This is a genomic window from Clostridium sp. Cult1 (assembly GCF_021655095.1).
Taxonomy (GTDB): Bacteria; Bacillota; Clostridia; order Tissierellales; family Tepidimicrobiaceae; genus Schnuerera.
In genome coordinates this window covers 2,196,571-2,248,939 of the sequence record NZ_PPXW01000001.1, presented here as the reverse complement: position 1 = coordinate 2,248,939, position 52,369 = coordinate 2,196,571, and the positions used below count along the sequence as shown (strand labels likewise).

Here is a 52,369-nt window from a genome sequence, read left to right as displayed (position 1 = left end):
TGGATAAAGATGAAGTGTTATCTATTACTGCCCATGAAATTGGCCATTATATAAAAGGACATATTTGGAAGAGTATAATATTAGGAGGCTTGTTTTCAGCAGTTTTAATGTACTTAGTATATAGGACTTCTAATTGGATACTTATAAATTCCAATGGAGTATTTGGATTTAATAGATTATATGATATAGCTTCTATTCCTTTAATTATCTTAGTATTAAACTTCTATATGTTTTTCGCAAATCCAATAATCAATTTTAGCTCTAGACAGATGGAAAGGGAGGCCGATATGATAGAAATACAATTGACAAAAAATAAAGAGGCAGCTATATCTACTATGTTAAAACTATATGAAGGCAATTTAAGTATTCCTAGGCCGAGTAAATTATTTAAAATATGGTACCATAGCCATCCTACAGCAGAAGAAAGAATTAAGTTTTTTACTGAATATTAATATTCTAATAGATAATCTTTAAGACCTTTTCTAGAGTTAAGTCTTTTTAATTTTTTTAATGCTTTATTTTCAATTTGCCTAATTCTTTCCCTTGTCAGGTCATATTTATTTCCGATGGCCTCTAGAGTTAAGGGATCATTTCCATTTAAACCGAATCTAAGCTCCAAAACCTCCTTTTCTTTGGGAGATAATGTATTTAGTATTTCTATTAATTGTTCTTTTAAGCTTTCTGAAACAATTATATCTTCAACGGAAATATCTTGGCAAGGGATATAATCTTGAAGTTCTACATAGTTTTCATCTGAATCTGTATTTATAATAGAGTTTAGGGAAGTAAAGTTAGAATAGTTTTTCTTGTAATAATTAATTAAAAGATATTCTTGTTCTGTCATATTTGCTTCGTGACATAGCTCTTTCAAATCAATTTCTTCGTTTTTAGCTATATAATTGTTTTCCACCGTAGATAGACTGTTAATTTTTTCATATATATAAGCAGGGAGTCTTACCATATATCCATTGTTCATTAAGGCCCTATCCATCTGTTGGACAATCCAATAATATACATAGGTAGAAAAGCTAGTATCTCTAGTAGTATCAAATCTTTCTATACCTTTCATCATGCCAATAACCCCTTCTTGTACTAAATCTTCTAATGTGTAACAAGTAGGATTTTTCATTCTCTTTCTTGCTGCAGAATATATTAGGCCTATATTATTTACTATAATTTTATTCCGAATATTTATATCCTTATTTTTCTTATAAAGGGCAACAAGCTCTTCGTTGGAAATATAATTCTTTTCCTTTAATTTTAAATGGTTAGCTTTCATTTCCATCACCTAGTATATTATATTCTACATAGATTTATAAAATCCTTCCTTTTTAGTAAACTATTGAAGATAAATTTATCTTGTTATATAATATATATAACAGATAGGAAGGATGAAGGATATGATTATTAAAATAGATTTTGAATCGGAAATGCCTATATATGAACAGTTAAGAAGACAAATAATAGAGGGAATAGCTAGGGGACAATTAGAGAAGGGAGAACAATTACCTTCGGTTAGGCAATTGGCGGAGGATATTGGAATCAATCTCCATACTGTAAATAAAACGTATAATATATTAAAGAATGAAGGTTTTTTAACCATAGATAGAAGAAGAGGGGCTATGGTAAATAATATAATGCCTAAAGCTACAGAGGAATATATAAAGCATTTGAAAGAGGAGTTGAAATACTTAATCTCCAATAGTTATTGTAGGGATATAGAAAAAGAAGAATTTTTGAATATTTGTAAAAGTATCTATGATGAGATATAGACAACTATAAAATCAGGTGGTGAATATAGATGACAGAAAGGTTCATATTAGCGTTAACTAATGGCTTTGTACTTTTATTAGCTCTATTAATCCAAATTATAATGCCTAAAACTACTAGAAAAAACATCCTATTTGGCGTTAAGGTGCCAGAAAATACTATGTATGATGAGGATGCAGTATTATTAGGAAGAAAGTTTATAAAGAATAACCTTTTAATAGGGATTCCTACTTTACTTATTTTATCATTTTCGTTATATCGATTTCCTAACCCTATTTTTTCAGTGATTATAGTATTTATATATTTAGGGATATTGTTTCTAATTTATTTGAAATTTAACTCTAAGACTAAAGAACTAAAAATGGTAAAGGGTTGGGATGAAAATGGGCAGAAGGTAGTAGTTGTAGACATGAAATATAGTAGAGATAAATCCAAATTAGGAATTATATCTCCTTTATGGTTCTTGATACCTTTAGTTTTAGTTTTATTTAATTTTATATTAGGAATAACCTTATACCCTACTTTACCGGATAGGATTCCTACCCATTGGAACTTTCAAGGTGAAATAACTACTTATAGTAATAAATCCTATGAAGTAGTATTAATGCTGCCTATGGTTCAATTGCTAATGTTGGGGATTTTGTACTTTTCCCATTGGAGTATTGGTAGGACCAAGCAGCAGATAAACCCAAACAATCCTAAGGATTCTTTAAAGAAAAACATCATATTTAGAAAAGCCTGGTCTATTTATCTGTTTATAATCACTTTATTAATTATCTTACTATTTACATCATTAAATTTATTATCTTACGGGATATTTTTTAAGACCATAAAAGTTGTCAATATCCTTAGCTGGATTATATTAGGATTTAGCATAATTGGTGCTATTATATTGAGTGTAAAAATAGGTCAAGGGGGAGAAAGATTAAAACTGAAAGATAATGAAGAGTTAGAGGGGATTTATGCTAGAGATGATGATTATCTATGGAAATTAGGTAATACGATATACTATAATCCAGAGGATTCATCTATCTTTGTAGAGAAGCGTTATGGTGTTGGTTGGACTGTCAATGTAGGAAGGCCTTTAGGGATGCTTTTTATGATATTACCCTTTATTATTGTTATTGTAATTTTAATTATAGTAGCAAGATTATGAGGAAAATATAGATGCTATATAATAATTAAAGTGATGGGTTCCCCATCACTTTAATTATGTCTTCTGGATAAATCCTCCAATAAATCGGAGGTTAATTTATTGATATCTTCAACTTTACTATTGAGTTCTTCAAATTTTTTACTCAATCCGCTATCTTTTGTTTTGCCTAAATCATTAGATGTAAGAAGCATATTTATGCTATTTAAATATTGGCTAGTGTTCCAATTGTTTTCATCAATTTTCTTAGTCTGACTTAATATTTCACCTATAGCTTTTGAATTTTTCATAGGACTCATCCTCTCTTAGTATTACACTTCTCCTTATCTAGTATGTGCGGAAAATAAAAAATTATTAAATTTTAAAAAGATACCATTTATAGGTGTCTACTTCATATTTTAATTCATATATTTTCTGAGTATTATTGATTGTACTTTGGCATCTATAGAGGATCATCTTGTTACCTGCTAGTTTTTCTTCTTCAGTAAATAAAATCTTATCTACTTTTATTACTTTATATGTATTGTTTTCATCTATAATTCTATATCTCAATGGAATTGGCTTTTCCTTAGTAGTAAACCAGGCAATCATCTCTATTGGTTTCATCAATATCTTCATATAATATCACTCCTAAAAAATACTAGACATCATAGGATAATCTTCTTCTGCCACTACCCCTCCGATAATAGGTTTTATACCAGAGTAGAGGAAGCAAGAGCGAATTACAGAACTGTATCCATATCTATATCTTATTTTATCTATGGTTTTATCTAGGATTTCTTCCCGTAGATCATAATCCTCCAATAGGGATAGTTGACAGAATTCATTGGAAGAAAGCTCAGATATATTTACGGAAAAACGCCTTATGGCTTCTCCCTCCCACATTTCATCAAATAGTTTCTTAGCAGTTTTATATATAGCATTAGTAGAATCTGTAGGTATATCTAGTTTTCTTTGGTGGGAATAGGAATGAAATTGGTGATTTTTCAAAGATACAGAAATTACCCTTCCACTTTGTTCTAAATCTCTTATTCTCATACCTACCATTTCCGATAGAGCCAATAGAAACATGTAACTTTCCTTCCTACTATCTACATCATAAGAGGTGGTGGTAGAATTGCCCACAGATTTTACTGGAAGGGGAATATTTCTTACAGGGGAATTTTCTATTCCATTGGCATATTCCCATATGAGAAGGCCAGGTTTTTTTAACCAAGAGTGTACATACTCCCTATCCAGTTTAGCCAATTCTCCTATAGTAAATATACCTCTCCCGTTAAGTTTCTTTTTAGTTCTAGAGCCTACCATAAATAGTTCATTTACCGGTAATGGCCACATTTTATCTTCTATCTCGTAATGAAATAGGGTATGTATTCTATCAGGCTTTTTAAAATCTGAAGCCATTTTAGCTAATAGTTTATTTGGACCTATACCAATATTCACCGTAAAACCTAGTTCTTTTTTTATTCTTTCCTTTATTTCATAGGCAATGTCTAGGAAATTTTGTTCAGTATCATAAGAATAATCTAAAAAAACCTCATCAATGGAATATCTTTGTATATAGGGAGAATATTCCTCTAATAAATCTACCATGGAACTACTAGCCTTCATATATCTCTCATAATTGGGAGGAATAATGGCTAGATTAGGACATTTTTGTTTAGCTGAATAAATGCTCTCTCCTGTTAAGATTCCATACTTTTTTGCAGGTATGGATTTAGCCAATACTATACCATGCCTTTTGGATTCATCGCCTCCTACTATTGATGGTATATTCCTTAAATCTGTACTTTCTCCATGTTGTAATCTATAGGCTGCTTCCCAAGAAAGGTAGGCAGAATTAACATCTATATGGAATATAATCCTGTGTTTCATAAAAATCCCTCCTAGGCCCATTATAACAGAACATATGTTTGATGTAAATAAGAATTTAATATTTTTCAAGATTATAGGGGTAGTATAATTATTAACGAGATTTTGGGTTATATATATAATAGTATGAAAATTAGATTAAATTATAGGAGTGGATTAAATGAATATAGATGAACTAACTATTAACACTTTAAGGGTTTTATCAGCAGAGGCTGTAGAAAGGGCTAAATCTGGCCACCCTGGTTTACCTTTAGGGGCAGCTCCAGCTGCATATACTCTTTGGGCAAAGATAATGCGCCATAACCCTAAAAATCCAAATTGGGTTAATAGGGATAGGTTTATTCTGTCGGCAGGCCATGGGTCTATGTTATTGTATTCTCTATTACATCTATTTGGATATGGTCTAGATAAGGAAGAACTAAAAAACTTTAGACAATTGGATAGTAAAACTCCTGGCCATCCTGAATATGGTCATACAGTAGGAGTAGAAGCCACGACTGGCCCTTTAGGGCAAGGATTTGCCAATGGTGTTGGGATGGCCATGGCAGAAGCTCATTTAGCGGCATACTTTAATAGACCAAGACATAATATCATAGATCATTATACTTATGTTCTCTCTGGAGATGGGTGCTTAATGGAAGGAATTAGTTATGAAGCAGCTTCTTTAGCAGGCCATTTAGGATTAGGGAAACTAATTGTACTTTATGATTCCAATTCTATTACAATAGAGGGAGGTACTGATTTAGCTTTTACAGAAGATGTACCTAAGCGTTTTCAAGCCTTAGGTTGGGAAACTTACAGAGTAGATGATGGGAATGATATAGAAAAGATCGAAGAAACCATAGTAAAAGCTAAGGAAAATACTTCTAAACCATCATTAATAGAGATAAAAACGGAAATAGGTTATGGTTCCCCAAAACAAGGAAAAAGTTCTGCCCATGGAGAACCTTTAGGGGAAGAAAATTTAAAAGAGCTGAAAAATTATTTAGGCTGGAAAGAGAAAGAAGAATTTACCGTACCAGAAGAAGTTAAAGAACATATGAAAAAGTTGATAGAAAAGGGAATAGAGGCGGAAGAAGACTGTAAGAGAAAATGGGAAAGATATAAAGAAGAATATCCAGATTTAGCTAAAGAATTAGCAAAGTGGATGGATTTAGAAATTCCTAAAGATTATTTAGAATCTGAAGAGTTTTGGAGTTTTGACAAAGGTATCTCTACAAGAGAAGCTTCTGGATTATTAATAAATAGATTAGCAGAGAAAATACCTAATCTAATGGGGGGTTCTGCAGATTTAGCACCTTCTAATAAGACTACTATGAGGGAAAGAAAGGTTTTTTCTTCTGATGATTACACTGGTTCTAATATCCACTTTGGAGTAAGGGAACATGCTATGGGAGCTATATTAAATGGAATGGCTTTACATGGCGGGTTAAGGGTATATGGAGGAACTTTTCTGGTATTTAGCGATTATATGAAACCCGCAATGAGATTAGCAGCCCTTATGAATCTACCAGTAACTTATGTATTAACCCATGACAGTATAGGGGTAGGAGAAGATGGACCTACTCACCAACCTATAGAACATCTGGCTATGTTGAGAACTATGCCAAATATGACGACGATTAGACCAGCTGATGCTAGAGAAACATCAGCAGCCTGGTATAGGGCATTGACAAAAGAAGGTCCAACAGCTTTAATACTTACAAGACAAGGGTTACCTCTTTTGAAGGGAACTGGGAAAGAGGCTTTAAAAGGAGGATATATATTAAAGGAAGATGGAAAAGTGGATATAATCCTAATGGGAACTGGTTCTGAAGTTCAGTTGATTTATGAAGCATCAAATAGATTAAAAGAGAAGGGAATTGGTACCAAAGTGGTAAGTATGCCCTCTTGGGAAATATTCGAAGAACAAACTGAAGAATATAAGGAAAAAGTATTGCCTAAAGAAATAACAAATAGATTAGCAGTAGAAGCAGCCTCTTCCTTTGGATGGCATAAATATGTAGGTAGCAATGGAAAGGTTTTAGGCCTTAAGGATTTTGGGGCTTCTGCACCAGGAAATGAATTATTTGAAAGATTTGGATTTACAGTAGATAGAATAGTAGAGGAAGCATTAAAGCTATTAGAAGATAAATAAAATTTCACAGGTATTGCTAAGTATTTAGAACTGTAGTATTATTGATTTAGATGAAAATTTAATAGAATAGTATAGGTTGCTATTTAGCATTAATAGGGAAACAGGTGAAATTCCTGTGCGGTCCCGCCGCCGTAAAGTGTTTTAGTAGTTTATAATGCCACTGGGAAACTGGGAAGGCAAACTACTTTTATAAACCAAGCCGGAAGACCTGCCTATACTTGCACAACGATAACTTCACGAGGAATGAAGAGGTTGTAGATACAGAAAACAAAACCTTTCAACTTGAAGTTGGAAGGTTTTTTGAGTTGAAGATGAGGAGGAAATATTATGAGTAAAAAATTTAAGGTGATTTTATCGATTTTAATAGTAACATTGCTGGTATTTGTTGGTTATAAGGTTTTTTTAAGCCCTAAAGGAGTAGAAGGGGATAAGGTGGTTACAATCCACGTAATTAATGAAGATGAGGATGTGGATAAGACCTTTGAATATAATACAGATTATGAATTCTTATTGGAATTATTAGAGGAAAAGCAAGAAGAACTAGGAATAACTTTTGAAAAATATGATTTTGGTACTATGGTAGTAGGAATGCTAGACTATGTTGCAGATCCTAATAAGCAGGAATATTTTCATGTAAGTATTAATGGCGAAGATGCATTAACAGGTCCAGGAGAAATACCTCTGATAGATGAAGATGTTTATACTTTTGAATTGAAAAACTATTAAGGCCATGAAGATACGAGATATTGCCCTTATAGGGATTCTAAGTGCAACTATGACGGCAGGGAAGTTGGCTTTAAGCTTTATACCTAATGTTGAAATTGTTACTTTATTATTTATTGTATATACTATTGTATTTGGTTATAAAAAGGTTCTGCTAGTATCCCTTGTATTTACAACTATTGAAATATTTATATATGGATTTTCTACTTGGTTTCTTGTATATTATATGATTTGGCCTATTCTTATAATAATAACGGAGTCAATGAAAAAAAAGGTAAAATCCGAATATGGTTATGCAACCATTGGAGCTATATTCGGTTATTCTTTTGGAGCCTTCTTTGCTGTAGTAGAATCCTTTTTCTATGGGGTAGCCTATGGATGGACTTACTGGGTTAGAGGTATACTATTTGATCTGCTTCACGGGACTTCTAATTTTATAATAATTCTAGTTCTCTTTAAACCAATAGTAGATATATTAAATAGGCTTGAAAAAGCCTATTATAAAAATTAAAGCTAAGGTATTGCCTTGGCTTTTTTCTTTTAGGTTTCTCCAAGCATATTTCCATAAAATTAAGAATCAGTTTTTCTGTAAAAATATCAATATATATGTTAAAATGATTTAAGTAAGACAACCGTTTATATTTATAAATATGTGGACAGAATAGAATATGAGGTGGAGTAATGAAAACTAAAGCTGTTATTCTTGGAGCCAATTATTATATAGGACTTAGTATTATCCGTTGTTTAGCTATTCATGGAGTGCCTACTGTTGCAATAGATTATTCATCCAAGGGTACCTATGGATTTCATTCTAAGTATTGCTCAGAAACTTTGATTGGACCAAATTGTAAGAAAGATCCAGAAGGACTATTGAATTTTTTGATAGAATATAGTAAAAAACAAGACCATAAGCCTGTTTTATTTCCATCTGCTGATGGTTATGTGGAGTTTATAGATAATCATTTATCTACTTTATCAAAATACTATTTAATTACACAAACAGAAGAGGGGCTATATACTAAGGTTATGGATAAGGGGGCTTTACATTCCTTAGCAAAAGAACATGGGTTACTAGTGCCAGAGACAGTTCATATTAATGAGGAGAACTTTAAAGAAAAGATAGAAGAGAATATAAAGTTTCCATGTTTAGTAAAACCCACTGACTCACCTGCCTTCGTATCTAAATTTAGAAAGAAATTATTTAAAGTGTATAATATGGAAGAATTGAAGGAAGCTATAAAAAGAGCTACTTCTGCTAATTTAGACGTAATAGTTCAAAGAATTATACCTGGTTTTGATGACCATATGTATACTTTTGATGCTTATCTAAATCAGGAAGCTAAAGTAACCCATTGGGTAACATGTCAAAAATATCGTCAATTCCCTATTAATTTTGGAGCTTCTGTATATACTGGACAAAAGTATATACCTGAGTTATATGATATAGGAGGTAAATTTTTAGAAAATATTGGTTATAAAGGTTTTGCAGAAATAGAATTTAAAAAGGATGCTAATACTGGGAAATATTATTTAATAGAAATTAATGCTAGGACTACAAATCTTAATAGTTTGCTATTTAAGGCGGGAGTAAATATGCCTTATATTGCTTATCGGGAATTAATAGGGAAACCTTTAGAACCTTACGCAGTTACTCATGATACTAACTTAGTTTTTTGGTATGCCTTTGAGGATTTATTAGCAGTAAGAGGCTATTTAAAAACTGGGCAATTGAAGTTTATGGATGTAATAAAATCTTATAATAAGCCAAAAGCTTATGCTATTTGGGATTGGAAAGATCCTAAACCTGCTTTTATGTTTTTTGGAAACAAGCTTGGTTCTTTGATTAGAAAAATACTCAGATTTACCAGATAACTATCCTATAGTGAAAGGAGTCACTAATGATGAAGCTATACGAATTACTTCAATCCGTAGAAGTAATTGAATCTTGGAATAAAAAAGATGTGAATATAAAAGGCATTGCCTATAATTCTAAAAAGGTTAATTTTGGAGACCTATTTGTATGTATAAAGGGAAATAAAACCGATGGACATAAATATATTCCACAGGCTATTGAAAAAGGTGCTGTTGCAATTGTTGTAGAAGATTATAACCCAGTTTCAAATATTCCACAATTTCGTGTAAAAGATAGTCGTAAGGCTTTGGCTATTTTAAGCAATACCTATTATGGCCACCCTTCGGACAAAATGAAGGTAATTGGTATTACTGCAACTAATGGCAAGACTTCCACTTCTTTCATGGTCAATGCTATTTTAGAAAAGTATAGATTGAAAACAGGGATAATAGGTACGGTTATGGTGAAATACGGTAACTATATAGAGCCTTCCATATTGACGACCCCAGAGTCTTTAGATCTTCAGCATTATTTTTCACAGATGAGGAAGCAAAATATATCCCATATAGTAATGGAAGTTTCATCTTCTGCCTTAGAGCTTAGTAGAGTTGAGGAAGTTGATTTTGATATAGTAACTTTAAATAATATAGGAAGGGAGCATATAGATTTACATGGTTCTTTTGAAAAATATTTTGAATATAAAGCTAGTTTAATAAGAAATGCAAAACCATCAGCATGGGCTATACTAAATTTAGATTGCCCTTATTCTAAATCCTTAATAGATGAGACAGAAGCAAAAGTTCTAACCTTTGGGGTGAAGGATAGAAGTGGAAATTTATCTTGTAGCAATTTAGATCTGTCTACTGGCCGGCCTAAATTTAAAGTCAAAATAGAAAAACCAATTAAGGTTGGAGAAGTAGAATATACCCCCCAAGAATTTAGTGTAGATTTATCTGTCCCAGGATATCACTCTGTTTATAATTCAATGGCAGCCATATCCGTTGGATTATTATCTGGTGTGCCTATTCCTGTAATTCAGGAAGCAATTAATTCTTTTAAAGGTGTGGAAAGGCGTTTTCAAATTATTTACGATAAAAGTTTTAAAATAATAGATGACCATTTTGCAAACCCTGGAAATATCAATGTAACATTGGAAACATTGAGTATGATGGATTATAATAAAATATATCTTATATATGCTATTAGAGGTAGTAGAGGAGTAACTACTAATAGGGAAAATGCTAAAACTATAGTTAAATGGACTTCAAAACTTGGTATAAAAGAAATAATTGCTACATTAAGCAAATCCCATGTTGGAGAAAAAGATAGGGTAACGGATGAAGAAATAAAAGCCTTTAAGGAAATAATGGATCAGGCAAAAATTAAAGTCCATCTATATGATGAATTACCAGATGCTATTTCCTATGGATTATCAAAGGTGTCAAAGGATGATATCTTGCTTTTGGCAGGTTGTCAAGGAATGGACTATGGTGCAAAAATTGCCTTAGAAGATATATATAAGTCAAGATCAGGCATAGATAAAAAAGAAATATTTGGAGCATTAAAAAATAGGATAGCGGGGATGTGATAAAAAGGAAGGGGAGACCCTTCCTTATATTAATTTAATCTATAAAAATGAGATAAAATCATTGCAAAAATCATATGCTTGTTATATATTATATATAACAGATACAAAAGGAGGGATACTATTGTTAAAATTGCAAAATCTATCTAAAATCTATAGTAGGGGAGATATTAAAGCTGTAGATAATATAAATTTAGATATAAAATCAGGAGAGATATTTGGGTTTTTAGGGCCTAATGGGGCAGGGAAGACTACTACAATAAAGATGATAGTAGGCTTACTTAAACCAGATAATGGGAAAGTATTTATAGATGGAATAGATGCATGGAAAAATCCTATAGATGCTAAAAGACGGATATCCTACGTGCCTGATTCTCCAGAAATATACGATAAACTGAAAGGCATAGAATACCTTAATTTTATAGCCGACATGTATGAAATACCTAAGGAGATTAGGCAGGAGCGTATGGGAAAATACTTAGAAATATTTAATTTAAAACATGCAATGGGAGACATTATAGGGAGTTATTCTCATGGGATGAAGCAGAAGTTAGTTCTTATTTCCGCTTTAATTCATGAACCAAAATTATTTATATTAGATGAACCTATGGTAGGATTAGACCCTAAATCTTCTTTTCAATTGAAAGAAATTATGAGGAAAAGATGTGATGAAGGTAAAACAGTATTTTTTTCTACCCATGTGCTGGAGGTAGCAGAAAAATTATGTGATAGAATAGCTATTATCAATAAAGGAAAGATAATCGCTTTAGGAACTATGGAAGAATTACGTAATCATGCAGAAGAACGGAAGTCCTTGGAAAATATTTTCTTGGAGTTGACTGAAAATGAGTAGGATATTATCTTTAATTAAAACTGATTTAAATACCACCTTTGGATTATCTGCATTACAATATAAAATTAAAAATAAAAGGGATAGATGGCAGATTATCATCTTTGGAGTTGCACTTATTTCCCTTATCCCTTCTTATTTATTAATAGTCAGTGGACTTTCTAATCTATATGAAGCCTATAGTAGTATTGGGCAAGAATCCATGTTTCTATTAAATGGATTTTTATATTCTCAATTAATTGTTTTTATATTTGGCATACTTTATGTTATGTCTAAATACTATTTTTCCAATGATTTAAATGTATTGGTACCTTTGCCATTAAATCCTAGAGATATTATTGGGAGTAAATTCATATCCTTAATGGTCAATGAATATTTAACATCCTTACCAATAATACTTCCCTTTATTATTATATATGGAACAAAAGGAAATGAAGGCATACTTTATTGGCTATACTCTTTAATACTAATATTATTCGTACCTATAATACCTTTAGCCTTGGCATCCATAATTGTAATGTTATTCATGAAATATACAAATATTAAAGGTAGAAAAGATTTACTACGTATAATTGGTTATTTTCTATTATTAATAGTTTTATTTACATTTCAATTTAAAATTCAATCTATAACTCAAAATGCAATGGTAGAAGGGGAAGATTTCTTCTTGAAAATGGCAACAGATTCTAATCTATTGGTAAGGAAATTAGGATTAAGTTTTCCACCAAGTATGTGGGGAGCCTTATCTCTAAGCAGTTACTATAGTCTAATTGGTCTATTAAACTTAATATTATTTGTAGGAGTATCTATAATTGTATTTTTAGTAATGGTTTATTTAAGTGAAAAACTATTTTTTGATGGACTTATAGGGAATTTAGAAGTAAGTATATCTAGGGGGAGTAGTAAGGTTAGGGCATCCGACTATAATAAAAAAGCTCCCGCCTTTTTAGCCTTAGGACTAAAGGAGATAAGATTGCTTATAAGGACTCCAGTTTATCTATTGAATTCCATTGGAGGAGTCGTTATAGTGCCCATAATATTAGTTATATCTACCTCTATGGATGGAGGTCAATCCTTGGAAGGATTAAATATGTTAATAAAAGGTAACACTCATCTAATATCTCTTGTAGGTGTGGGGATAGTTACTTTGTTAGGGATAATGAATTGTGTAGGATGTACTACTTTTTCTAGAGAAGGTAAAAACCTTTGGCTCCAAAGGACTATACCTATAAAAGCAAAAGATCAAATATTTGGTAGGGTATTATCGTCCCTTTTGGTGCAACTTATAGGTGTTGCAGCAGTGCTATGCACTATAGCTTATCTAGGGTATTTAACTATAGAAAAGGTGTTTTGGATTACAATATTAGGAGTTTTAGGTAGCATTGCTATGGCTGAATTAGGCATGATAATAGACATATATAGGCCATTACTTGATTGGGATAACCCACAAAAGGTTATGAAACAAAATTTGAATGTATTAATCGCCATGGGCATAGGGGCTCTTTATTTATTAGGAGTAGGATTTTTAGTATATAAATTATTAGATAAAATGGATATATTGTTTATATATGGAATAGTAGGATTAGTGTTTATAATATCAGCTTATGGATTTTATATAATTCTCAAAAAAATCATTAAAAGACAATTTGAGTTACTGGAGTAGTGTTTTATATGTGTTAAAAAAAGCGAACTGATTATGAATGATCAGTTCGCTTTTCTTATCATTATCTATAATTTTCTCTTGCTTTTTCAATAGCTGCATAAGCTTCTTCTACATTAGCCCATCCTTTTACATGAACTTCTTTTCCTTCTAATTGTTTATATTCAGAAAAGAAATGTTCAAATTCTTTTTTCATATGGGAACCCATGTCTTCTATGGTTTTGATTTCTTCATACCTTGGATCTCCTAAGGGAACAGCTATTATCTTTTCATCCTTTCCTTTTTCATCTTCCATTAAGAACATACCTATTACTCTAGATCTTATCATACATCCTGGAAAGGTAGGATTAGCCATAAGTACCATAATGTCTATAGGGTCTCCGTCTTCTGCCAATGTATTAGGGATAAATCCATAATCAGCAGGGTAAAACATAGGAGAAAACAAGGCCCTATCTAATACAAATACTTTTCTTTCTTCATCATATTCATATTTATTACTGCTGCCCTTTGGTATTTCTATAAAGGCATCTACTATAATATCCATCTTAACCATCTCCTTTATCTTAAGTTTTCTGCTCTGGTCTTTATTTTTATATCTTCATCATCTATCTGAATTATTCTTAGTTTTGTCTATACCCTTTTTGTTTTCCATTTTCCTTTTTTATAATGGATTAATATTATGATAATCTCTCCGATTTCGGCTGCTACGAAGCTAAGCCAAACGTAGATTGCTGAAAGATTTAATATTTTAGTGGTAATAAAGAGCATAGGAACTTGTATACCCCATCTGGAAATAATGCTAGACAATAGATAAGGTATATTATGACCTGAACCGGTAAATACAGATCCTAATCCCATAGACCACCCAGCCAATATCAGAGCAGGAATCAATATTCTTATCATAGGTATGCCTACGTTGATAACCTCTAAGTCATTAATAAAGACTCCCATTATCTTATCTGGTATTAATATGGACACAATGGATAGAAAACCCATCATAACTATATTGGTTAAGGCGGCAAATTTTGCTGTATCCCTTGCCTTATCTACATCTTCTGCTCCTAAAGCCTGGCCTACTATAGTACTAGCTCCCATGACTATACCCATTATGGGCATAAAAGCAAAACTAAACAATCGGCTACCTATCCCCATGGCAGCCACCGTATCTGTACCATAAATAGATACAAATTTCAATGTAGCAATACTAGATAAATTTCTCATAAGAACTTCAATACCGGTTGGTAATCCTATGGTCAATAATTTTTTATCGATTTCCCAATCTAATTGGAATAATCCTTTAAAGGTTATTTTTAACTTTTCATTTCCTTTAAGTAATATATAAAAACCCATAGAAAAGGCTATTACTGTAGAAATAACTGTAGCTAAGGCTGCACCAAATACTCCCATATTAAAGCCAGGTATATTAGTCCCTGGAATTTTATCAAACATGAAAATAGGGTCTAAAATAATATTAGCAATAGAAGATACTATCATTATTTTCATAGGAGTTTTAGCATCACCTAAGCACCTTAGGGCAGTATTTACTGAGTAGGAAGAAAACATTATGGGAAGGAAAAACATCCTTATATATCCATAATCTAAGGCTGCCTTGAGAACTTCTTGATCTTCTGAAAAAAATGACAATAAAGGTTTCAGTATAATTGAAATAATAATTGCAGAAAGAATAGCAACTAGAGCTTTAAAAGTCAAAGTTTGCTCTACTACCTTCCTAGTTCGCTGAATATCTCCTTTTCCATAGCTTTGAGTAATCAAAGAAATGGAACTAGTACCGATAATTTCATTTAACACCGTTACTAGCCAAAATACAGTGGAAAAAATAGTAACTCCTGCTACTGCAGAAGCTGAGATTCGACCAATCCATATCATATCTACCATATCGTATACGGCCTGTAAAGCAAAACCCAGCATAGTAGGTATGGATACTTTAAGTAGGTTCTTTCTTAAATCACCTATTAATAGTTCATTATTTTCTATATTGTTCATCATATTCCCCCTTAAAAAACAATTGGGCAGTTTAAAAGATATACATATATACTAATATATTTTCTATATTATAGCAATATTAAAAAATATTAATCAAATTATATTAATAAATATATATTATTTAAAAATCCTGCTATAATGAATATATAAAGAATTAAAAAGGGGGCTTATGTTATGAAACTATATATAAGTGCTGATATTGAAGGGGTTACTGGGGTTACCCATTGGGATGAAACGGAAAAGCCAGAGGAAGACCATAAAGAGTTTGCCCATCAAATGACATTAGAAGTAAAAGCTGCTTGTGAAGGTGCCATCAATGCAGGGGCAGATGAAATATGGATTAAGGATGCTCACGATAGCGGAAGAAATATAAACCATAATCTATTACCTAAAAATACTAAGCTTATTAGGGGATGGAGCGGACATATGTACTCTATGGTTCAAGAATTAGATGAAACCTTTGATGCATTAATATTTATAGGATATCATTCTGCTGGAGGGACCAATACTAATCCATTGTCCCATACTATGAATACAAAGATTGATTATATTAAACTAAATGGAGAATATTTGTCAGAGTTTCTTCTACATTCCTATATAGCTACTTACCTAGGGGTACCAGTAGTATTTCTAAGTGGAGACCTAGGATTATGTGATGAAGTAAAGAAATTTAATAGAAATATAGTTACCATTCCTGTAAAAGAAGGAAGAGGAAACTCCACCATAAACATTCACCCTCAATTGGCTTTAGAACTCATAAAGGAAGGAGTAGAAGAAAGTTTAAAGAAGGATTTTTCTCTATATAAAATGGAATTACCAAAGGAATTCAATTTGGAGATAAAATACAATCAACATTCAGAAGCCTTAAGGGCTATGAACTATACAGGAGTAGACCAAATAGATTCTAAAAAAATTAGCTTTAAAACTAAGGATTTAATGGAAGTAGTTAGAGCTACAAGATTTTTATTATAAAATATAGGAAGTTTGACTATATAATAAAATTTTAAACTAGTATATTAGAATATAAATAATAGAGGAAAGAAAAAGAGATGAAGAAAAAAATAAAAGACAGAGAAAACATTATAATTAGAAAAAAAATATTATCTATGATTCTTCCTATAACCCTCGAAAATGTTCTACAGATGACAGCAGGGATTGTTTCTATGGCCATGATAGGCAGAATCAATCCTTTGGCTGTTGGGGCTTTAGGAATGAGTAATATTATCTTCAATATGATATGGGCTATATTTAAAGGAGTATCTACAGGAGTATCTGTATTTGTTGCTCAAGCTCATGGTGCTAATAATTATGCTAAATTAAAAAGGATTGTTACCCAGACCTTATTTTTTTCAATTTTATTAGTTATAGTATTACAACAGCTACTATTTTGGAATGTCCAAATCCTACTAAAAATTTTTAATCCTAGTAAAGAACTATTAGCTAATGGAGTATTGTATCTAAGGATTATTTCTTGGGGACTACCTTTTATTACTGTAGTTTTAATAGTAGCAGGGACTTTGCAAGGTATGGGTAATGCTAAAACTCCTATGAAGATAGCTTTAATAATGAATTTTGTAAATATTACTTTTAGCTATATTTTTATATTTGGAAAACTTGGAATTAAACCTATGGGTTTAAAAGGGGCCGCCTTTGGTTTACTAATTGCTCAATTTACAGCTGCTTTACTAGGATTAGAGGTTTTATTTGGGAAGGAAGGAACATTAACTACAATAGGGGATGAATTTTCCTTTAGTATACAACTGAAGGAAGTTCTGCCTGTATATAAAGTAGGATTACCTACATCTTTTGAAACCATTTTTTGGGAAGCAGCAGCAATTCTTATGACTAAGGCTATTTTAACTTACGGAGAAATTGCTTATGCAGCCTATCAATTGGGGTTACAAGCAGAGGCTATTTCCTATATGCCTGCAGCAGGATTTGGGGTAGCAGCTACTACTTTTATTGGGCATGCAATAGGTTCTCAAGACAGGGAACAAGGGAAGAAATATATCCACCAATTGATTAAATGGACAAGTATTTTAACCATATTCACTGGAGGAGTATTGATATTTTTCCCAAGACAAGTTATGAGGCTTTTGACTAATGATATTGAAATAATAAAAATAGGGGCTATGTATTTGTTTGTAATGGGTCTAGTGCAAATACCTCAAAACATAAATGGGGTATTAAATGGAGCCTTAAGAGGTGCAGGTTACTCTAAAATACCTATGATAGTGGCTATGCTAGGATTATGGCTAATAAGGGTACCTCTTTCTTTGTTAGGAGCCTTTATATTTAAAACCAACATTACCTTTATATGGATTGCATTGGGATTAGACTTAATATTTCGATTTTCATGTGGGGTAATAATATTTAAAAAGAAGGATATATATGAAAGTAAATCTTTAATTGGAGCTGAATAGAATGAAAGACATAGAAATTGCTAAAAAGTATTTAGAAGAAGAAAATCTAGCTATAGCAGTAGTAAAAGATGGTGGTTTAATATTTAAAAGTCATGATAAAGGTATAAGGCCTATGTATACTTTAGCTACTAAAATGACAAAACTAGCTAAAGATTCCTCTATAGCTGATAAGGTAATAGGTAGAGGGGCTGCTATATTATGTAAAAGCTTAGATGTAAAAGAGGTATACGGTAAATTAATATCTGACAATGCTATGGAGATATTGGAAGAAAGCAATATAGTATATTACTATGATAATATTTGTGACTATATTAAAAATAGAGATGGAACAGATCTATGCCCTATTGAAAAGATAGCACTTAAATCTGAAAAACCAGAGATACTTTTGAATAAGATAAGAGAGTTTTTAAACATATATTGAAGGAGTGATCCAATGAATCTGCTTATTAAGAATATCACTATACTACCTATGGATGGAAAAGATGAAGTTATAGAAAATACCAATATGTATATTGAAGATGATAAAATAGTACATATTGGGGAACTAAAAGAAGATATTAAAGTAAATAGAATCATAGATGGGAAAAACAAAGTTGCTATGCCTGGATTGATAAATGCTCATACTCATATCGGTATGTCATTATTGAGAAATTATGCTGATGATTTACCATTATATGAATGGCTAACCAAAAAAATATGGCCAATAGAGGCAAAACTTACAACAGAAGATGTTTACTGGGGTTCCCTTTTAAGTATGGTAGAGATGATCCAATCTGGTACTACTACTTTCTGTGATATGTACTTTTTCATGGATGAGGTAGGCAAAGGATTAGAAGAATCGGGAATTAGAGGGATTTTAACAAGGGGAATTATTGAAGAATCAGGAAAAGAAAAAGAGAAATTGGATGATACAAGAGAACTTTATAAAAATTGGTATGGCAAAGGGGAAGGAAGGATTAAGGTAATGGTGGCTCCTCATGCACCTTATACTTGTAGTCCTGCTTATTTAGAAGATGTAATGGACTTAGCTCACGAGTTAGATACTGGAATTCATATTCATTTATCAGAGACAAAAAAGGAAGTAGAGGATAGTTATAAAACCTATGGAAAATCTCCTATAAAGCATGTATACGATTTAGGGTTATTTAAACTACCCACTATAGCTGCTCATTGTGTCCATGTAGATGAATCGGATATAAAAATATTAAGGGAGAACAATGTAAGTCCAGTTAACAATCCTAGTAGTAATCTTAAGCTAGCTAGCGGATTTGCTCCTATAGATGAAATGCTTAAATTTGGAGTAAATGTTAGTTTAGGAACTGATGGCTCATCTAGTAATAATAATTTAAATATGTTTGAAGAAATCCATTTAGCATCAATTGTAAATAAGACAGTCAATATGGATGCCGTATCTGTACCTGCTATAACTGCATTAAAAATGGCAACTATTAATGGTGCTAAAGCTCTATTATGGGATAAGGAAATAGGGTCTATTGAAATTGGGAAAAAAGCGGATATGATATTAATCGATATGGATAAACCCCATCTTTATCCACGTCATAATATAATTTCATCTTTAGCCTATTCGGTACAGGGTTCCGATGTGGATACAGTAATTGTAGATGGAAAAATTATAATGGAAAAAAGGGAGATAAAAACTTTAGATGTAGAAAAGATAATGTATAATGCAGAAAAAGTTGCTAAAGATTTAGTAAATAGATAAGATTAGAGCAATGAACTAAAACTGTATTTTTAGTTCATTGCTCTAAATTTTAATAAATTAGCCCTAATACCTTATTTATACTGATAGGTTTTGTAGTATAATTTAATTAGAGGAGTGGATATTATGGCGTTTAAAAATATAGAATTAGATGAAAATATAGTTTTAAAGAATAAAATACCAATATTGATAAAAGATCCAAATTGGCTAAAACTATTTGGAGATGTGGATAATAAAAATATTCAAAATATTAAAGAGGAATTGACCGAACTTGTAGAAGCTCAAGGAGAATTGGAAAGAAAAGAGAAAGCCCTTCAAAAAGAAAAAACTCTTGCTATGAAAATGATCCTAGGTATATCTAACGCAGTAAACAATGAAAATAAAATCCAATCAGTTGGTTTATTAGACGAGTATAAAGAAAAAATAGAAAAGATAAATGAAGAATTAGATAATATTATCTATCAACTAGAAACTATTCCATCTAAAATTAGAGAAGTAAATTTCAATTTATTAAAAGCAACTGTCTACTATGGATATAAAGAGCTTAAATCGAAAGAAAAAAATTTAAAAGAAGTAACTGATGAGTTGGAAAGTATGAGAGAAAGAATTAAATTTTTAATAAATCAAAAATATGATTATGAAGAATGGATAAATTCAACCTATTCTTTTCTACATGGTTTATTAGGTAGTGAAGAAATCGAAAAACTGGATGAACAAATACTTGAATAAAGGAGAATTTTTATGCTCATAGGTAATGGAGTAGATATAGTTAAAGTATCTAGAATAGAAAGGCTATTGAAGGACAAAAGAGATAGATTTTTAGGAAGAGTTTTTACAAAAAATGAAATTGAATATATAAATGATGTAAATTATAATTCTCAGACTATATCAGGAATTTTTGCTGCCAAAGAGGCTATGTCTAAATTGTTAGGTACAGGTATTGGTAAGGTAAGCTGGAAAGACATAGAGATTCTTCATAATCATAAAGGAGCTCCCTATGTGAAACTATATAATGAAGGGATGAAAATTTCTAAAGGACTAGGTATAAAGAATATCAAATTATCCATATCTCATGAAAGGGAATATGCTATAGCTTTTGTAATTGGGGAAAATAATTATGATGAAATAAATGTAAAAATTCCTGACAACATAAGGAATATTTTGCCAAGGAGGAAAACTAATTCTCATAAAGGAACTTTTGGCAGGGTGGGAGTAATAGCTGGCAGTAAAGGGATGACAGGAGCATCCTATTTAACTACTATGGCAGCCCTTAGAAGTGGCAGCGGGTTAGTTTATACCATAATTCCAAATAGCTTGAATAGAATCCTTTCAATAAAATTAACAGAAGCCATAATTAAACCTGTAGAAGATGGAAATACAGGTCATTTTATTCTAGACTCATTTGATGATATAAAGAATATAATAGATGAAATGGATGTGTTGGCAATTGGACCTGGTATAGGCGTTGATGAAGATAGGTTTGAATTAGTCAACAAAATACTATTAACTTATAAAAAAACAATAATATTAGATGCAGATGGCATAAACTGCATATCAAAATACAATCCAGATATACTATATAATAGAAAAGCTGATATTGTAATAACCCCCCACCCTGGTGAACTTTCAAGACTATTAAAGGTAGATATAAGTGATATTCAAAAAAAACGAATAGAATATTCTAAGCAGGTATCGAATAAATATAATGTAATAATGGTATTAAAAGGTGCTAATACTGTAGTAGCTAATGCAAAAGGAGATATATATGTAAATCCTACAGGCAATTCTGGAATGGCAACGGCAGGTAGTGGAGATGTGTTAACTGGAATAATAACTAGTTTTATTGGTCAGGGAATCGATTCCTATGAAGCATCAATATTGGGGGTATACTGCCATGGTTTAGCTGGGGATTTAGCCAAGGTAGATAAAGGTGAATATGGAATAATTGCTGGGGATATATTAGATAACATACCTTATAGTCTTAAGAAACTAGAATATTAACCATAGAACAATAATCTGAATTGTTTCTACAGTGGAAAATATAAAAATATTCAAAAATCTTAGAGGAAAAAGAAGGATTTTGTCCCTTATAGGTTGAATATATTAGAAGGAAAAGATAATATAAAGTTATTCTAGAGGTGGTAGAATGTATACTTTTGATTATATTAGACCTGTTTGGGCAGAAATAAGTTTAGATAATCTAGCTCATAATATGAGAGAGGTGAAGAAAAACGTTAGAGAAGGGGTTTTGGTAACTGCAGTTGTTAAGGCTAATGCTTATGGTCACGGTTCTATTAAATCTGCTGAGATATTTTTAAATAATGGAGCAGACAGACTAGCGGTAGCAACTCTATCTGAAGCTATTGAACTTAGAAGGGCAGATATAGATGCTCCACTACTCATCCTAGGATACACTCCCGAAAGTCAATATCCTTTAGTAGTAAAATACAATATAATACAAACTATATATGACTATGAGAGTGCTAAAACTTTTTCTGAAGCTGCTGTTTCTTTAAACAAAACTGGCACTATACATTTAAAAATTGATAGTGGAATGGGGAGATTAGGGTTTTTACCTAAAGATGAAGCTATCGATGAGATAGTCAAAATCTATAATCTACCAAATTTAGAAACCGAAGGAATCTTTACCCACTTTGCAACAGCAGATGAAAAGGATAAAACCTACACTAAGTTCCAATATGATAGATTTATAAAGCTAGTTGAAAAATTAGAGAAAAGAGGGGTTTATATACCCATTAAACATGCTTCTAACAGTGCTGCTATAATAGATCTTCCAGAGTATAATTTGGATATGGTTAGGGCAGGAATTATGATATATGGATTTTATCCTTCTAAAGAAGTTGATAGAGAAAAGCTAGATTTAAAACCTGCAATGACTTTAAAGGCTAGAATCTCCAATATTAAAAAGGTTCCCCAAGGTACTGGAATTAGTTATGGGCAAATTTTTGTTACGCAAAAAGAATCTATAATTGCTACTATTCCAATAGGCTATGCTGATGGATATACTAGATTGTTAACTTTAAAATCTGATGCATTTCTAAAAGGGAAGAGGGTGCCAATTGTAGGTAAAATATGCATGGATCAGTGTATGTTAGATATTACAGGTTTAGAAGATGTAAATGTGGGAGATGAAGTAGTTTTATTTGGACATGGAAAAGAGGGATATCCTCATGTTGATGAAATAGCAGATAAATTGGATACAATTAATTATGAGATTGTATGTATGGTGGGAAGACGAGTTCCGAGGGTATATATCCAAAATGGAGAGATAATGGATATTAAAGATTATTTAATAGACTAACCAAATTTTGAATAATTCCTTATTCATATTGACACAATTAATGTAAAGAATATATAATTGATATATGCTATCTTAATAGGGCTTATTTTTAAGTTTTAAGGGAAACAATTGCTTGGGGGTGCAAACTTAATGGCTGAAACGAAAAGGATTATGGTTAGCTTACCAAATAGCTTGTTAAAAGAGGTGGACTTTATTGTTTCTATGGAGAAGAAAAATAGAAGTGAGTTTGTTAAAGAAGCTATGAAGCTGTATATTCGTGAAAAGAGAAGGTTGGAAGTTTCTCAAAGACTTAAAGATGGATATGTAGAAATGAGCAAGATCAATTTAGCTCTTGCTGAAATAGGTTTTGAACAGGATATGGTAGAATTAAATATATATGAAACAAAGCTTACTGGGTGTGAAAAAATGTGAACGTAAAAAGAGGAGATGTTTTTTATGCTGACCTGAGCCCTGTCGTTGGCTCAGAGCAAGGAGGCGTAAGGCCTGTTCTTGTTATTCAAAATGATATAGGTAACAAGTATAGCCCTACTATTATTGTAGCGGCTATTACTTCCCAAATTAATAAAGCAAAACTACCTACACATGTAGAAATTAGTGCTCCAGAGTATGGACTTCCTAAAGATTCTGTAGTCTTATTAGAACAGGTAAGAACTATAGATAAAAAAAGACTACGGGAAAAAATAGGTAGATTTAATGATGAAATGATGGAAAAGGTAGATGATTGTTTAAAAATAAGCTTGGGATTAATAGACTTGTAAAAAATAAGCATTGAGTTAGATATGCTTATTTTTTTAATTTCTTTAAAAGGTAAGCAAATTATAGTATAATCAAATGAAGAAGATATAGTATTTTGAAAGTGGGTGTTTGGACTTGCGAGACAAGGTAGATATAACTTATATATGTAAGTTAAGTGGTGAGTTTATAGAAAAAGAAAAACAGGAATTCGTAGATCTATTTAACACAGTTTTTCATACCAATTATAGTTTAGAGTGGTTTAATTGGAAGTATATTGATAATATTTATGGAGATTCATATATAGTTCTAGCTTATGATGAAGGTCAGCTAATAGGAATAAGAGCTTTTTGGAGAAATGACATAGAAGATCATTTGTCCTATCAACCTTGTGATACTGCTGTTTTGAAGAGTCATAGGGGAAAAGGCATATTTACAAAATCTAGTAAGTTAGCTTTAGAAAAAACTAAGGGTGCTTTTATTTATAATTTCCCAAATGAAAACTCTTTGCCTGGGAATCTAAAGCTAGGTTGGAGAATAAATAAATATTCTTATTTAAAGCCGGTATTAAGTAAGTCAAAGCTAAAAGATGAAACGGATTATATTGATGATAATTATTTAGTTTGGAGATTTACAAAATCTCCAATTAAAAAATATTACTATTATCAAAAAAACGGGGAATCTTATCTACTTTTTAATAGAGGACGGAATATCTATTATGTTCTAGGTAGATTTAATAATGAATACAATGATTATTTTATTAAAGTAGACTTTCCAATTCTATTTAGCTATACTACTAAAGAAACCATTATTTATAAAATATTTAATAATCGAGGGACTGTGGTTTCATTTAATAATGGGATTGAAGGGACAGATAAAATTTATATTCCTGAATACAAGGCGGATTATTTTTAAAATAGATTTAATAGGGAGGAAAATCAAATGAAAAATAGTAAGTTTAAAAAGACTATATTGGTTTTAGGTGCAGCATCTATTATTCTTGGTAGTAGAATTGTTTTTTCGGAACCAGGTTCGGAAAAGGATCCCTTAGTATCCTTAAGCTATTTAGAAAAAAGAATTGACCAATTAAAATATTATATAGATGAAAAATTGTCTGCTGTTGGAGAGAATAATAATTTATCTAATAGTTTTGAAGTAGTTCAAATACTAGCTGGTCAATCTATTATTGGGAAAGATGGGACAGAGATTATATTAAGAGGTGGAACGGGAAACGGACCTGGAAGAGCAAAAATAGTAGCCTTGGGAAAAGATGGATTATCAGATTTAACAGTTGGAAAAGATTTAAAAAAGGATGAAGAAGTGCCTATTAATCATTTGTTAATAGTTCCTAGGGGTGATGGGAGAGGAGTTTATGCCATTAATGATTCTGTTTTTTTAGTTAAAGGGGGATATGAGATAAGATAGTAAAACTTAGATAGAGGATGTGAGTTTATGGTTAAGAATTTGGCAAAATTAATCCTTAAATACCCTTTAAAATTGGTTAACAGAATATATAGCTATTATTTTTATAAAAAAAGCCCTAAAAGAGATAATATTGAAATAGATGCTATGATTGCTACAGGAGAGAAGGTTTTAGTATTATCTCCCCATGTAGACGATGAAACTATTGGATTAGGCGGCACCTTATTGAAGCATAAAAAGGTAGGTAATAAAATGGCATTAGCATACTTAACGGATGGAGGCGGTAGTACAAGCGATTTAAGTAGGGTAGAACTAGTTAACAAAAGGGAAAAAGAGGGGAAAAAGGTAAAGGAAGTATATGGATTTGATAATTTATATTTTCTAGATGAATTAGATGGACAACTAGATTCTTCTAAAGAAGAATTAATAGAAAAAATTATAGATATATTAGAAGAAGAGAAACCCACAATTATATATACTCCTTTTTTAATAGATGGTCATAAGGATCATGTAGAGACAACAAAAGCCCTTTTAAAGGCTTTAAAAGTATGGAATAGAAATTTTGATAAAATCTATATGTATGAAGTAAATTGTCCAATAATGCCTTTATTGATAAATAGCTTAAGTATAATGGATGAATGTCTATACAATAATAAAGGTGAGATATACAAGGTTTTCACCTCCCAATGGGCAATGGGATTTGAGGTCTTTAGATTATTAGATAGGAGAAAAAGATTAATTCTTAAAGAGGGATTTGGAGCAGAGGTTTTTGTAAAAACAAATTTCAAATATTTATCTTATATGGAAGATATGTTAAAAAAAGAAGGATTTAAACCTGAGTATTTTAGACAAGTAAGCAGTGAATACAATCTACTTTTATCTTTTAGGACTAATAGGATTTTAAAAGAAGAATATAGTCGAAAGATTGATTCTATATTATCAAAAAAATTATCAGATAATAAATTATATACAATATGAGCAATAATTTGTGTTATAATATTGGGGGTTTAATTTGCTTCTAAAGGGAAGGAGGAAGCTCTTAATTAGGGCTATTTTATGATGAAGGTACTTCATTTAATTAGTGGCGGAGATACAGGCGGAGCCAAAACTCATATTATTTCATTGGTAAAACAATTAAATAAATTAATAGATGCAAAGGTTATATGTTTTATAAAGGATACATTTTATCATGAGGCTATAGAAGCGGGAATTAATATTGAGGTATTTCAGCAGAAGAAAAGAACAGATATGTCGGTTATTAGTAGGTTAATAACTGAAATAGATAAAGAAGGTTATGATATAATCCATTGTCATGGTGCTAGAGCTAATTTTATAGCCATGTTGCTTAGAACAAGGATAAAAAAATCGATGATTACGACTATACATAGCGATTATAAGCTGGATTTTAGGGATAATTTCTATAAGAGAATAGTCTATACACCTATTAATTCGATAGCCTTAAAAGGATTTGATTATTATATAGCCATTTCAGATACTTTTAAACAGATGCTAGTGAATAGAGGGTTTAAAGAGGAAAAGATATTTACGGTTTATAATGGTATTGATTTAGAATCTGATATTGATTATATCAGCAAGGAAGATTTTTTAAATCGATATAATATTGATGGGAAAGATAAAGTAATTGTTGGTATAATAGCAAGAATTGATTTAGTGAAAGATCATGAAACCTTTATTAAGGCTGCATATAAAATCCTTCAAAAAAGGAAGGATATTATATTTTTAATTGCTGGAACAGGGAATGATGAAAGAAGGATTAAGTCTTTAGTAAGGGATATGGGAATTGAGGATTATGTTTATTTTTTAGGATTTGTGAATGATCAATATTCATTTTTTAATGCTATAGATATAAATGTGTTGACTTCCATTAGCGAAAGTTTTCCCTATGTTATTTTAGAAGGCTCAAAACTTAAAAAGATGACTATTAGCACAAATGTAGGTGGAATTAATCGGTTGATCAAAGATGGTTACAATGGTTGGCTCATTGATGTTGGTGACAGTGATGCTTTAGCAAATAAATTGGACTATCTCATGGAAAATAGGGAAGTGATAAAAACTATGGGAGAAAACTTATTAAACAGTGTTGAGAAAAACTTTTCTTCTCGAAAGATGGCAGAAGAACATTGTGAAATTTACAATCAAATTATTCAACATAGGAGGTAGAAAGAATGAAGATAGTAAATGAAAAGGGAAAATTATTTGGAGTCATTAACATAATCGATTTGGCTGTAATATTGATAGTTGCTCTATTAGTTGTTGGAGGAGTTAAACGTATGAAAAAAAGCCCTGTTGCAACTGCAGAGACTAAAAAAGCATTAATAACTGTAGAAGTTTCTGAAGTAAGGATGGCCACCGTAGATGGGATAGTAATAGGAGACCCATTATACCATTATGACAAGGGACAATTGCTTGGTGAAATAGTAGAAAAAAAAGTAGAGCCTTATAAAGAACCTGTTGAAAGTGGAGATGGAAGATGGGTATTGGCAGAAGTTCCTGAGAAATATGTGGTCACCATGACGGTTGAAGCAGATGTAAAGGAAAATCCTGATGTAGTAATAGCGGGTGGAGAACAAATTCGAATAGGTGCACAATTTAGGTTGAAAAATAGAAATGTAGCGGTTATGAGTACAGTACTTGGAGTTGAAGTAGAATAAAGGAACTAGGAGTGGTTCTATGTATAATAGTGTAGTAGTACGATTTTTGGTAGGCATTTGGCATGTTTTACAAAGAGGTTATGAATATAGTCTATTAAAGAAATTTAATGGTAGGTTAACAAAATGTATAGAGTTTCTATCCAAAGGTTCTTTAACTATTGGTCTATTTAGATCTAATAGGAGTTTACTAGTAGAAAGTTTACTTTATAAGGTATATTGTCAGGTCTTAGATCTAGTAACCAAAATTTTTAGAGGGTTAAGGAAAGGAATAAAGAAAACAAATCATGGAAGCTTTATATATACTAGTATCTATAATCTTTTTTATGACGAGGTACAACTCCAAAGTACATTTTATATATTCTTTATAGCTTTTGGTATGGGAATTATAGGCAATAACCTAATTAGAGGATATTACTTTGGGCGTTCCTATATTATCTCCATAGCTTTAATATTAATTTCTTTAATGGGATTGAGGATTAAAGATGACTATAATAGTCTTTTAGAGGGAAGCTATACTTTTAAATTAGTAAAAAGCATATTTACTATAGATGAGGGAGTGGATCAGTGGTGGTAGAATCTATAAAGAGGAAAGCAATACTTCTCCCCATAGGATTAGGTATAATATTTTCCATGGTATACCATAGGTTACCTTTAAACTATTTTGCAATTATATTATTGGGGTTAATAGGAATAGTCCTTATTTTATACGATATAAGGATTGGAATATATGCAGGAGTGTTTATATTTCCTTTTATGCCAGATATGTTAAACTTATTATTTATGATTTTTATGGTTGGAGTATATCTATATAAGGCGCTATTTAAGAAATCAAATCCTTTAACTAAGCAGCCAATAGATATGCATATAATATTTTATGTAGGGATCATTATTATTTCAACTATTACATCCATTGATCCTTCTGGTAGCTTTAGAGACTTAGCTATTCATCTTACATCTATAGGATTTTTATTTGTAATAGTAAACAATATAGACACTAAAAGGGATTTCAATATACTTATAGTTATTTTAGTTATTTCAGCAGTATTGGTAGCTGCCTATGGTTTTTATCAGTATAAGGTTGGAGTAGAAATAGAAGACAAATGGGTAGATACAACAAACAATCCAGATGTAAAAACGAGAATTTATTCCGTTTTTGGGAATCCAAATATATTTGCTGAGTATTTGATAATGCTAATACCAATATCTTTATCATTATTTTGGTTTTCTAAGAAGATCCATAAAAAGGCCATATTTTTAATTTCTAGTTTGATTCTTATATTAGCATTAGTGCTGACTTTGTCTAGAGGCGGTTGGGTTGGATTTGCCTTTGGAATGTTTGTATTTGTATTATTAATTGAAAAAAGGCTACTTTTATCTATTATTCCTTTAGGAATAGGAGCAATCTATTTTTTACCGTCAACTATTTTAAATCGGATAGCAAGTATTGTAAATTTTGCTGATTCATCTAACTCTTATAGGTTAAGAATGTGGAAGATAACGCTAGATATAATAAAGGATAATTGGCTGGTAGGGGTAGGATTTGGGCATCTTCCTTTTAAGGCAACTTTTGAGACATATATTAGAACAATGCCTACTTACCATGCACATAATACCTATTTAGAGACTATGGCGGAAATGGGAATATTAGGTTTCATAATTTTTACAATCTTTATATTTGTTTTATTTAAATACTCTATTAAGAAATTGGTTAAGGGAAAAGATAATTATATCAAGACCATGGCAATAGGGGTCTTATCAGGATTAGCCGCTGTATTAGCCCATGGAGCGGTGGAAAACATATTATATATACCTAGAATAATTACTACTTTCTGGATACTTGTTGCTCTATTACTAACATTGATAAGAATTTCAGATAAACTTCCAGAGACTAGTTAAAAAGGAGAATACTTATGGGTATAAACAAAAGAATTCTTATTTCTGGATACTATGGCTTCGATAATAGCGGCGACGATGCTATATTAAAGGCCATAGTAAAGGATATAAATGAAAAGGATAATTCCATAGAAATTGCAGTTTTATCTAATAACCCTATTTTTACCGAAAAAGTCTACGGAATAAAGGCCGTTAACAGGTTTAAGATGAAGGATGTAATTAAAGCGATTAAAGAATGCGATCTATTTATTAGCGGAGGTGGGAGCCTTCTACAGGATATAACTAGTACCCGTTCTTTACTATATTATTTAACTTTAATGAAATTGGCAAAGGGATTTGATAAACCTATTATGGTATATGCTAATGGTATAGGGCCTATTAATAAAAAATTAAACCGAATTTTGACTAGAAAAACTCTTAATAAAGTAGATTTAATTACACTAAGGGATGAAGACTCAAAAACTTTTCTAGAAGGTTTGGGAGTTGAAAATAGAAATATCTTTGTAACAGCTGACCCAGTATTTACTCTAGAGCCCAGTAAGGAAAGGGTAATAGATGATATTTTAACTAAGGAAGGAATACCCTGGGAAAGACCTTTGGTAGGTATTTCAGTACGAAACTGGATCAATGAAGATAACCTGATTCCTATTGTAGCTAAGGCTATAGATCATATTATCGAAAAGTATAAGGTCAATGTAATATTAATTCCAATGCACTATCCGGAAGATTTATCTATTAGCAAAAATATTTTAGAAGGAGTTTCTAGTCAAAATTGTTATATTATTTCTAACAAATATAATGTAGAAGACATTATGGGTATAATAAGAAGATTAGAGATAATAGTTGCCATGAGACTTCATTCTTTAATATATGCAGCTACTCAAAATGTGCCAATGGTAGGTATTGTATATGACCCTAAGATTGAGGGATTTTTGAAATCAATAGATATGGGGCATATGTGTTCGGTGGAGAATTTACAATATGACCACCTTATTTCTAATATTGACTATGTATGGAAGAATAGGGCGGAATTAAAAAACGGACTAAAAGAGCTAGATATAAAGATGAGACAAGAAGCATTGAAAAATGTCAATATGGCATTAGACCTTTTAAAAAGGTAGGTGGTATCTTGAAAAATGTAAATATCTTTGGAGTAAAGATAGATAATGTAACCATAGATGGAGCAACAGAAATTGTTGAAAAATTTTTGAATGGAGATAGCTTAAAAACCATATGTACGCCTAATACTGAAATTGTTATGGCAGCTAAAGACGATAATAACTTAAAGGAAATTATTAATCAAAATGATTTAATCATTCCAGATGGCATTGGACTGATTTATGGATCTAGAATTAAGAAAAAGCCCTTAAAAGAAAGGGTAACTGGATTTGATCTTTCAATAAAATTATTAGAAATTGCTAATAAGAAAGGTTATAGGCTATTTTTATTAGGGGGAAAAGATGGTGTTGCTAAAAGAGCAGCAGAGAATATCTTAAAAGAATATCCAAATATTAAGATTACAGGCTATCATCATGGATATTTTAAAGGTAGTCATATTGGATATGAAGATCACGAAGATGAATTAAATTTAATACATAGAATTAATGGAGCTAAACCAGATATTATATTTGTTGGGCTAGGATTTCCAAAACAAGAGATTTGGATAGCTAAAAACAAAAATAGACTTGATGGAAAGGTTATAATAGGAAATGGAGGTACAATGGATATATTATCTGGAGATTCTAAACGAGCCCCAGAATTCTTCCAAAAACTTGGATTAGAGTGGCTATATAGATTAATTAAGGAACCATCACGTATTAAACGACAGATGGTTTTACCTAAATTTATGCTATATATATTATTTTCTAAAGATGTAATCCAATAAGGTAGGAGGTTTTTATGGAAAAGGAAAAATGGTATAAAACTTTATTGTCCTTAGTAGGACTAGGTGTAGGTGTGTTTTTATTAGCAATTGGGTTAACCTTCTTTTTAGAGCCAAATACTATTGCTCCAGGAGGAGTAACTGGTTTTGCAATTGTATTAAAAAAGATTACAGGGATTCCAGTTTATTTGACCAATTTAGCTATAAATATTCCCTTATTTATAATTGGAATGATTATTCTAGGTAAGAATTTTGGATGGAAAACCCTATATGCTACTGCATTATTATCTCTGTTTTTAAAGATAATTCCCATTCAAGCAGTAACTCCAGATTTACTACTATCTTCTATATTCGGTGGATTGGTATCGGGGATAGGCTTAGGTATAGTTTTTAAATTTGGTGGAACAACGGGTGGTACAGATTTAGCTGGTTCCATACTCAATAAATTATTTCCATCATTAAGTTTATCAACTTTTATGATGGCTATAGATGTTGTAGTAGTTGCCTTTGCAGGCATTGTAGATAAGAAGGTTGAAACTTCCCTTTACTCTGTTATATCTTTGTTTATAACGATTAAAGTTATAGATTTAATACTAGAAGGAATTGGGTATTTGAAGGGATTTCTTATTATAACCAGCAAACCAGAAGAGATAAGCAAAAAGATTATGGAAGACTTAGATAGGGGAGTTACTTTGTTTAAAGGTATAGGTATGTATACTAAAGAAGAAAAAGACGTACTTCTTTGCGTGGTGAATCGGTCCCAGTTTGCTAAGACAAAGGATATAGTCTATGATATTGATAAGGATGCTTTTATTATGGTTACTGAAATGTCAGAAGTATTAGGAGAAGGATTTGAAGAAATTAAAAGTTAATAGGAGGTATGAAAATGGACAATTACAAAGAGTTAGAAACCGTAGCAAGCAATATGAGGGTCAATATAATCAATATGCTCAAAGAATCCAAATCAGGTCATCCCGGTGGTTCTTTGTCTGCATGTGAAATACTTGCAGCTCTTTATTTTAAGGAAATGGAGATTGATCCTAATAATCCAAATTGGGAAGATAGGGATAGGTTTGTGTTATCTAAAGGTCATGCTGCTCCTGTGCTTTATGCAGCTTTGGCAGAAAAGGGTTATTTTCCTAAAGAAGAATTAATGAAGTTAAGGAAAATTGATTCTATGCTACAAGGGCATCCAGATATGAAAGGTACTCCTGGCGTAGATATGACTACTGGATCTTTGGGACAAGGATTGGCAGCAGCCAATGGTATGGCCTTAGCAGGAAAGATAGACAAAAAAGACTATAGGGTATATGCATTAATAGGGGATGGAGAATCTCAAGAAGGAATTATCTGGGAAGCAGCTATGTTAGCAGGTCATTATCAATTAGATAATCTAACTGTATTCTTGGATAATAATGGATTGCAAATTGATGGAACTAATAAAGAAGTTATGAATATTGAACCGATAGATGAAAAATTTAAATCTTTTGGTTGGCATGTGATTAAAATAGATGGTCATTCCTTTAAAGAAATATTTGAAGCTTTAGATGAAGCTAAAAATACTAAGGGGAAACCATCAATTATTATTGCTAAAACCATAAAGGGCAAAGGGGTATCTTTTATGGAAGATCAAGTAGGCTGGCATGGCAAGGCACCCAATGAAGAAGAAGCTTTGAAAGCAATAGATGAACTAGGAGGTGGCATTAATGACTAATATGATAGCAACTAGAGATGCATATGGTGAAGCTCTTAAGGAATTAGGCGGAATAAATAAAGATATTGTTGTATTAGATGCAGATTTATCTGGTTCAACTAAGACTGGAATTTTTAAGAAAGCTTATCCCGATAGGTTTATCAATGTAGGAATAGCAGAACAGAACTTAGTTGCCACGGCTGCTGGATTAGCAACTTCTGGTAAAATACCTTTTGCTAGTACCTTTGCAGTTTTTGCATCGGGAAGGGCCTTTGAAATTATAAGGAATTCCGTATGCTATCCTAAATTAAATGTTAAGATAGCAGCTACTCATGCTGGCTTATCCGTTGGAGAAGATGGAGCTACTCATCAAGCCCTTGAAGACTTAAGTATTATGAGAAGTTTACCTAATATGGTAGTATTAAACCCTGCAGATGCTGTAGAAACTAAGCAATGTATATATAAGGCTGCAGAATATAATGGTCCTGTATATATTAGACTAGGAAGAAGCAAGGTACCAGTATTATTTGATGAAAGCTATAAGTTTGAAATAGGTAAAGGAATAGAATTAAGAAAAGGCAAGGATGTTACTTTAATAGCCACTGGAATAATGGTCAAAAAAGCGTTAATTGCAGCAGAAGAATTAGAGAAGGAAGGTATTTCAGCTAGAGTTATTAATATATCTACTATCAAACCAATAGATAAGGATATACTAATCAAAGCAGCTAATGAAACAAAGGGAATAGTAACCATAGAGGAGCATAGTATAATCGGAGGATTAGGCAGTGCAGTAGCAGAAGTATTAGTTGAAAATAAGCCTACCTATTTGGAAAGAATCGGTACAATGGATACCTTTGGAGAATCGGGAGATGGAAATCTTCTTTTAGAAAAGTATGGATTAAACATTAGTAATATAATTGAAAAGGCAAAAACAGTATTGGCAAAATAGAAAATTAGGTAATATAATATAGCACCAGCATATTTTGGTGCTATTTTTTTCATAAATACATAAACCTATACTTCCTAGAATAGGATAATATAAGAGATACCTTTATAGGGAGGGGTGGATTTGAAAAAAACTTATATAGCCATTGGAATAATAATATTGATACTAGCAATCCTTTTCGTTCCAAAATTTTTAGATAAGGGTGATCAAAAGGTGAAATACAAAGTGTTAGAATCATCTGAGATTCCTGAGAAAATAAAAGAAATACTTCCTAAATATCTGGCTGAAGAAAGAGCTCTAACCTGTAGACTGAATGATGAAATATATGTATTAGTAACTAGGGGAGAAAAACAGACTGGTGGGTATAAGGTAGATGTGGACAAAATAATGATGGAACAAAGAACTAAGGATGATTTCGATTTAGTAGTTTATGCTAAGTTTAAAGATCCAGATACTAACGACATTGTAGCCCAAGGTTTTTCTTATCCTTTTACAATAGTAAAAACAAATTTAAATAAGATGCCAGAGAGCATTAGATTAGAAGTAGAGTATGAAGAATGATATAATCAACTTCTATCAGGAAGGACGCCTATCAGGCGTCTTTTGTTTTAATCAAGTGGATTTGTAAACAAAATTTAATTTAATTATATACTAAATATATATTCACATATAGATAATATAATTTTTACCGTTAAAAACAGGGTATATATAAATAAAATAGATAGGGGTGAAATATTATGATAAAGTATGTAGTTCCTTTAGAAAAACTAAAGAAAAGATGTAATCCCAATTTATTTGAGTGCAGTACCACTGAAGATTTACCAGCTTATAGAGAATTGATAGGACAAGATAGGGCTATGGAAGCTTTAAAATATGGACTTTCGATTAGGAAAAAAGGATATAATATATATGTTTCAGGATTGACAGGAACAGGCAGGAATAGTTATTCTTATCTAGTAGCAAAAGAATTTTCTGCTAAAAAGAAAGCACCGAAAGATTGGTGTTATGTATTCAATTTTAAAAAGCCTCAGTTCCCAAAAGCTATAAGTATGGATAGTGGACAGGGAAAAATGTTTAAAAGAGATGTAGAAAAAATTATAAAAGATATAGGAATAGAAATTCCCAAAACTTTGAGCTCAAAGGAATATGAAAACAATAAAAATTTAATATATACAACTCATCAAAACAAAGCACAGCAAGTGCTAAATGAGCTAAATCATCTGGCAAAGCGATATAGCTTTATATTTAAACAAACTGAAAGGGGTATATTAAGTATACCACTTAAGGAAGGTAGACCAATGACCGATGAAGAATTGGATAGTCTATCTCAAGAAGAAATAGAAGAATTGATAAAGACCTCTAATGAATTAAATCAAAAAGCTTTCGATTATGTGAAAAGAGTAAAAGATATAGAGAATAATCTGATAGAAGAAATTAAAAAATTAAAGGAGAAAAATGTTCTCCAAGTATTAAATAACCATATTAACGTTTTTATAGAGAAGTATGAAGATAATGATAAGATATGTGAGTATTTAAATGATATGAAGGAAGATATAGTAAAAAATTATGATATGTTTTTGAATAAAGATAAAAAGAATAATTTGGATGGTTTCCTTTTGCAAAGAGATAAGATAGAAGATTTTATGAAAAGATACCAAGTAAATCTCTTTATGGACAACAATGGAAAAGTTAAAGCTCCCGTTATTAGAGAGATGAACCCAACTTATCATAATCTTTTTGGTAAGATGGAATATGTAAATGAATTAGGAGTATTAAAAACAGACCATATGAAGATTAGACCTGGATCTTTACATGAAGCAAATGGTGGATATATTATAATACAAGCAAAAGATATTTTACAAAGCAGTCATGCTTGGGAAGGATTAAAAAGAGCTATAACTACAGAAGAAATAAGGATAGAAAATATTACGGGATTAAATGTAATATCAGAGACATTGCGTCCAGAACCTATCCCTCTAGATATAAAAGTAGTTATTGTTGGAGATTATTATTTATACCAATTATTATTTAATTATGATGATGATTTTAGGAAACTATTTAAAATAAGAGCAGATTTCGATATAGAAATGGACAAAAGTGAAGAAAATATTAGAAAAATAGGTTCATTTGTAGCTTACCAGTGTAAGGAGGAGGGTTTAAAACCTTTTGACAAGGAAGCTTTAGCTGCCTTAATAGAATGGAGTAGTCGTAAAGCAGAAAATCAAAATAAGTTAACTGCAAAGTTTAATGAATTAGTAGAAATAATATATGAAGCTGATCTATGGGCAGACATGAAAAAAAGAGATGTAGTCACTAAAGAAGATATAGATATTGCAATTTATAAGAAAAATTATAGAAACAACACTTATGAGGAGAAACTTATGGAGTTAATAAAAGAAGATATAATAATGATAGATACAGAAGGAGAAAAGATTGGAGAAATCAATGGGCTGTCCGTTATCGATTCAGGTCAATATATATTTGGAAGGCCTAGTAAAATAACTGTAAATACCTTTTTAGGAAAAGAAGGTATAATTAATATAGAAAGGGAAGTAGAACAGTCTGGAAGTATATACGATAAAGGAGTTCTTATACTGGGTGGGTATTTAGGAGAGAGATATGCTAAAGATTTTCCTCTATCTTTAACAGCTAGTATCACCTTTGAACAATCTTATACTGGCATAGATGGAGATAGTGCTTCTAGCACTGAACTATACGCTTTATTGTCTAGCTTGGCAGACAAACCAATTAAACAGTCTATTGCAGTTACGGGCTCTGTAAATCAAAAAGGTAAGATTCAGCCTATAGGAGGAGTAAATGAAAAGATTGAAGGATTTTATAAGACTTGCAAGCTAAAAGGATTGACAGGAAATGAAGGGGTAATTATACCATATCAAAATATTGAAAATTTAATGCTAGAAGACGAAGTCATAGACGCTGTTAAATTAGGGAAATTCAAAATATTTGGAGTGAAAACCATAGATGAGGGTATTGAGATATTAACTGGAATAAAAGCTGGGAAAATAAATGATAAAGGTCAATATGAGAAGGGTACTATCAATTATCTTGTACAGAAGAAGCTAAAATATTATTCTGACGCAAGTAAAGAATATGAATAAGGCAGACCTACGTGTCTGCCTTAATGACTTATTCTGTTGCAAAATTATCAAAATAGCCTTGAATAAGTACTATAGGAGTACCTTTATCTCCACTACCACTTGTTAAGTCACATAAACTTCCCAATAAATCTGTTAATCTCCTAGGAGTTGTCCCTAAAGATTCTGCATGGGCTTTTAGGTCTGCATCTTTACTGTTTATTTTTTCCTTAATTGCCTCAATTGCTTCTTCCCCTTCAAGATTTTTTAACTCTGTATCAGCTAGATATTTTAATTTGATTTCATTAGGGGTACCCTCTAGACCAGAGGTATAACCTGGAGATACTATTGGATCAGCTAACTCCCAGATCTTACCTACAGGATCTTTAAAAGCCCCATCTCCATAAACCATCACTTCTACTAATTTACCCGTCTTTTCCTTAATCTTTTTTTGAATTTCATCTACATAGTATTTACTATCCCTTGGGAATAGTTTAATCTTAGTTTCCGTGGCTAAATTAGAGCCTAATAAGCCATATTCTGGGTTATATCCCCTACTATTTATAGGTTCTGTTAGCAGATCATCTAATCCGACAACCTTATGTGCACCTGCTTTTTTTAAAATCTGCTTAGTTCTATTTCTATCATGAATATTTGCAACTAAAACGTCTTTTGTATATTTTAAAACTAAAGTAGGATCATTAGAAAGGTAAATTTCAACATCATTATTAACGGTTAAATCCTTATATAATTGTACATAATCTATTCCTGTAAATGGATGGCAAACATTGTTTCCAAATAGCTTTCTATATTCATCTTCACTTAAAGTATCGGTATAGGGATTTATTTTCAGATTATGCATTTTATCTATATCCATTAATCTATTTCCCACTTCATCAGAAGGATAATTAAGTAATAAATATATTTTCTTACCAGTCAAAGCTATACCTTTTAGAATAATAGAGAATCTATTTCTACTAAGTATAGGAAATACAATTCCTATATCCCCAGGGAATTTTTTATTGATATCTTGGGCAATATCTTCAGATGTAGCATAATTACCCTGTGCCCTTGCAACTAGTGATTCTGTTATTCCAATTATATCTCTATCATTAATATAAAAGTTTTCATGTTCTGATGCTTTTAATACGGAATCCACAACAATGTCTACTAGGTTGTCTCCTTCTTTTACTATAGGAGCTCTTATACCTCTTACTGTAGTTCCAACAGTTCTTATCATTTAAATTCCTCCTAAAAAATAAATTTCACCGCCAATACCTACAATACCTATTATAGCATTTTTTCTAAGCTAATAGTTTAATTGGTACAATCGATAATTCGTTCTTCAGTGATTATATAGTCTACAGGGATATCGTATTTACCTCTAGGAACTTCAGGTGCAATTTGCATTTCATAGCATAGTCCTATTTTGAAGGTTTCTTTATTATTACTAAAGAATCTATCGTAATATCCTCCTCCATAGCCTATACGATAGCCAGTAGGAGTAAAAATAAGGCCAGGAACTAATACCAAATCAATTAGATTAGGAGAGACTTCTCTAATATAGCCTTTTTTTGGGCTTAAAATATTGTAATATCCTATTTCCAATTCATTATCAAAATCAAGTATTTCAGAAACTAATAGCTTTCTTTCTTTCGGAATAGTAATAGGGACTCCTACCCTTTTTCCTACTGAAAGGGATTGTCTAATTATATCATGGGTATTGACTTCATCTTTAAAACTAATAAAAGAAAAAATAAAGTTTGATTTTTGATATTTTTTTAAACTAAATAGTTTATCCCGAATGGCCCTAGATTTAATCATTATTTCCTCATGAGAAAGTTTGGATCTTTCTTCAAGCATTTTATCTCTTAATACTTTTTTATCCAAAATTACCACCCTTTACTGTTTATTTATTGTTCAGCTTATATTATAATATATTATTAAAGTGAATATGTAAAATAAGTTTTAAAAATTTATAAAAAAAGAGGATTTATTGATTTTAAATAGAATCATATAATAATTATGTTATAATCATATTATAAGTCATGAAAGATTCCTAATACATAGAGGTGAAAATTTTTGATCAAATTTATTAATACAAGTAAAGAGTATAAAAACGGAGTAAAAGCATTATCAAATATAAATCTTACCATATCAAAAGGTGAATTTGTCTTTCTAGTTGGACCTAGTGGAGCTGGGAAATCTACTTTAATTAAACTTATTTTAAAGGAGGAAGATCCAACGGAAGGGAAAATTTATCTAAACGATATGGATATTACTAAAGTTAAAAATAGAAAAATTCCATATATAAGAAGAAATGTGGGAGTAGTTTTTCAAGATTTTAGATTATTGCCAAATAAAACTGTATATGAAAATGTAGCTTTTGCTATGGAAATCATTGGGGCTCACCCAAAAGATATAAGAAGAAATGTTCCAATGGTTTTAAGTATGGTAGATTTAAGTAAGAAGGCCCATTGTTATCCAGATGAGCTTTCTGGAGGTGAGCATCAAAGAGTGGCTATAGCAAGGTCTATAGTCAATAGTCCACCAATATTGATAGCGGACGAGCCTACAGGAAACTTGGATCCTGATACTGCTTGGGAAATAATGAAGGTACTTAGAGATATTAATAGACGTGGGACTACAGTCTTGATGGCAACTCATGCTAAGGATATAGTAGATATAATGAAAAAGAGGGTTATTGCAATTGATGGAGGCAAGATAATAAGAGACGAAGAGAAGGGTGTGTATGAGCATGAGCTTTCGAATCCTTAAAAATATTGTTAAACAAGGTTTCCAAGGTATGTGGAGAAATAGAGGGATGGGATTAGCTTCCGTTAGCTCTATTACTGCTGTATTGGTAATACTTGGCCTTGTTTTAATTATGATATTAAGTATAAATAATGTAGTAATTGATACGAAGAACAAATTTGATGAAGTCCAAATATTTTTGGAAGATGATATTTCTGATGAGCAATTAGATAGAATTGAAAGTAAAACTAAAGATGTTAAAGGAGTTTTATCAGTAATATTTCAATCTAAGGATCAAGCTTTAGAAATTATGAAAAAGGAATGGGAAGAGGATGCATACCTTTTAGAAGGACTAGAAACTAACCCTCTGCCAAATACAATAGTAGTGCAATTAGAAGATATTGAATATGCTGATTTAGTTGTGGAGAATGTTAAGGGACTTCCAGGTATAGAGGAAATAAAATATAATAAAGATATTATAGAAAAGTTGGTATTGTTTGCTAACTATGTAAGAGGTGGAGGATTAATTATAATAGGCATACTAGTATTTGTCTCAGTATTCATAATATCGAATACTATTAAGATTACTGTAACAGCGAGAAGAAGGGAAATAGATATTATGAAATATGTAGGAGCTACCAATGGATACATTAGAGGACCCTTTATCATAGAAGGTTTACTATTTGGTCTCATAGGAGCAATAATATCCATATTAATTGTAAACTATGGATATGGGTATTTCTTTAACAGGGTAAACGACAGATTATATGTGTTATTTACAGTATATTTAGTGCCACCAAAGGCATTAGTTAAGGATGTTTCAATTATATTTACTGCAATGGGAGCAGGAATAGGGGCTTTAGGAAGTCTTGTTTCATTAAAGAGATTTTTAAATGCATAAAAAGGGAGGTTGGAGATTTGAGGCAAAAGAAAAAGAGCATATACTTTATATTGGCTTTAGTATTGCTTTTTAACTACGCATTAGTTTTTGCAGATAATAGCTTAGATGAACTTAAAAAGAAGCAAAAAAATGCTATCCAACAAATGGATGATACAAAAAAAGAGATAAAGAATTTAGAAACTCAGACTAAGGATGTTAGTAGTCAAATTGAAGAATTGGACAAGGAAATGGATCAGGCAGTTGTCGAATTAGAAAAAGTAGAAAAAGAACTGGATAAGCTAAATGAAGATATAAATACAACATTAAAAGAATTAGAGGAAGCAGAAGAAAAAATAGATGGTAAGCAGGATACTTTTAACTCACGTTTAAGGGTAATGTATAAGAATGGTAATGTAGGCTATTTAGAAGTATTATTAGCTGCAGCAAACATAAGTGATTTCTTAACTAGAAAAGATATGGTGCAGTCTATAGTCAATCATGATGTGGAATTGATTAAGTATATGAAGGAGCAAAGGGATATTATTGAAAATAAAAAGACTGAATTACAAGCCAAAAGAGCTTCAGTAGAGGTGGCTAGATCTAAATTACAGGATAGACAAAATGATTTAGCGAAAGCAACAAGAGCTAAAGAATTGCTAATGACTGAACTACAAAAGGACTTAAAAAAGGCTGAAGAACAATATGATAAGCTAAATAAATTAGCTAAAGATATAGAGTCTGAGATAGTTAAGAGACAGCGAGTAGACGGTCCTTATTCTGGCGGTGTTATGTCATGGCCTGTGCCCGGTCATACTAGGATTAGTTCTCCCTATGGCTATAGAATTCATCCAGTATTTAAGACTAAAAAATTACATACAGGAATTGATATTCCTGCTTCTAGAGGAACCAATGTAATTGCAGCAGCTGATGGAACGGTAATATATTCAGGATCTCTAGGAGGATATGGTAAGACTATTATGATAGATCATGGTGGAGGTATTGTAACATTATATGGACATAATTCTTCTTTAGTAGTTAGTGAAGGAACTGAGGTACAAAAAGGGGATACAATAGCGAAAATAGGTAGTACAGGTATCTCTACAGGACCTCATTGTCATTTTGAAGTTCGTAAGAATGGTTCCTATGTAGATCCTATACCATGGTTGAAGGGGAATTGATCCCCTTTTTTATTTTTCTATTTTTCCCCATTATGGTATAATGTTTAGGTAGGTTTAATACAATAGAATACATAATCCATAATATTGAGGTGAACAAAATGTCTAAAAAGAGAATTATAACTTTGATGGTAGTGCTAATAATTTTGACTAATATCATCACTTTTGGTGCAACCAATTTATTAACTATTAAATATAAAGATAAGGTTGTTTTACCAGCTAAAGAATATGAACTGTTAACTTCCTCCTATAAAAAATATTCTAAAGCTATTGGATTGGAAGATTATATTAAAGACAATTTTTTGAAGGATGTAGATGAAGAAAAACTTATAGAGGGGCAACTAAAAGGATTATTTCAAGCATTAGAGGATCCCTATTCAGTATATATGACAGAGGATGAGTTTAAAAGTTTTGCAGAACAGACTCAAGGAATTTATGGAGGCATAGGTGTAATAGTAACTCCTGGAGAGGATAATCTTATAACGGTTGTATCTCCTATAGAAGGGACTCCAGGTGAAAGGGCAGGACTTAAAACTGGAGATAAAATAATTAAGGTAAATGGAGAAGAATTTTCTGCAGACAATATGGATAAGGCTGTAAAACTAATGAAAGGTGAACCTAAAACTACGGTTAGTATTACTGTTTTAAGAAAAGATAAAGATGGAAAGAATGATTATATAGATATGGATATCGTTCGAGAAGAGATTAGGTTAGAAACAGTTAAATCTAATATAATAGAGAATAATATAGGTTACATTAAGATAACCTCCTTTGATGAGTTGACTTATGAGGATTTTATGAAAGATTTAAATAGCCTTATGAGTAAAGATGTTTCTGGTATTATTCTAGACTTGAGAAATAATCCAGGAGGGCTTTTAAATGTATGTGTAGATATAGCAGATGAACTATTGGGAGAAGGAGTAATAGTATATACGGAAACACGAAATGGTGAAAGAACATATGAAAAATCAAATAATAAGCATATAGATACACCTTTAGTAGTATTAGTAAATGAAGGTAGTGCTAGTGCTTCTGAAATATTAGCAGGGGCTATTAAAGATCATAATAGGGGAATTTTAATAGGAAATAAAACTTTTGGCAAAGGAATAGTTCAAAGAATTAGAGAACTATCTGATGGCTCAGGTTTTAAATTAACAGTATCTGAATATTTTACACCCAATGGGACGAATATTCATGGTATAGGCATAGAGCCAGATATTGTTGTAGATTTGCCTGAAGACATACAAGAAATAGGGGTAGAAAATTTAAAAGAGGATGTACAATTACAAACTGCTATAGAAAAAATAAAAGAAATAATTAAATAAGTTTGCGGACTAAAGTAAAGGAGAGTTATGGATGCATCCTTTATTACAAATTATATATTATTCTATATACAATATTCTATCCATTTTAAAGTCTCCTTTTTTTTGGATTGTTGTGGGGATTATTTATCTCCAATATAGAAAAATAGGGGAAATGGAAAAGGGGATTTTAGGCCAATATAGGAAATCCCCTGTTTATAATGTTCTTATATCTTCACTATTTGGGTTAATTGGTGGAATTTTAGGAAGCATTATATTCATATATTTTGATATTTCAATAAATCCAAGGGATTTTTATTATATCCTGCCTTTAGCTTTGCTCCTGTCTATATTCCATCCCAGATTCATGTGTTTTTCTTATGCTGGTGGAATTATTTCCTTCATGAATCTTATCTTTAGATGGCCTAGTATAAATGTATCCCAAATAATGTTTGTAATAGGGGTACTCCATTTAGTAGAAAGTTTCTTAATCTTATGGGATGGAAGAAGGAACAGAGTACCAGTTTTTATGGAAAAACAAGATGAGATAATAGGTGGATTTACCATGAATAGATTTTGGCCAGTTCCTTTCACCATATTTGTCAATAATATTGACATTTATCCAATTACTATAATGGCTATACTAGGTTATGGGGATTTTGCGTTATCAAATTTTCCAGAAAGGAAGTCTAAGGAAACTGCTAGCCTTTTATTCTTGTTTAGTATCATCCTGTTAATTTTGGCAGGATTATCGATAAAATATCATGTTTTTAAATACATCGCTTCTATATTTGCACCATTAGCTCATGAAATAATTATTCTAGTAGGTAGGAGAAAAGAAGAAAGAGGAGGTTACATCTTTACATCTACTGAACATGGACTAAGGGTATTAGATACTTTACCTAATAGTATTGGTGAAAAAATGGCCTTAAATCCAGGGGATGTAATACTATCTTTAAATGACCATAGGATATACTCAAAGAAAGATATTGAGGACATACTTCTAATTAGACCTAAAATTATATGGTTAGACGTGTTTGATATAAAAAAAGGATTAATAACAAAGGAGTATAAGGACTATCAGAAAGGCATCAATAATTTAGGAATAGTTGTTGTTTCAAATTTTTTAGATCAAATTCTTATAGTAGAGGAGTCTAAAACCCTTATTGTAAAATTGATTAATAAGTTCGGAAAAAGAAGAAAATCTACTTTCAAAAATTAAAATGAACCTTAAGGTTCATTTTAATTTTTTATATCTGCCAGTTCTAATTTATCTAAGTCAACAGAATATATTATACTTAGGTTGTCATTATCATAAGGGGGACATAAGTTTATATAGCCCTTTCCCGTATTTGAATCATAGAATATTTTATCGCTATTTATCTTAGCAATAGCTGTGAGCTTATTTTCTATAATATTAAACCTATTTATTGTATAATCATTATTATAGGTATTTTTTTCTATTAGAAGCATATTGTTTTCATCTAATTTATAATAGTTGACTATATCCTGATTTAACTTATCTTCAACTATATGGTTATTAATATTGTACTCATACAATATGTTTTTATTTTCTTCTTCTACATTTTCCAAATATATTATATTTTGATCATCTAAAAAACTTGCTTTAAAACCTACACCTATTTGTTTGATATTATCTTCATGTTCATAAAAAAAAATATTTTTATTCACAGAGTCTATTTCAGGTTCAGTAAATATCAGTTTATTATCTAGTATATCAAAAGATTCAATAAATTTATCCACTTTAAATATTTGATTGGATGTATTTTCTTTTACATTATAAGTCAAAAGGGTAGATGTTTCATCTTTAATATCTATAAAATACAGTGTTTCATCGTCTTTCCACTTCATAAGCTTAGGATGTAGAAAAGTATCTGGGGTTATTTTGTAAGCAATTTTTTCTTCTATCTGTACTAAATAAAGGTCACTATTATCCCCAACTGCTTCAATAATAGAAATATATTCACCATCTGGGTTAAAGTTTGCTGATTGAATTTTATTTTTTGATGTATATAACTTATCCTTTTGTCCATTTGATAAATTGTAAATCCATAATATTTCATAACTAGTATCATTTTCTTCATAATGCTGCTTATAGAGTAAGTAATCATTGGGTAGATAATCTAATAGGACTCCATCATCGATATAAGTAGAAATAGCTTTCTTTGCAGAACCTAGTATTTTTCCTGTATCTGCATCGACTTTTACGTTTAAATTGACCAATGGGGATTTTATATCTTCTTTATCGAATATATTGTTGAAAGATATTTGCCAATATATTTGATCTTTTAATTTGGTTAGTTTAACATCTGGTATAGAACTAGGTTCGATTTTAAAGTGGTTATAAATTTTGTCTAAAATTTGGTCCTTATTAAATTTTAGGGATACTAGATCATAATTTTGGTTTATTATATTGAACTTCAAGTCCTCAATATTTTCATCAATAGGGTCTTCAAATTCTAATATTACTTTTGGTACTGCTAATTGAACTTCCCCAGATTCTAACAATCTATTTACATATATATTTATAGATTTATCAGACTTAGTAATTTTATTTATTTCGATACCTGAACTTTCTATTAGGCCAATATTTGCTAGTAATTTAAACTTTTTGGTTTTATCTAATATTTCTACATTAGGTTCTGTAGACTGAAAGCCCTTAGACAATGTTATTTTTTCAATTTTATAACTCAAGGATTTTTCCTCGGTATTTTCTTCCATAGTTGAAAGGGGATTTTCTTGATTAGACCTACATCCAATGGTTATAAGAACTAATGTGAAAACCATTAAAATAAATAATATTTTTCTCATAATTAGCTCCTCCTTCCTTAATAGTTTATAATATTAATAGTAATTGTTCAATATTATTTTATTTTTATTAAAAAGATTTTGACTTTAATCATAAATGTAATATAATAAAATAATAGAAACGAACAAGCGTTCAATTCGAGGTGAATTAAATGTATAAATTTAAAATTCAATCCAATTTTAAGCCTACTGGTGATCAGCCAGAGGCTATAGATAAATTGTCAAATGGCATATTTAATGATTTAAAACATCAAACTCTATTAGGTGTAACGGGTTCGGGAAAAACTTTCACTATGGCTAATATAATAGAGAAGGTACAGAAACCGACCTTAGTTATAGCCCATAATAAAACTTTAGCTTATCAATTAGCAAGTGAATTTAAAGAGTTTTTTCCCAACAATGCTGTAGAATACTTTGTATCTTATTATGATTATTACCAACCTGAGGCATATGTACCCCAAACGGACACTTATATTGAAAAAGATGCTTCAATAAATGATGAGATAGATAAATTAAGGCACTCAGCTACTGCTGCTTTATTTGAAAGAAGGGATGTAATTATAGTAGCTAGTGTATCCTGTATATATGGGCTGGGAGATCCTATTGATTATGAAAATTTAGTAGTCTCCCTAAGGCCAGGTATGATTAAGGATAGGGATGAAATAATGCGGAAACTAATTGATATCCAGTATATGCGTAACGATGTAAATTTCATTAGGGGAACCTTTAGGGTTAGAGGAGATGTACTGGAGATATTCCCAGCTTCTTCTAGTGAAAATACCATTAGAGTAGAATTCTTTGGAGATGAAATCGATAGGATAGTGGAAGTCAACCATCTAACTGGCGAGATTATTGGAGCTAGAAAACATATTTCTATTTTTCCAGCTTCCCACTATGCTACATCTAAAGATAAGATAGATAAGGCTATTATTAGTATAGAAGAAGAACTAGAAGTAAGGTTAAAGGAATTAAGATCTCAAAATAAATTATTGGAAGCTCAAAGGTTGGAGCAGAGAACCAGATATGATATTGAGATGTTAAGGGAAATGGGATTTTGCCAAGGCATAGAAAACTACTCAAGACATTTAAGTGGGAGAGCACCAGGAAGCAAACCCTATACTTTAATAGATTATTTTCCCAAGGATTTCCTTATAATAGTAGATGAGTCCCATGTGACTATCCCACAAATTGGGGGTATGTATGAAGGGGATAGATCTAGAAAAACCAATTTAGTGGAATATGGTTTTAGACTTCCTTCAGCATTGGATAATAGACCTTTAAAGTTTACCGAATTTGAAGACCATATAAATCAGATAATATATGTATCGGCCACACCAGGGCCTTATGAAAAAGAGCATTCAGAACAAATAGTAGAACAGATAATCAGACCTACAGGATTATTAGATCCTAAGATAGATGTAAGGCCTACAGAACACCAGATAGATGATTTAGTAAAGGAAATAAGGATTAGAGCAGAAAAGAAAGAAAGGGTACTAGTAACTACTTTGACCAAGAAGATGGCAGAAGATTTGACGGATTATTTTAAGGAAATTGGCATTAAGGTAACCTATCTTCACTCAGATATTGACACCATCGAAAGGATGGAAATTATAAGGGATTTAAGATTAGGTAAATACGATGTATTAGTAGGTATCAATCTATTAAGGGAAGGATTAGACTTACCAGAGGTCTCTTTAGTGGCCATATTAGATGCAGATAAGGAAGGGTTTTTAAGGTCAGAGACTTCATTGATACAGACTACAGGAAGAGCAGCAAGAAATGTATCTGGTCAAGTCATTATGTATGCTGATACTATAACTAAATCTATGGATAGAACTATTAAGGAAACCAATAGGAGAAGAGAAATACAAGATAAATATAATAAAGAACACAATATAACACCAAAATCCATAATTAAAGGAGTTAGGGATGTAATAGAGGCCACTATTGCGTTAGAAGAAGAGGAAGAATATGTAGTTGGTACATTTACAGGAGAAGAGCTAGAAGCTATGATCCAGAATATAAGACAATCTATGTTAAAAGCAGCAGAAGAGCTAAACTTTGAAAAAGCGGCAGAGCTAAGAGATAAGATGATTCAGCTAAAGAAAATGCAAGACGCAGGATTACAGTGATTTGCTTAGTTTTTATCTAGTGAATTGTTAAAAAGAGGTGAAATATAATTTGGAAAATAACAAAATAGTAATTAGAGGAGCTAAAGAACACAATTTAAAAAATATTGATTTAGAACTTCCCAGAAATAAATTCATCGTAATTACCGGGCTAAGTGGCTCAGGAAAATCATCCCTAGCCTTTGATACAATATATGCAGAAGGACAAAGAAGATATGTGGAAAGCCTATCCAGCTATGCTCGACAATTTTTAGGACAAATGGAAAAACCGGATGTAGAATATATAGAAGGTTTATCACCTTCTATTTCTATTGATCAAAAGACTACCAGTAGAAATCCTAGGTCTACTGTAGGTACAGTAACGGAAATATACGATTATTTAAGGCTATTATATGCTAGAATAGGGATCCCTTATTGCTATAAATGTGGTAAAGAGATAACTAGTCAAACGGTAGACCAAATGGTAGATAAGATAATGGAATTAGAAGAAAGGACTAGGATCCAAATACTATCACCAGTAGTTAGGGGGAAAAAAGGAGAACATAAAAATATATTAGAGAATATAAAAAAAGAAGGTTTCATCAGGGTAATAGTAGATGGAGAAATGTATGAGATAACTGACGATATAAATATGGAGAAAAACAAAAAGCACGATATTGAAATAGTAGTAGATAGAATAATAGTCAAAGAAGGTATAGAGCGGCGATTGACTGACTCTTTAGAAACTGGATTAAAATTAGCAGATGGATTGGTTATCGTAGATGTAATAGATAAAGAAAGGATAATGTTTAGCCAAAAGCTAGCCTGTCCTGATTGTGGTGTAGCTATAGAAGAATTATCCCCAAGAATGTTCTCTTTCAACTCACCTTTTGGAGCCTGTCCTAACTGTAATGGAATAGGTTATCATAAGGAAGTAGATAAGGAATTAGTTATACCAAATCCAGAATTGAGTATAAATGAAGGGGGAATTGCTCCCTTCAATACTGCCAATGAATCTACTTATTATTATCAAATATTTAAAACTTTGGCAGAAGACAATGGTTTTGATATGGATATCCCTTTAAAAGACGCACCTAAAAAGTTTTTAGATGAACTATTATATGGGACAAAAAGGACTATCAGTTTTAAATTTCATAGCCATTATCAAGATGGTATTAGAAGCTTTAAAGGAAAATTTGAAGGAATTATTCCTAACCTAGAAAGAAGATATAGGGAAACCAACTCAGATTATATGAAGGATAGAATAGATGATTATATGGCGGAAATTCCCTGCCCTAAATGTAAAGGGCATAGATTGAAGGAAGAAGTATTAGCAGTTAAAGTAGGAGGATTGAATATAGCAGAATTTACCCATCTATCCATATCTAAAGCTATAGATTTTGTGGATAATCTAGATCTTGACGAAAGGCAACGATTAGTAGGACATCAGATATTAAAGGAGATAAAGGAAAGATTATCTTTTTTAAGAGATGTGGGATTGGATTATCTTACCCTGTCCAGGAATGCAGGCACCTTATCTGGAGGGGAGTCCCAAAGGATTAGATTAGCTACACAAATTGGCTCAAGCCTTGTAGGAGTAATTTATGTATTAGACGAACCAAGTATCGGATTACATCAAAGGGATAATGCAAAGCTTTTGAAGACCTTGAGGAATTTAACTAATTTAGGCAATACTCTTATAGTAGTAGAGCATGACGAAGATACCATGTATAGCGCAGACCATATAGTGGATATTGGGCCTGGAGCAGGAGTCCATGGAGGATATATAGTAGCAGAAGGGACTATAGATGAAATAAAGGATAATCCAAAATCTATTACTGGACAATATCTATCTGGGAAAAAGCGTATTGAAATTCCCGCTAAAAGGACTGAACCAAATGGCAATTGGGTAGAAGTCATTGGTGCAGAAGAAAATAATTTAAAAAAAATAAATGTGAAATTTCCTCTCGGGGTTTTTACCTGTGTAACTGGTGTATCTGGCTCTGGGAAGAGTACTTTGGTAAATGAAATATTATACAAAAGCCTTGCCCAAAAATTAAATGGAGCAAAGATAAAACCAGGAAAACATAGAAATATTAAAGGATTAGAGCATTTAGATAAGGTAATAGTAATAGACCAATCTCCCATTGGTAGAACTCCTAGATCTAACCCTGCCACCTATACTGGAGTTTTCGACTATATAAGAGATGTATTTGCCATGACTCCAGAAGCTAAGATGCGAGGATATGCTAAAGGTAGATTTAGTTTCAATGTAAAAGGCGGAAGATGTGAAGCCTGTAAAGGAGATGGAATATTAAAGGTAGAAATGCATTTTCTACCCGATGTATATGTGCCCTGCGAGGTATGTAAAGGTAAAAGGTATAATAGAGAGACATTACAGGTTAAATATAAAGGGAAGACCATTTCTGATGTATTAGATATGACTGTAGAAGAAGCCCTTGAATTTTTTGAAAACATACCTAGGATAAAAAGAAAATTACAGACTTTATATGATGTAGGTTTAGGATATGTAAAACTAGGTCAATCCTCAACAGAACTATCTGGTGGAGAAGCCCAGAGGGTTAAATTGGCTACAGAATTAAGTAAAAGGAGTACGGGAAAAACCATCTATATATTAGATGAGCCAACAACAGGTCTCCATATGGCAGATATCCATAAGTTAATTAAGGTATTAGACCAATTAGTAGAAGGAGGCAATACTGTAATAGTAATAGAACACAATCTAGATGTAATAAAAACTGCCGACTATATAATAGATTTAGGACCAGAAGGAGGAGATAATGGTGGTACAGTAGTAGCTACAGGTACACCTGAAGAAATAGCAAAAGTGGATAAGTCTTATACAGGACAGTTTTTGAAGAAGGTATTGGAAAAGCAGAAATAATATAAGAAGAATCAGCTGTTATGGCTGATTCTTTTTTTGAATAAACAGGAGCTACAACTCTATACCATAAAAGCTCCTACAATTATCTACAATTATATCTTTTAATTTAAATTGCTTAAAAATTTCACATAAAACTATGGATTTATTTAAAGAACCCATAAAACAATCATGATTGAGAAAATATTCTGCAATCCCTTTTCTAAAATACAAAAGACTTATTCCATTATAATTTTTATGCTTAGCATAGTTTTCTGTACCTAGATTTGAAAACTTCAAGGCTTTTTCATGAATATTTAGTTTATGGTAAGTATGGGCTATATTATAACATATTTCTGGATATGTGCTGTCTTCAGGCTCCACCGTTTTTAAACAAAACCTCATAATTTCTAAAGCTTTATCTACAGTTTCCATATTTTGCATCACGAGAGCCATATTCATTAAAATTCTTAATTCTATGGAATTATATACAAAGGATTTATAATTAGAAAGTGCAAATTTTGGTGTAGTCATTTTTAATGCCTCTGTGAGTTTATTCATTGCTTCATTGGGATTATAGTGCTTTTTGTTTAAAATGATGGCTTCTACCATTAATATAAATTGTTTGAGTAGGTTAGAAAAATATTTGCTTAAGTTATCATTCAAAAGAATTTTTAATTCATCTAATTCAATTGAAAGAGTTGCATATTCATCTATATAAAGTTTAGATTCGATGCTATTAATAACTCGTTTAAATTTATAATAATTATCAATTCTATAGTTGAGTAGAAGTTGGTTTAAATCTTCTTTTAAGATAGGAGAGAGTAGATCTAAGGTTTCATGCTTTGGAATTACCCTACCATTTTCAATTTTCCTCAATGTTTCCACGCTTACCCCTGTTAAGTTTGAAACATCATGTTGAGTTAACTTTAAACGCTGATGGTAGTATATAACTATGGACACTAAATAAGGTTTTATATATACTAATAACCGAGGAAGGAAGTGTCCGTAAAATGAGTAAGAGAAAAACTTATA

50 protein-coding genes and 1 riboswitch are annotated in these 52,369 nt (G+C 31.4%); of the genes, 40 read left to right on the top strand and 10 right to left on the bottom strand.

Features of this window, described 5'->3' with window-relative positions; translation table 11 throughout:
* A partial coding sequence (locus tag C3E89_RS11190) for a M48 family metalloprotease (protein WP_236913030.1) occupies positions 1–452 on the top strand: 452 nt, incomplete at its 5' end.
* Here the strand turns inward: C3E89_RS11190 and C3E89_RS11185 are convergent.
* Positions 449–1,279, bottom strand: a complete 831-nt coding sequence (locus tag C3E89_RS11185; RefSeq protein WP_236913029.1) for a sigma-70 family RNA polymerase sigma factor — start codon at positions 1,277–1,279, stop codon at positions 449–451. The two genes, C3E89_RS11190 and C3E89_RS11185, sit on opposite strands and share 4 nt — an antisense overlap.
* Before the next feature lie 121 nt (positions 1,280–1,400).
* On the opposite strand from C3E89_RS11185, the gene C3E89_RS11180 reads away from it, so the two are divergent.
* Together C3E89_RS11180 and C3E89_RS11175 are read left to right on the top strand one after the other, a co-directional pair.
* Positions 1,401–1,772 carry a GntR family transcriptional regulator gene (locus tag C3E89_RS11180; RefSeq protein WP_005586991.1) on the top strand — a complete coding sequence of 124 codons (372 nt, stop codon included), beginning with the start codon at positions 1,401–1,403 and terminating at the stop codon, positions 1,770–1,772.
* A gap of 29 nt (positions 1,773–1,801) precedes the next feature.
* Positions 1,802–2,926, top strand: coding sequence for a DUF1648 domain-containing protein (locus tag C3E89_RS11175; protein WP_236913028.1), 1,125 nt, complete (start codon positions 1,802–1,804; stop codon positions 2,924–2,926).
* A 50-nt stretch (positions 2,927–2,976) separates the two neighbouring features.
* Here C3E89_RS11175 and C3E89_RS11170 read toward each other — a convergent pair whose 3' ends face one another.
* From C3E89_RS11170 to C3E89_RS11160, 3 genes are all read right to left on the bottom strand, one after another.
* A complete protein-coding gene (locus C3E89_RS11170; RefSeq protein WP_236913027.1) occupies positions 2,977–3,213 on the bottom strand; it encodes a hypothetical protein in 237 nt (78 codons plus the stop codon).
* 64 nt (positions 3,214–3,277) lie between these two features.
* The gene (locus C3E89_RS11165; RefSeq protein ID WP_236913026.1) at positions 3,278–3,541 is read right to left on the bottom strand and encodes a hypothetical protein; all 264 of its coding nucleotides are present in this window, start codon (positions 3,539–3,541) and stop codon (positions 3,278–3,280) included.
* A 12-nt stretch (positions 3,542–3,553) separates the two neighbouring features.
* Positions 3,554–4,798 carry a Y-family DNA polymerase gene (locus C3E89_RS11160; protein ID WP_236913025.1) on the bottom strand — a complete coding sequence of 415 codons (1,245 nt, stop codon included), beginning with the start codon at positions 4,796–4,798 and terminating at the stop codon, positions 3,554–3,556.
* Between the two features lie 157 nt (positions 4,799–4,955).
* Here C3E89_RS11160 and tkt point away from each other — a divergent pair, with 157 nt between their 5' ends.
* The 7 genes from tkt to C3E89_RS11125 all read left to right on the top strand — a co-directional run bounded on the left by tkt (position 4,956) and on the right by C3E89_RS11125 (position 13,605).
* Positions 4,956–6,932, top strand: coding sequence for a transketolase (gene tkt / locus C3E89_RS11155; RefSeq protein ID WP_236913024.1), 1,977 nt, complete (start codon positions 4,956–4,958; stop codon positions 6,930–6,932).
* A gap of 56 nt (positions 6,933–6,988) precedes the next feature.
* Positions 6,989–7,162, top strand: a riboswitch (cobalamin riboswitch).
* 97 nt (positions 7,163–7,259) lie between these two features.
* Positions 7,260–7,658, top strand: coding sequence for a hypothetical protein (locus C3E89_RS11150; RefSeq protein ID WP_236913023.1), 399 nt, complete (start codon positions 7,260–7,262; stop codon positions 7,656–7,658).
* 4 nt (positions 7,659–7,662) lie between these two features.
* On the top strand, positions 7,663–8,166 hold the full coding sequence (locus tag C3E89_RS11145) for a hypothetical protein (RefSeq protein WP_236913022.1): 504 nt from the start codon (positions 7,663–7,665) through the stop codon (positions 8,164–8,166).
* A 170-nt stretch (positions 8,167–8,336) separates the two neighbouring features.
* Positions 8,337–9,527: a carboxylate--amine ligase gene (locus C3E89_RS11140; RefSeq protein WP_005587001.1), complete on the top strand. Its 1,191-nt coding sequence runs from the start codon at positions 8,337–8,339 to the stop codon at positions 9,525–9,527.
* 29 nt (positions 9,528–9,556) lie between these two features.
* On the top strand, positions 9,557–11,095 hold the full coding sequence (locus tag C3E89_RS11135; RefSeq protein ID WP_236913021.1) for a Mur ligase family protein: 1,539 nt from the start codon (positions 9,557–9,559) through the stop codon (positions 11,093–11,095).
* 121 nt (positions 11,096–11,216) lie between these two features.
* On the top strand, positions 11,217–11,945 hold the full coding sequence (locus C3E89_RS11130) for an ABC transporter ATP-binding protein (RefSeq protein ID WP_236913020.1): 729 nt from the start codon (positions 11,217–11,219) through the stop codon (positions 11,943–11,945).
* Positions 11,938–13,605, top strand: a complete 1,668-nt coding sequence (locus C3E89_RS11125) for a putative ABC transporter permease subunit (RefSeq protein WP_236913019.1) — start codon at positions 11,938–11,940, stop codon at positions 13,603–13,605. The genes C3E89_RS11130 and C3E89_RS11125 overlap by 8 nt, the downstream gene beginning before the upstream one ends.
* Positions 13,606–13,666: 61 nt before the next feature.
* Here the strand turns inward: C3E89_RS11125 and C3E89_RS11120 are convergent, their stop codons facing one another.
* Together C3E89_RS11120 and C3E89_RS11115 are read right to left on the bottom strand one after the other, a co-directional pair.
* The gene (locus C3E89_RS11120) at positions 13,667–14,146 is read right to left on the bottom strand and encodes an inorganic diphosphatase (RefSeq protein ID WP_236913018.1); all 480 of its coding nucleotides are present in this window, start codon (positions 14,144–14,146) and stop codon (positions 13,667–13,669) included.
* A gap of 86 nt (positions 14,147–14,232) precedes the next feature.
* Entirely contained in the window at positions 14,233–15,606 is a 1,374-nt protein-coding gene (locus tag C3E89_RS11115; protein ID WP_236913017.1) for an MATE family efflux transporter, read from the bottom strand.
* Positions 15,607–15,780: 174 nt separating this feature from the next.
* Between C3E89_RS11115 and C3E89_RS11110 the strand changes: the two genes are divergently transcribed.
* The 23 genes from C3E89_RS11110 to C3E89_RS11000 all read left to right on the top strand — a co-directional run bounded on the left by C3E89_RS11110 (position 15,781) and on the right by C3E89_RS11000 (position 37,430).
* Positions 15,781–16,578: a M55 family metallopeptidase gene (locus C3E89_RS11110; protein ID WP_236913016.1), complete on the top strand. Its 798-nt coding sequence runs from the start codon at positions 15,781–15,783 to the stop codon at positions 16,576–16,578.
* 77 nt (positions 16,579–16,655) lie between these two features.
* Positions 16,656–18,029: an MATE family efflux transporter gene (locus tag C3E89_RS11105; RefSeq protein ID WP_236913015.1), complete on the top strand. Its 1,374-nt coding sequence runs from the start codon at positions 16,656–16,658 to the stop codon at positions 18,027–18,029.
* A gap of 1 nt (position 18,030) precedes the next feature.
* Positions 18,031–18,450: a DUF1893 domain-containing protein gene (locus C3E89_RS11100; RefSeq protein WP_236913014.1), complete on the top strand. Its 420-nt coding sequence runs from the start codon at positions 18,031–18,033 to the stop codon at positions 18,448–18,450.
* Positions 18,451–18,462: 12 nt separating this feature from the next.
* A complete protein-coding gene (locus C3E89_RS11095; RefSeq protein WP_236913013.1) occupies positions 18,463–19,752 on the top strand; it encodes an amidohydrolase in 1,290 nt (429 codons plus the stop codon).
* A 123-nt stretch (positions 19,753–19,875) separates the two neighbouring features.
* Complete coding sequence (locus C3E89_RS11090; RefSeq protein WP_236913012.1) at positions 19,876–20,478, top strand: hypothetical protein; 603 nt, start codon at positions 19,876–19,878, stop codon at positions 20,476–20,478.
* A 12-nt stretch (positions 20,479–20,490) separates the two neighbouring features.
* The gene (locus tag C3E89_RS11085) at positions 20,491–21,750 is read left to right on the top strand and encodes an NAD(P)H-hydrate dehydratase (RefSeq protein ID WP_236913011.1); all 1,260 of its coding nucleotides are present in this window, start codon (positions 20,491–20,493) and stop codon (positions 21,748–21,750) included.
* A 145-nt stretch (positions 21,751–21,895) separates the two neighbouring features.
* Entirely contained in the window at positions 21,896–23,071 is a 1,176-nt protein-coding gene (alr, locus tag C3E89_RS11080; RefSeq protein WP_236913010.1) for an alanine racemase, read from the top strand.
* Between the two features lie 129 nt (positions 23,072–23,200).
* Positions 23,201–23,482 carry a CopG family ribbon-helix-helix protein gene (locus tag C3E89_RS11075; RefSeq protein WP_236913009.1) on the top strand — a complete coding sequence of 94 codons (282 nt, stop codon included), beginning with the start codon at positions 23,201–23,203 and terminating at the stop codon, positions 23,480–23,482.
* Positions 23,479–23,829 (top strand): type II toxin-antitoxin system PemK/MazF family toxin, encoded by a 351-nt coding sequence (locus C3E89_RS11070; protein WP_005587027.1) that lies wholly within the window; start codon positions 23,479–23,481, stop codon positions 23,827–23,829. Before C3E89_RS11075 ends, C3E89_RS11070 begins: the two co-directional genes overlap by 4 nt.
* Before the next feature lie 112 nt (positions 23,830–23,941).
* A complete protein-coding gene (locus tag C3E89_RS11065) occupies positions 23,942–24,718 on the top strand; it encodes a GNAT family N-acetyltransferase (RefSeq protein ID WP_236913008.1) in 777 nt (258 codons plus the stop codon).
* Between the two features lie 27 nt (positions 24,719–24,745).
* Positions 24,746–25,228: a hypothetical protein gene (locus C3E89_RS11060; RefSeq protein ID WP_236913007.1), complete on the top strand. Its 483-nt coding sequence runs from the start codon at positions 24,746–24,748 to the stop codon at positions 25,226–25,228.
* Between the two features lie 27 nt (positions 25,229–25,255).
* Complete coding sequence (locus C3E89_RS11055) at positions 25,256–26,203, top strand: PIG-L deacetylase family protein (protein ID WP_236913006.1); 948 nt, start codon at positions 25,256–25,258, stop codon at positions 26,201–26,203.
* A 78-nt stretch (positions 26,204–26,281) separates the two neighbouring features.
* Positions 26,282–27,406 carry a glycosyltransferase family 4 protein gene (locus C3E89_RS11050; protein ID WP_236913005.1) on the top strand — a complete coding sequence of 375 codons (1,125 nt, stop codon included), beginning with the start codon at positions 26,282–26,284 and terminating at the stop codon, positions 27,404–27,406.
* 5 nt (positions 27,407–27,411) lie between these two features.
* Complete coding sequence (locus C3E89_RS11045; protein ID WP_236913003.1) at positions 27,412–27,897, top strand: DUF4330 domain-containing protein; 486 nt, start codon at positions 27,412–27,414, stop codon at positions 27,895–27,897.
* A 19-nt stretch (positions 27,898–27,916) separates the two neighbouring features.
* Positions 27,917–28,471, top strand: a complete 555-nt coding sequence (locus C3E89_RS11040) for a hypothetical protein (RefSeq protein WP_236913001.1) — start codon at positions 27,917–27,919, stop codon at positions 28,469–28,471.
* A complete protein-coding gene (locus C3E89_RS13455) occupies positions 28,462–29,793 on the top strand; it encodes an O-antigen ligase family protein (protein ID WP_236912998.1) in 1,332 nt (443 codons plus the stop codon). The genes C3E89_RS11040 and C3E89_RS13455 overlap by 10 nt, the downstream gene beginning before the upstream one ends.
* A gap of 14 nt (positions 29,794–29,807) precedes the next feature.
* Entirely contained in the window at positions 29,808–30,911 is a 1,104-nt protein-coding gene (csaB, locus tag C3E89_RS11030; RefSeq protein WP_236912995.1) for a polysaccharide pyruvyl transferase CsaB, read from the top strand.
* An 8-nt stretch (positions 30,912–30,919) separates the two neighbouring features.
* Positions 30,920–31,675, top strand: a complete 756-nt coding sequence (locus C3E89_RS11025) for a WecB/TagA/CpsF family glycosyltransferase (RefSeq protein ID WP_236912994.1) — start codon at positions 30,920–30,922, stop codon at positions 31,673–31,675.
* 14 nt (positions 31,676–31,689) lie between these two features.
* Entirely contained in the window at positions 31,690–32,544 is an 855-nt protein-coding gene (locus tag C3E89_RS11020) for a YitT family protein (RefSeq protein ID WP_236912993.1), read from the top strand.
* Between the two features lie 14 nt (positions 32,545–32,558).
* The gene (locus tag C3E89_RS11015) at positions 32,559–33,386 is read left to right on the top strand and encodes a transketolase (RefSeq protein ID WP_236912992.1); all 828 of its coding nucleotides are present in this window, start codon (positions 32,559–32,561) and stop codon (positions 33,384–33,386) included.
* On the top strand, positions 33,379–34,314 hold the full coding sequence (locus tag C3E89_RS11010; RefSeq protein WP_236912991.1) for a transketolase family protein: 936 nt from the start codon (positions 33,379–33,381) through the stop codon (positions 34,312–34,314). The genes C3E89_RS11015 and C3E89_RS11010 overlap by 8 nt, the downstream gene beginning before the upstream one ends.
* Before the next feature lie 120 nt (positions 34,315–34,434).
* On the top strand, positions 34,435–34,872 hold the full coding sequence (locus tag C3E89_RS11005; protein WP_236912990.1) for a protease complex subunit PrcB family protein: 438 nt from the start codon (positions 34,435–34,437) through the stop codon (positions 34,870–34,872).
* A 176-nt stretch (positions 34,873–35,048) separates the two neighbouring features.
* Entirely contained in the window at positions 35,049–37,430 is a 2,382-nt protein-coding gene (locus C3E89_RS11000; protein WP_236912989.1) for a Lon protease family protein, read from the top strand.
* Positions 37,431–37,458: 28 nt separating this feature from the next.
* Here C3E89_RS11000 and C3E89_RS10995 read toward each other — a convergent pair whose 3' ends face one another.
* Positions 37,459–38,646, bottom strand: coding sequence for a coenzyme F420-0:L-glutamate ligase (locus tag C3E89_RS10995; RefSeq protein WP_236912988.1), 1,188 nt, complete (start codon positions 38,644–38,646; stop codon positions 37,459–37,461).
* A 77-nt stretch (positions 38,647–38,723) separates the two neighbouring features.
* The gene (locus tag C3E89_RS10990) at positions 38,724–39,296 is read right to left on the bottom strand and encodes a 5-formyltetrahydrofolate cyclo-ligase (protein WP_236912987.1); all 573 of its coding nucleotides are present in this window, start codon (positions 39,294–39,296) and stop codon (positions 38,724–38,726) included.
* Between the two features lie 192 nt (positions 39,297–39,488).
* Between C3E89_RS10990 and ftsE the strand changes: the two genes are divergently transcribed.
* The 5 genes from ftsE (at position 39,489) to C3E89_RS10965 (ending at position 44,738) form a co-directional block, all read left to right on the top strand.
* Positions 39,489–40,184 carry a cell division ATP-binding protein FtsE gene (ftsE, locus tag C3E89_RS10985; protein WP_236912986.1) on the top strand — a complete coding sequence of 232 codons (696 nt, stop codon included), beginning with the start codon at positions 39,489–39,491 and terminating at the stop codon, positions 40,182–40,184.
* The gene (gene ftsX, locus C3E89_RS10980; protein ID WP_236912985.1) at positions 40,159–41,061 is read left to right on the top strand and encodes a permease-like cell division protein FtsX; all 903 of its coding nucleotides are present in this window, start codon (positions 40,159–40,161) and stop codon (positions 41,059–41,061) included. Before ftsE ends, ftsX begins: the two co-directional genes overlap by 26 nt.
* Positions 41,062–41,078: 17 nt before the next feature.
* Positions 41,079–42,218 carry a murein hydrolase activator EnvC family protein gene (locus tag C3E89_RS10975; protein ID WP_236912984.1) on the top strand — a complete coding sequence of 380 codons (1,140 nt, stop codon included), beginning with the start codon at positions 41,079–41,081 and terminating at the stop codon, positions 42,216–42,218.
* Between the two features lie 98 nt (positions 42,219–42,316).
* Entirely contained in the window at positions 42,317–43,540 is a 1,224-nt protein-coding gene (locus C3E89_RS10970; RefSeq protein ID WP_236912983.1) for a S41 family peptidase, read from the top strand.
* Between the two features lie 31 nt (positions 43,541–43,571).
* Entirely contained in the window at positions 43,572–44,738 is a 1,167-nt protein-coding gene (locus tag C3E89_RS10965) for a hypothetical protein (RefSeq protein WP_236912982.1), read from the top strand.
* A 20-nt stretch (positions 44,739–44,758) separates the two neighbouring features.
* On the opposite strand, the gene C3E89_RS10960 is transcribed toward C3E89_RS10965, so the two are convergent.
* The gene (locus tag C3E89_RS10960) at positions 44,759–46,348 is read right to left on the bottom strand and encodes a DPP IV N-terminal domain-containing protein (protein WP_236912980.1); all 1,590 of its coding nucleotides are present in this window, start codon (positions 46,346–46,348) and stop codon (positions 44,759–44,761) included.
* Positions 46,349–46,497: 149 nt separating this feature from the next.
* Here C3E89_RS10960 and uvrB point away from each other — a divergent pair, with 149 nt between their 5' ends.
* Both uvrB and uvrA read left to right on the top strand, forming a co-directional pair.
* Positions 46,498–48,477, top strand: coding sequence for an excinuclease ABC subunit UvrB (uvrB, locus tag C3E89_RS10955; protein ID WP_236912979.1), 1,980 nt, complete (start codon positions 46,498–46,500; stop codon positions 48,475–48,477).
* A gap of 49 nt (positions 48,478–48,526) precedes the next feature.
* The gene (gene uvrA, locus C3E89_RS10950) at positions 48,527–51,358 is read left to right on the top strand and encodes an excinuclease ABC subunit UvrA (RefSeq protein ID WP_236912976.1); all 2,832 of its coding nucleotides are present in this window, start codon (positions 48,527–48,529) and stop codon (positions 51,356–51,358) included.
* Between the two features lie 51 nt (positions 51,359–51,409).
* Here the strand turns inward: uvrA and C3E89_RS10945 are convergent, their stop codons facing one another.
* Positions 51,410–52,297, bottom strand: a complete 888-nt coding sequence (locus C3E89_RS10945) for a helix-turn-helix domain-containing protein (RefSeq protein WP_336512972.1) — start codon at positions 52,295–52,297, stop codon at positions 51,410–51,412.
* Positions 52,298–52,369 lie beyond the last annotated feature (72 nt).

What these genes read in the sequence shown, in the direction of transcription:
- C3E89_RS10965 (WP_236912982.1), top strand. Translation starts at nt 43,572, where the DNA reads ATGCATCCTTTATTACAAATTATATATTATTCTATATACAATATTCTA.
- C3E89_RS11000 (WP_236912989.1), top strand. Translation starts at nt 35,049, where the DNA reads ATGATAAAGTATGTAGTTCCTTTAGAAAAACTAAAGAAAAGATGTAAT.
- C3E89_RS11145 (WP_236913022.1), top strand. Translation starts at nt 7,663, where the DNA reads ATGAAGATACGAGATATTGCCCTTATAGGGATTCTAAGTGCAACTATG.
- C3E89_RS11175 (WP_236913028.1), top strand. Translation starts at nt 1,802, where the DNA reads ATGACAGAAAGGTTCATATTAGCGTTAACTAATGGCTTTGTACTTTTA.
- C3E89_RS11110 (WP_236913016.1), top strand. Translation starts at nt 15,781, where the DNA reads ATGAAACTATATATAAGTGCTGATATTGAAGGGGTTACTGGGGTTACC.
- alr (WP_236913010.1), top strand. Translation starts at nt 21,896, where the DNA reads ATGTATACTTTTGATTATATTAGACCTGTTTGGGCAGAAATAAGTTTA.
- C3E89_RS11160 (WP_236913025.1), bottom strand. Translation starts at nt 4,798, where the DNA reads ATGAAACACAGGATTATATTCCATATAGATGTTAATTCTGCCTACCTT.
- C3E89_RS11150 (WP_236913023.1), top strand. Translation starts at nt 7,260, where the DNA reads ATGAGTAAAAAATTTAAGGTGATTTTATCGATTTTAATAGTAACATTG.
- C3E89_RS11015 (WP_236912992.1), top strand. Translation starts at nt 32,559, where the DNA reads ATGGACAATTACAAAGAGTTAGAAACCGTAGCAAGCAATATGAGGGTC.
- C3E89_RS11170 (WP_236913027.1), bottom strand. Translation starts at nt 3,213, where the DNA reads ATGAAAAATTCAAAAGCTATAGGTGAAATATTAAGTCAGACTAAGAAA.
- C3E89_RS11095 (WP_236913013.1), top strand. Translation starts at nt 18,463, where the DNA reads ATGAATCTGCTTATTAAGAATATCACTATACTACCTATGGATGGAAAA.
- C3E89_RS11055 (WP_236913006.1), top strand. Translation starts at nt 25,256, where the DNA reads ATGGTTAAGAATTTGGCAAAATTAATCCTTAAATACCCTTTAAAATTG.
- C3E89_RS11125 (WP_236913019.1), top strand. Translation starts at nt 11,938, where the DNA reads ATGAGTAGGATATTATCTTTAATTAAAACTGATTTAAATACCACCTTT.
- C3E89_RS11090 (WP_236913012.1), top strand. Translation starts at nt 19,876, where the DNA reads ATGGCGTTTAAAAATATAGAATTAGATGAAAATATAGTTTTAAAGAAT.
- C3E89_RS10995 (WP_236912988.1), bottom strand. Translation starts at nt 38,646, where the DNA reads ATGATAAGAACTGTTGGAACTACAGTAAGAGGTATAAGAGCTCCTATA.
- C3E89_RS11185 (WP_236913029.1), bottom strand. Translation starts at nt 1,279, where the DNA reads ATGAAAGCTAACCATTTAAAATTAAAGGAAAAGAATTATATTTCCAAC.
- ftsX (WP_236912985.1), top strand. Translation starts at nt 40,159, where the DNA reads ATGAGCATGAGCTTTCGAATCCTTAAAAATATTGTTAAACAAGGTTTC.
- C3E89_RS11165 (WP_236913026.1), bottom strand. Translation starts at nt 3,541, where the DNA reads ATGAAGATATTGATGAAACCAATAGAGATGATTGCCTGGTTTACTACT.
- C3E89_RS11140 (WP_005587001.1), top strand. Translation starts at nt 8,337, where the DNA reads ATGAAAACTAAAGCTGTTATTCTTGGAGCCAATTATTATATAGGACTT.
- C3E89_RS11180 (WP_005586991.1), top strand. Translation starts at nt 1,401, where the DNA reads ATGATTATTAAAATAGATTTTGAATCGGAAATGCCTATATATGAACAG.
- C3E89_RS11100 (WP_236913014.1), top strand. Translation starts at nt 18,031, where the DNA reads ATGAAAGACATAGAAATTGCTAAAAAGTATTTAGAAGAAGAAAATCTA.
- C3E89_RS11120 (WP_236913018.1), bottom strand. Translation starts at nt 14,146, where the DNA reads ATGGATATTATAGTAGATGCCTTTATAGAAATACCAAAGGGCAGCAGT.
- C3E89_RS11075 (WP_236913009.1), top strand. Translation starts at nt 23,201, where the DNA reads ATGGCTGAAACGAAAAGGATTATGGTTAGCTTACCAAATAGCTTGTTA.
- C3E89_RS11020 (WP_236912993.1), top strand. Translation starts at nt 31,690, where the DNA reads ATGGAAAAGGAAAAATGGTATAAAACTTTATTGTCCTTAGTAGGACTA.
- C3E89_RS11135 (WP_236913021.1), top strand. Translation starts at nt 9,557, where the DNA reads ATGAAGCTATACGAATTACTTCAATCCGTAGAAGTAATTGAATCTTGG.
- tkt (WP_236913024.1), top strand. Translation starts at nt 4,956, where the DNA reads ATGAATATAGATGAACTAACTATTAACACTTTAAGGGTTTTATCAGCA.
- C3E89_RS11045 (WP_236913003.1), top strand. Translation starts at nt 27,412, where the DNA reads ATGAAGATAGTAAATGAAAAGGGAAAATTATTTGGAGTCATTAACATA.
- C3E89_RS10970 (WP_236912983.1), top strand. Translation starts at nt 42,317, where the DNA reads ATGTCTAAAAAGAGAATTATAACTTTGATGGTAGTGCTAATAATTTTG.
- C3E89_RS11085 (WP_236913011.1), top strand. Translation starts at nt 20,491, where the DNA reads ATGCTCATAGGTAATGGAGTAGATATAGTTAAAGTATCTAGAATAGAA.
- C3E89_RS11010 (WP_236912991.1), top strand. Translation starts at nt 33,379, where the DNA reads ATGACTAATATGATAGCAACTAGAGATGCATATGGTGAAGCTCTTAAG.
- C3E89_RS11115 (WP_236913017.1), bottom strand. Translation starts at nt 15,606, where the DNA reads ATGAACAATATAGAAAATAATGAACTATTAATAGGTGATTTAAGAAAG.
- C3E89_RS11105 (WP_236913015.1), top strand. Translation starts at nt 16,656, where the DNA reads ATGAAGAAAAAAATAAAAGACAGAGAAAACATTATAATTAGAAAAAAA.
- C3E89_RS10960 (WP_236912980.1), bottom strand. Translation starts at nt 46,348, where the DNA reads ATGAGAAAAATATTATTTATTTTAATGGTTTTCACATTAGTTCTTATA.
- C3E89_RS11060 (WP_236913007.1), top strand. Translation starts at nt 24,746, where the DNA reads ATGAAAAATAGTAAGTTTAAAAAGACTATATTGGTTTTAGGTGCAGCA.
- C3E89_RS11050 (WP_236913005.1), top strand. Translation starts at nt 26,282, where the DNA reads ATGATGAAGGTACTTCATTTAATTAGTGGCGGAGATACAGGCGGAGCC.
- C3E89_RS11040 (WP_236913001.1), top strand. Translation starts at nt 27,917, where the DNA reads ATGTATAATAGTGTAGTAGTACGATTTTTGGTAGGCATTTGGCATGTT.
- csaB (WP_236912995.1), top strand. Translation starts at nt 29,808, where the DNA reads ATGGGTATAAACAAAAGAATTCTTATTTCTGGATACTATGGCTTCGAT.
- uvrB (WP_236912979.1), top strand. Translation starts at nt 46,498, where the DNA reads ATGTATAAATTTAAAATTCAATCCAATTTTAAGCCTACTGGTGATCAG.